The organism is Paenibacillus sp. MT124, from assembly GCF_058792755.1.
Window position 1 is genome coordinate 5,408,597 of record NZ_CM179500.1, and the last position, 57,671, is coordinate 5,466,267.

Here is a 57,671-nt window from a genome sequence, read left to right on the forward strand (position 1 = left end):
ATCTTCATGATCGGTGCAGTATCCGTCGGTTTTTTTCACAATGTAGCCGTTGCTCCGGTTCTGGTCGCTTCTCACTATGCCGCTGCCTTCATCGTTGGTCTGCTCATGCGATTCCATGGAAGGGCAGCTAGCTCATCTTCTCCATCCCCTACGCCTTCAACCTCAACCGAGAAGCAAAGAGGCAGCAGACTCATACAGGCTATCCATGCCATGCATGAGGCACGAATGGCAGATGGGCGTGCATTTGGAGAACTACTTCGCCAGGCTGTCTCCTCATCCCTTCGCCTTATTATTATCGTAGGTGGGCTTGTTGTATTCTTCTCTGTCATGATGGAGTTACTTGTACAGACCGGATCACTTGGCGTGCTGTATCAAATGACAGAGCAGCTGCTCACCTTCATGAACTTGCCGCCTGCCTTATCGCAGAGTCTTGTAGGTGGTTTGTTTGAAGTGACTCTTGGAGCCAAGGAAGCGGGAGGAGCAGGTACAGCCGTTCCTCTTGTTTACAAGGCAGCCGCTGCTGCATTTGTGCTGTCCTGGGGAGGATTGTCGGTACATGCCCAGATCATGAGCATACTAAGCAACACACCGATGCGATATGGACCGTTTCTGTTTGCCAGAGCCATACATGCTCTAATCGCACCTGTCCTTGTTTTATTACTGTGGGTACCCATAATGGGTCAATCCGCATGGCCCGCCATAAGTGAGACCAGCTTATCACCTGCAGCTACAGCTATATACTCACCAGATGCGGGACAAATGATATGGTTCGGATTCTTGGTCCTTGGCGGGGTGCTGCTTTTGCTGCTGTTCTTTTCCCTGCTTCGTATCCTGCTCTTTCCGAGACGGTTCAAAAAATAAACCATGCTTGCGCACCTATATTTCGAATGAATATCAATCCAAGCGTTGTGTTCTGCTCTGGAATTGATTATCATCGGTAATATAATGACCACAAAGGAGCTTTCATCTTGAGATACTATGTTCAAGACCGCGGAGACCAGTTATCGATTGATCTGAGTCAGCAGTTTCATGCGCTGGCAAAAGAAGAAGGGTTCAAGCTGGATGCAGAATCGCCGGAGATTGTTATCTCCATCGGAGGCGATGGTACTATGCTGCAGGCATTTCACAATTTCATCGACCGGATCCCGGACATTGCTTTTGTTGGGGTTCATACAGGCCATCTCGGTTTTTATGCCGACTGGAAGAAGGACGAATTACAGGAATTGGTACGATTGATGAGCGGAAAAGGGGATCCCGAACGACTCAAACCCCGAATTGTAGAATACCCGCTGCTGGAGCTTGAAATCCGTAAAAAATCGGGTAACGCCTCCTATATTGCCTTAAATGAATTTACGTTAAAAGGTGTGGACGGTACGGTCGTAGCCCAAGTCGACATTAATGATGTGACCTTCGAGATGTTCCGGGGTGATGGGATCTGTGTATCCACGCCTTCAGGCAGTACCGCCTATAATAAGGCCCTGGGTGGTGCCATGGTGCATCCGACCATTGAGGCAATTCAGATTGCTGAAATTGCTTCAATCAATAACCGTGTCTATCGGACGCTGGGTTCACCGGTTATTTTGCCCAAGCACCATCACTGTGACATTTTCTCGCGTAAGGACCAAAGGCTGCTGCTGACAATCGATCATGTAAATGTCATGGTGGAGGATCTGATCTCCGTACGTTGTCAGGTAGCAAGTCACAAGGTAAGCTTTGCCCGATATCGCCCCTATCCGTTTTGGAACCGGGTTCGCACTGCTTTTTTGGACTAGCCTGGTTCGGAAACAAGCTGATTGTTGTTCACCAAAGAATACTCCCGGATATAATAACATGCACAAAAAAAGCGGCCCTTATCAGGAGCCGCTTTTTGCTTTGGCTTGAGGCTGTTCTTTGCTCTTCTGAAGAACAAAGTAAGCACAGCCAAAGTTACAATATTCATTGATATAATCCACCATGCTGGAGATGGTGGAATCTTTCGTGGCTTTGGGATGATTATCACGATAAAAGCCTTTGAGCCGCAGCTGACTGTAGCCCCAGTCCCCGATAATGTAATCGTAGCGCTCCAGCACTTCACTGTACCGGTCGCGGAAAACTTCCGGATTCCAGCCTTCTTTATGGTTCTGCACAATCTCATAATTTTTACCGTTCACCTGAACGATAATTTTTTCCTGTACTTTTTCTTCTGGTTTATCCTGAGGCTGATCCTGGACCGTGTCCTGAATTTGCTCAGTGCTTTTTTCTTCTTCCAATCCAGTGTCCTCCATTATGCGTGTGTTGCCGCCTGTTCCGCATGTTTTGCAGCAGATTTAACCTGTTCATGTGCATGGTAGGAACTGCGTACCATCGGTCCGGATTCCACGTGGCTGAATCCACGTTTCAATCCTTCCTGCTTCAATGCTGCGAACTCTTCTGGCGGATAATATTTCTCAACAAACAGATGTTTCTCGGATGGCTGCAGGTACTGACCAATCGTCATGATATCACAATCCACAGCACGCAGATCATCCATGGTTTGCAAAATTTCCTGGTATTCCTCACCTACACCCAGCATAATGCTGGATTTGGTCGGAATGTTGGGCTGCATTTCTTTGGCACGAGCAAGCAATTCAAGTGAACGCTTGTATTTGGCCTTGGCTCTGACTTTGTCCGATAACCGCTCTACCGTCTCAATGTTGTGATTGAGAATGTCAGGTTTGGCATCCATGACAATTTTCAGGGAATCCCGATCACCCAGGAAGTCCGGAATCAACACTTCTACACTACATAAAGGCAAGCGGCGTCGAACTGCCTTTACCGTCTCGGCAAAAATGGTCGCTCCGCCATCCTTCAAATCATCACGAGCGACGCTTGTAATAACACAGTGCTGCAGGTTCATTTGCTCCGCAGCTTCTGCGACGCGTTCTGGCTCCTGCAAATCAAGTTCCGTTGGCAAGCCGGTATTCACCGCGCAAAAGCGGCATGCCCGTGTGCAAATGTCGCCCAAAATCATAAAAGTAGCTGTTCGATTGGCCCAGCATTCATAAATATTCGGGCATCTTGCTTCCTCACATACTGTATGCAGCGTCTTCGAACGCATCATCGTTTTCATTTCCTGATAGTTATCGCCGGTTGTCAATTTAATCCGAATCCAGTCCGGTTTCGGTTCCTTAACACGTTTAGCCAATGCGTAAACCCTCTTTCTAATGAAGTTAGGCTGTTGCTCGGAACATATTATACCATGAAAGCGTTGGAAAAACCCCCATTTGTCACATCTTGTGCAATCCACCCTTACACGGATAAAATAAGGACTTTTGAAGAACGCTAGGTTATAGCTTGGTTCACCGGGCACGCCTGTGCATCATCTCAATGGAAAGGGGGCTGCTTCCCTGTGCAAAATCGCAACAAAATGCGCTTCACTCACTCTTTTTGGACTAAAACCCTACTTGCAGGCACATTGCTTCTCCCATTCTTGCCTGTTATTGATGTTCATGGTGAATCCTCTGCTGCGCCATCCAAAACGGAACCTGCCGAAATGAAACCAGCGGAGATTTTAAAAGCACGCCGAAGCTTATATGAGAGCATTGAACAAATAACCGGCATCCCCTGGTTCAGACTCGCAGCCATCGACCAATATGAACGAACTCTGACGCGTGCTCATCCCAAAGACCGCAAGCACCCAGAGCGACTGACCGGGATTTTCATGACATCTCCCGCCTGGAGAGGCTGGCTTAACCCGGATGAGACGGATCAACAGCCGGGCTCCATCGTTTTTTTTAATGGATACGGCCGTGATGGATCGGGAGACGGACTGGCGGATGCCAACAACGACTTGGATGTGCTGTACAGTATGGCGAACGTCATTCAGAGATTTGGTGCCCGTCAGGAGGACTTCAGCATTGCCCTGTGGGAGTATTACCATAATACCCGGGCCGTGCAGCGTATTCAGCAGTTTGCGAAATTATATGAGCATTTTGACAGCATCGATTTGTTTACCCATGCGTTTCCCGTGCCGCTCGGCACAAATTATTCCTATCGCAGCACATGGGGGACCAAACGAAGCTGGGGTGGTTATCGTATCCATGAGGGAACAGATATTTTCGCTCCCCACGGACTTCCCGTGCGCAGCACCTGTTACGGTGTCGTGGAGATCAAGGGCTGGAATCCCTTTGGCGGCTGGCGGATTGGCATTCGTGATTTGAATAACCACTATCACTACTACGCTCATCTATCCGGTTTTGATAAGAATGCCCATATTGGCGAGGTCGTTACCCCCGGTCAAGTCGTAGGCTGGGTAGGCAGCTCCGGCTATGGCAAACCAGGTACCCAGGGCAAATTCCCTCCCCATTTGCATTACGGAATCTACCGGGATACCGGACTGACGGAATGGTCGTTTGACCCTTACCCGCTTTTGAAGCATTGGGAACGAGAAGAGCGCCAGCAGAAAAAAGCCAAGGCGAAAAGCAAATAGAAAAACGGGACCCTCTTAGGAGAGGATCCCGTTTTTTTTGTTGATTGACTCTTTGGTTCATTTCAACTCATTTCAATTAATGATTCACGTCGGTATCAAGCGGCTGCCCTCCGTTTTCACCTGAAAGATCCGGTTCAAGCTCCAGCTCATCTCCCTGCAGCGACCCTCCCGGCATCTGTGGCTGGTTCTGACCGGATGGATTCGGAGTCACACCAGTACCACCGGAAACGCCTGGCTGGCCTGATGGTAGCGCTATGGATGGCGCACTGCTGCCATTACTGCCTACCGGCTTGCCCTGATTATCGTAGTAATACATGGGCACATCCCCAACCACGAGCAGGTAGGATATCGGTATTTCGGTATCTACCGTCTCTGGCTCCATATCGAAGGGAACCACCACGGCCACTTCAGCAATGATATGAATGTACACCTCTACCAGGATCATGTTGATTCCGGCATTCTGCTGCCTGGTGTTCAGATCTACCTTCACAGCCCCCTGTGGCTCGATACGAACGGGAATATTCGGGCCAAAGGATGCCAAGACCGGGCTACCAAGAGCCTGACCAAGGGGGATTTTCTCTTTTAACATATGCACGTTCTGTAACGTGGACTGCACAATGTTCATCGTACTTGCAGTAATGCGCATGTGCTCATCATAGTTCAGCATGAAACCGGACACTTTACCGGCAGTATCGGTTTTCCAGTCAATCAGCCCTTCGGTCGATTTGCCTTCCGCCACCTGAGCCGTTATGGCCTTGTTGATCGCTTCCGTAGCAATCTGCTTCACTCGTATTTTGGCCAAATGCATAATTGGCGGCTTCATTTTTTTGTCCACATACGCAAAGCCCTGCATCAGGCAAAATACCGCTACCAGTAAAATAATTAGCCACATCTTGCGTTTGCCGCTTGGCGGCTTCCGTCGTCTTCGGCTCCGCCATCTTTTTCTCATCATCGGGTGTCCCCCTCTCCCTGCGGGATGAGCTCTAGGGTTATATGTTATCCTTATGCACCGTTGTCCCGAAAAAGAAGGACAGCACCCGTGTGACAGCGACAACATCCGTTTATTAAATTGGCGGTTCGCTCAGAGTGGCGTAACTATTCTTTTTCTTCATAATAAAAAAAGCCCTCACCTGCAGATTACTCTGCAAGGTGAAGGCTTCGATCCGTTTATGCCATATGCTTTATACAAGTATGAGTCTTTCGCAACATTATTTAGGAACAGTTTCCCAGTCCTTCAGGAAGCGCTCGATGCCACTATCTGTCAGTGGATGTTTCCACAATGTTGGCAGGAGCGATCCAGGAATCGTCGCAATGTGCGCACCGGAAAGGGCGGCATCTTCAACATGTTTGATGTTGCGGATGCTTGCTGCAATGATCTCTGACGGCATATCGTACGTATCCAGGATAAGACGCAGATCACGAATCAGCTTCATGCCATCCACTGCAATATCATCCAGACGGCCAACGAATGGGCTGATGTAAGTCGCTCCTGCTTTTGCCGCCATCAGGCCTTGTGCTGCCGAGAAGATCAGCGTTACATTGGTTTTGATTCCTTTTTGCGTGAGCTCATGACAAGCATACAGCCCTTCTTCGGTCATCGGTAGTTTAATGACTACATTCGGTGCCCATTCAGCAATTTCATAAGCTTCCTTCAACATATCTTCGGCTTTGAGACCGACAACTTCAGCACTGACCGGGCCTTTGACAATGCCACAGATCTCCTGAATCACTTCTTTAAATACTCGGCCTTCTTTGGCAATCAAAGACGGGTTGGTCGTGACTCCATCCACCAGACCAAGACGTTCAATCCGTTTGATTTCCTCAACATTCCCTGTATCCAAGAAAAATTTCATGATATGTTCCCTCCACTTGATGAATTTATAAACACGATGATATTCATTACCCGAACAACCTTATATGTTAACAGTTATATATGAACTTATTTTTTTTCTACAGCGTGGCCGCCAAATTCGTTACGCAGTGCTGCTACCACTTTACCTGTGAATGTATCTGTCTCCAGGGAACGATAACGCATCAGCAAGGACAAAGCGATAACTGGTGTAGCAGTTTGCAGGTCAAATGCTGTTTCCACAGTCCAGCGTCCTTCACCGGAAGAGTGCATTACACCTTTAATTTCATCGAGATTCGCATCTTTGGAGAATGCACGCTCAGTCAGCTCCATCAGCCAAGAACGAATAACGGAACCGTTGTTCCATACGCGAGCCACTTTTTCGAAGTCGAAGTCAAAGTCGCTTTTCTCAAGTACGTCAAATCCTTCACCGATGGATGCCATCATACCGTACTCGATACCGTTGTGCACCATTTTGAGGAAGTGACCGCTACCTGCTTTACCTGCATACAGATAACCGTTCTCTACAGCAGTGTCTTTGAATGCCGGCTCAACGATTGCCCAAGCTTCAGGGTCTCCACCGATCATGTAACAAGCACCGTTACGTGCGCCTTCCATACCACCGGAAGTACCTGCATCCATGTAGTGGATACCGGATGGTTTCAATTCCTCGTAACGACGGATCGACTCTTTGTAGTGGGAGTTACCTGCTTCAATAATGATATCGCCTTTGGAGAGCAGCGGGCTTACTTCAGCCAGTACCGCATCAACCACATTGTGAGGAACCATGATCCACAGTACACGTGGAGATTCCAGAGACTCAACCATTTCTTTATAAGAAGAAACGCCTTTTGCTCCGTATTCTTTCATTTCGTTAACAGCTTCAGCGTTCAAGTCAAAAGCAACCACTTCATGCTTGTGATCAATCAGGTTTCTGCCCAGGTTCAATCCCATTTTGCCCAATCCAATAAGTCCAAGTTTCATGATAAATCCTCCTGTTATGAACAATTATTAATGCATTTTTTTCATCTGTATCCAACATGCTTGCATTCCGCGGTAACCGTTCCGGTTACGGATCGTTCTTCCGATCGCTGTTGTATCCTAATTTCTTAATTCCACTATATATAGTTGAAATTTGAATACAAAGGCGAAGTATTTGCTTCCGGAGTAGCTTTCTTTCAGAAAGCTTTTAGCTTCGCTTCTCCAGAATCGATTCCGTCCCCTGCACTACACCGCTTAAAACAAACCATGTTCAGCAACATCTATATCAAAAATTTTTACGGCCTTCCGGCCATTGGCCGGAAGGACTTATGCAAAATTGGAACGGTATAATCAGTTAGCCTTAGATGTGCTTACCACCAACGATAGCCATTCTCTGCAATCAAACGATCTGCGGAATCAGGTCCTTGCGAGCCTGCGCTGTACGTATCCAGCGGTACACTGCCATCTTGGAAGGCTTCCAGAATCGGCTGTACCCACTGCCATGCCAGCTCCACTTCGTTCCAGTGAGCGAAGAAGGTGGAATCTCCACGCATAGCGTCAAAGATCAGGTTTTCGTAAGCTTCCGGAATATTGCGTTTGCCTGAAGCAAATGTCATGTTGATTGGCTCCACTTCACCATGATTCAATGGGTTCTTCGCATTCAATTGAAGCGAAATGCTTTCCCCTGGACCAATTTCAATCGTCAGCAGGTTAGGCTCGGTCGTATTTTCGGATTCATGACCCGTTTTGAGCGGCGCCTTAAACTCAACGACGATGCGTGTGGATTTCTCAGCCAGTCGTTTACCTGTACGAATGTAGAATGGAACCTCGCTCCAGAATGGATCATCGATCCATAATCTCGCCGCTACATACGTATCGTTCTGGGAACCAGCCGGGATACCAGGCTCGTCCAGATAGCCGACAACGGATTTCCCTTGCAGCTCGCCTGCGCCGTATTGAGCACGTACGACCTCAGAAGCGATGTTTTCTTTAGTTAGTGGTCGAAGAGCTTCAGCAATCTTTTGCTTTTTAAACTGAATTTCTTGCGGTGTGCAGCGTTTTGGCAAATGCAGGGCAATCATCATCAGCAATTGAAGCATATGATTCTGGAACATATCGCGTACGGCACCACTTTGGTCATAATACGCAGCACGTTCTTCAACACCAACCGTTTCACTAGCCGTGATTTGTACATTGGCAATGTAACGGTTGGACCACAATGCCTGAATAACCGGGTTCGCATAGGTCAGGGTTTCAATATTTTGAACCATCGGTTTGCCCAGGAAATGGTCAATGCGATAAATTTCTTCCTCTGCAAAAGTATTGCTGAGTTTCTCATTCAGTTCACGTGCAGATTGCAGATCGTGTCCGAATGGTTTTTCAATAATCAGCTTCTTCCAGCCTTTGGTGTTACCCAGGCCGCTTTCCTGAATATTCAGTGCGATTGGCTCAAAGAATTCTGGTGCAACCGACATGTAGAACATGCGATTTTCCGGAATGCTCAGTTCGTGTTCACGCTGCTCGACGATTTTCAGCAATTTCGTGTAATCCTCAAGCTTCGTATTGTTCAAGGAACAATAACGGAAAGCTCCAATGAAATCACGTACCTGGGATTCTTCTTCAGGCGTTTGCCGTGAGAATTCATGCAGTGACTTTTCGACATTCGCCTGGAAGTCAGCATCCGACAATTCACGCCGTCCAAGACCGATAACGGAGAAGGATTTTGGCATTTTTTGATCAATGTACAAGTTATATAATGCAGGGTAAATCTTGCGTTTGGCTAAATCGCCTGTTGCCCCGAACAGGACAAATGTCATTGCGTCCATTGGAGTGCCTCCTGTGATCTGTGCAGTATAGTATATGATGGTGCAAAATGTTCAAATCCAAGCATGACAAAAGACGGAATAAGTGGGTGCGTGACCCGCCTTGCCTCCGTTTATATACCATACCCGAATTTAACCATGGAACATTCCTTCTCTCCACAACCTTAAACCAAGGTTATAAATTGTAACCATTTGAATTAACGTTACCCATATTACACCTGTCGTCACAATTCGTCAACAATCATGTCTAACGTGTGAACACCAGTGTTTACAGGGTTTTTATTTATTGTTAACGCTTTATGTGGTAAGATTATAAACAATTGGTATGTGATATTTTATACATAATGCTTGTAGACAACCAGGTTACAATAAGTATACTAGTGCTATAATAAGCATAACTAATTCAAAGGAGTACTATTATGAGCGATGATGAGAATGCCAAGCAAATATGCGAAAAGGTGGAACAGTCTTATCAGATCATTGGCCGGAAGTGGGTTGCCCTCATTATTCATGCGTTGATGGAAGAGCCCAAACGATTCAGTGAAATTCACGCTTATATCCCTGACTTGAGCAAACGCGTACTGAATGAACGAATGAAAGAACTGGAGGAAGAAGGTCTGGTCGTGCGCCATGTGGTTACAGAGCGACCAGTTCGGACAGAATATATGTTGTCCCGCAAAGGGACGGAGCTGGGAAGGGCATTAAGTGCGGTGGAGCGATGGGCGGATAAATGGCTGTAATGCTTGCTATTACACAAATTGGTTTAACCACTCAATAACGTTCCCTTTCGAATACGTAAATAGCATTTCTCTTGTTTAAATGGAAATTGTCAGGTAACCGGAGTATTTTGGAGTAATTCTCTACAAAAGTGCAGTTGATGTTGCAATAAAGTTACATCATGTGTCGTTTATATTGTTCCAACATGTAGGATCGGATAGTTCCAGGGGGTCAAGGTAGTCCAATTACCGTCCATTTTTCTGATAGGTTTTGTGACATGTTAAAATCCATTAATAATGCACTTACTTTGAATAATTTTCCCATGAGAAATAATTGGTCAAAAAACAAGTAAAAGATGTCAGAATTAAATTGAAACTGACAACTTTTACTTGTCTTTAATGCCGTGAATAGCATGCTTTTTAAATCTGCAAAAGCTCACATTGGAACCTTCTCTAAGAAGAAGAATTTCTAGGAAAAAACTTTAAATCTAATATAGCATCTCATTAGAAAAAATTCTCGATACTGGTATTTTATCAATTATTTAAAAGCTCCCTGAATCTTTGTCCAGTCAGTGCGTAGACTCTAGAGAATTGACAGTTACGGTATGTATAACACGAGCTTGAAATTCGGTTTAAGAGCATATAGATGCTACTGCCGAAACCAAAAACAATCAATAACTTCCGTCTGCTTCTTTTATTCTCTTGATTGCATCTAACATTTCTTGTTTCTGTTTAATAAGTAAGTGGGTCCGTGTATCCAGTTGATAAAAGAATACTTCCACCTTAATCCGTAGTTTATCTGCTGATTGCCCTTTCCATGTGTTTAGCTTCTCGTACAATAAACGTGCTTCTTTCTCATTCTCTCTCAATTCGCTAAGAATAAGATCCAATTCATGCTCAGCCTGTAATAACTGATCCAGATCCATAGCTATACTGTTACCACTCATTCACATCTTCCTGCCTTTCTATACGACTAGATTAAGCTCCTACTCCAGTATCTGCCTGGATAAATGATTCTGCCTTGTTCTGGATATAGTCGACTAGATCCGATGTGTGTTCCAGATGCCACTCATCCAATTGCTTAATGCTCATCTGCAGATCCCGCACAATCGGCACTAGTCGCTGACTATGGCTGCTTTCGGTATATTCAAAAAAGTTACGCTGAATCCGTTCAAACGTACGGCTCATGTCCTGAGCCTGCTGACTCCATTTCTGAGCGACGTCTCTCAACTCTTCTGGTGTCAGTTCAATCGTTCCTGCCGAGTATCCACCGACGACTTTAACAACGGACTTAAATCCTTTACTAATCGTATCCCATGCTTCACGTGCATGATCCAGAACATTGTGATCAGACGGTTTCCGAGGGGAGAAGCTTATCTGCTCTCCTGTAATCTCGTCGTATAGCGTATTGCTTACATACCCGTCCTCGTCGAATTTAAAATGTTTCATATCATGGTAATATGGGCCTCCTAGGGTATCATTCCATTTATTCCACACCTCGAGGCCATAACGTGTATTAAATTCATCATAGTTTTGATCAATGACAAAGGTGGATCCCACATGACGCTCATATCCGCCAAAAAAACCACTCGCAATGAAATCTCCCGGATGAATAAAATTCGTGACCTGACCGTCAAACGTACCTTCTTCTGCTTTCCGTCTCATTTCAGGCGTTAAGGAGGCGACCACGGTTGGAGCACTAAAAGTAACCGCATCTAACCCGGTGTACACCGCTGCATATTGCGCATTGGCTCCGCCCAGAGAGTGTCCTGTGAGTGTAAAGCTCGCCTCCGGATGCTTTCTTTGCATGTCTTTTACGTAGTCCTCGGCTTCATAGAGTTGATTATCTATCCCAATCTCTTTATCTATACTTTTGCGTGTTTCTCCAGCTAGATTGTTAAGCCACGTAATGCCCAAAGCATCTTCTGTTCCTTGGACATACTTTTTCCAGGATTCAGGCCAAATGGGATATGCTCTGTCTAGGGTAGCCCCGATTTCGGGTGCACCAATATTTAATACATCTGCTTTTAGATCGGGACCTTTTCTATCCCAAGTGCCTGAGCCTTCTGTTCCACGAAAGGCAATCACCGCTTGTTTAGTGTCCGGGTTATAAAAGGTCACTGCATCCATCCCCGATTTGTTATGTTTTTGATCTAACACCTCCCAGCCAGGCAGTTCTTCAACTTCAATACCTTCATTGAAATCCCTATAAGCAGCTTCCGACATTTGATTATAAATCTTGTCAGTTATTTCATTACTTTTGTTATTATATTCATTCATTTATACACACTACTTCCATAATTAGTGAAAATTTATAAATTATACCCTTGACCTAACAAGTACTTTTTTAATTCCTTACTAAAAGCAAACATCTCCTTTAATCCAGTCTCATAATTTATTGATATGATAAAATTTTGCTCCTCTTTTCCCTCTACATAACCATATATAGATACTTGTGACATTGCAATTTTAGGATGTAATTGTCTTCTTGTGATTACTACATCATCTAAATTATAAGTATCTTTCAAATACTTTATTGCTATGGATTCTGACCGATCTATAATCTCTTGATCTTCCTTGTTCACTCTTGAACATCCTCCTAATAATCCAATGATTACAACAATAAAAAGAAAATTCTTGGCGATCCGGGACATCGTCATCCCTCACTTTACTCTGAGTATTGTCAAAAAAACGAGAAGGATCGAAGAAAACTCATGATCCCGTTCTCTTCGATCTCATCCTTATATCTACATTATTTTAGCCTTAGTGTGGCACCTGAGCACTAAAATCATCCCGGCTGGAACGGTCTGCATGATAGAACACCACATCTCCATCTCGTAGCGAAAACGAGTTACCATAGCTATCCTGTACCTGACGCTGGAACCCTTCCAGCAGCCACTGATTCATCAATGGTGCGTGGATATATTGCAAATGTGGTGCCGCGAGGTTGCCTTCCCGAATGGACTCCAGGTTAAAATTCACCACGATGTATCCGTTCTTCAGGAAAATCGGCGATTTGGCATCCAATCCGCCATGCGTACGTCCATACTCTGCTAGGTTCGTTCCCGCTTCTACCACATAGGGCTCAGCCGGTAAACTGTACTCCCCATACCATTGCTGGATCGAAGCGTTTGCCCGCAGCACATCCGCACTCGCGGTCGTTGGAATGTTTGTTTTCGGACCGATAAATGTTCGCAGTTGCTCAGGCAGGAGCAGCAGGCTGTATCCGCCGACAGGGGTTTTCATCTTCGTAAATTTATCTCGGTAATAGTCCTGATAGGCTCGTTCACTCATCATTCCTGGATGGATCTCACCATACCGATTATATTTATAGGTCGCCGTATCCCTCAGCTGCTCCGAGGGGACTTGACGCAACCGATCGTTCAGAATGACGAACCGCTTCACTTGGTCCTCTGCCGAACCTATGCGAATAAAGTTTCGCTGGTTGGTGGAGTAGTACAGATCCACGGGTACGCGTGTCTTCCCATCCTTCGTGACAAAATCAAAGGTCGGGGTCAACCGTATACCGTCCCTCGGGCCAAACATATTGCCTTTTGTTTTAAAATCAAACTTGAAGTGGTATCCCGTCTTCACGGCTACATTCTGGTAGCCTTGCAGCGGATGGCTGCCAGGACGAATGGGTACGGTAAACTGCGGTTTATTGCCCCGCTTGTCGCCATCGATATCCTGCGTACCGGTCCAGTAACTGATCCAGGTTGGCGCAATACTATTTTTGAACCGGCGGAAAACAAGCTCCCAGTTGTAGTCCGCAATATCGGTAATCTCAAAATCGTATAATCTCCCAATGACTTCGACGGAAACTTCGTCCGATGCAACGTGGTAGTACAGGTCAGTATTCGCATCCGGCTGAGCATCAATTTCCGGCTGTGTACTGTAGTCCGAGGGGGCGTTTTCGGCGATATTTCGGAATTCCACCTGGTAGTCTCCTTCATCTACCCACACGGGGAGATAGAAGGTTGTGTCCAGCACCGGTACCGGAATGTCAATCCACGTGTTTCGCGGAATAAATTGCGTCCGGTCCGCAGTATAGACATCAAACGGGAACCGTACTTGCTTAATCCGATAATACTTGGCATAATCCCGATTTCCATATCCCGGGTAGGAACCCGCATCCAAATGCTGACCGCTCGTTGGGATACGAACGGTAAACGGTCGCTCCAAAATGAGTGCAGATCGATTCATATTGGGCACGGTCTTCTGGTTATGCGGCTGGTCATCCGACACGAGCGAGTAGTTTACCACCGGGGTATGAACCGTAACGGTGTTAATGGGATTGACCGGGAACGTCTTGTCTCCGCTGCCTCCTAGCGTCGTCGGATGAAGGGCATACTGGATTTCTCCTCTGGACTCCGTATTCGCTTTGTTCAAACGAGTCATGGGAATCAACAGCTGATCGGCATACAGCACCTGCTCCCCGGTGTTTTTATATGAACCGATCTTGGTCGGTGCCGGAATTTGCGTCGGATCAGGTCCATTTTCGACCACGACACTGCCGTCCATGACCTTCGTGGAGGAACCTTCCCACGTAAAGTCGAGTGCATCATTTTTCACATCAGGCGGGCCTGTTTGCCCCTCGGCCATCCCTTTTAACAGCTCTGTATCATCTGGAACATCAAGGGGTTCATACCCATCACTCGCCAGCACCGGGGGCACGTAGCTGATTTCTCCGGTTTCCTGCGGCATCACATGCATTTCAACATCTTCGTCGTGTTCCATCTCCAGCTCTGGTGGCGTATATCCCTGCGGATACAGCGTAATGCGCTCCCCGTCTGGCAGGGCGTAATTCTCCATCTCCGCCTGATCAATGAAATACAGTTCCACGTTATTGATGTTCCAATAGCTATAGTTTCGCTCGAAGCTGAATGAGTAGGTAACATCGACTGTATCCGAATCCTCTGTATCTTCCTGCGGAATCGTTGTTCCATCTGGTCCGGGAAGATCGGGCTGTTCCACCTTCCAGGTTCGAACATACGTCAGTTTTGCTTCACAGTCATATGTAATGGTGCCTTGCTGCTTGCCAAAGGTATGTTCGAACAGATAGTTCATCGCCCACGTATTGGCATACAGATGCTCCGACGTTGGAATGCCTCGCGTGGCGTCAAAATGGATACCGTTTGTAGGGTCATCTGCATGAATATGCCCTTGGGCTCCCGGATCCATAAATGCCGTTTGTGGGGAAGCGACTTCATTCGGTGGATTAATTGTAGGGCTGCAGGCTGCTTTTCCATCAGGTTCATGCTGGATCGGGCCGTCGCCAACGGTAACATTTAAATATGCTATAAGATCGTATTGATATGGATCACCGCTTTTCCAACGGACAGAGATTTTCGCCGTCCCCGGACTCACTCCTTTAATCTTTCCACTGGAATTAACTTCAACTACGCCTTCTTGATCCGATTTCCATTCCACACCAGATCGGGTTGAGATATCTACCCAATTGCCATATGCATTCTCTCCTGGATCCATCGTTGCGACTTCACCTGTGAGATAGGCTTCTTCATCAACGGCCAGACGCTGGGTTCCCATAAGACGAATTTTCTTTTGTTCAACAAGCTTGCCTCGCCAAGTCACATCCAAGGGAGTTGGATACATCGCTTCATGCTTTGGATAACCGCTTGGGCTCTTTGAAAATTCCTCATTGTGATCCCATCTATATAACGTTGAATCGTCCGCTTTTCTTCCCGTTTCTGATGTTATAAGTACTGCTGTGCCATCAGAAGTCAACTCCAGCTCCTTTATTAATGACTCCACTCCCTGTTTTTCTGTAGAGACTACTTTTGAGATATGTGCATTGGCTACTTTAGATGTGGATACCTCATTTCCAAATTGATCTTTATAGTTATTTGGTTTATATTCCGGTTTGGACATGATTATCTTATCTCTCACAGAACTGGCAGCCGGCGCTGGATCAGAACGCGTTCCACGATTTCGCACTTCCACCAATTCACGGAATGTCCTTGCCATCCAGTCTCCATTATCCTTTTGTGTCCAATAAACTCCAGGTCTGGAGTTCTTTGAACCTTCGACAATATTGACAACTTTCTGGTAACCCGTTGGTCCCGGTGGTGAAGCTTTCGGTTTGGGCAGAAGGTTAAACTCAGTCTGATCTTCCTCCTTTGGACTGACAGCAACTACTTTTTGACTTTCTGCACTAGCACCAATTGCATAGGCTGGCTGAAGTACCAAAACCCCAATAAGAAACATAAAAACACATCTGTCTACACATTTGATTCCAGTCACTACATAGTCTCCTTATCAGTACACAACAGGGAATCTAAATGAAGCCATATCGTTGCCTACCTTAATAAAACCACCATCGCTGCCGATTGGCCCTCCCGGGGCTCTGTTTAGTCTCGCTTCCATCCAAAATCTTTTGGTTACTCCTTTTTTAAAAAAACCATTTTTTACATATTCTACCCTTGGCAAATTAGATATTCCGTAACTGTCCACAGTTCCACTGGTGAAACTGTAACCACTTGTTAAACCATTCCCCGTTGCATTCAGAAAGGCTAACGAGCTTAAATTGTTACCATTTGGCGTTACTGTTGCCTCTACAAAAACCTCGTAATAATCTTTTCCTATTGGATAATCATATTTATTATCAATAAACATTTTGCCGTATAAATTTTTTATGTCTGTTTTGGTATGTGCATCGGCTACAATCAAGCGGTGGATTGTCATCGTCCCCAAGTTATTACGTAGTTTAAACGGTTTGTTGATTATTTTATCAAAAGTATTTAGTTCGTCTGAGCCGTACGTCTTGCTGTACTTATAAGGAGTAGCAGACGTCACATTGGTACCTGTTAACCCCACTTCTCGCATTTCATTTAAATCTCTGTACGAATCTGCCTTACTCTCTTGCACCTGTTGGTAACGAGACAAAATCACAGCAGCCTCTGCTCGTGTCGTCGTCTTCCCAGGACCGAAGGTTCCATCAGGGTACCCAGCCATCAACCCGGTTCCTAATACAACCGAGACGTATGGATAGGCCGCTTTCTTTAAACCACCCTTGTAGAACTCAGCTACAGGCACTAACGTATTCTCTGTATCTGTATCCTTTAGCGCTTGCTTAAAATCTTCATTTTGTTCGGCAAGCCCTGAACTGAGCCACTTGGCCATCTCTTCCCGTGTCAATACCGCGCTGGGCTTAAACCCGTTTGGATAATCCGAAGCTTTCAAAAAGCCGAGCGACACTGCACGGTTTACTTCCGCTTCACTCCAATGACCTGCCAAATCCCGAAAGACATTCACTTGCTCTGTCTCAGGAGTCACTTTGGATACACGAGACAACAATGCCGCAAATTCCGCACGTGTTACCGTTGCTCCAGGCTTAAACGTTCCATCACTGTAGCCTTTAAAATAACCCTTGGACACGGCAGCATCGATGGAAGCTTTCGCCCAATGACTTGCTGGCACATCTTTAAATGAAGGTGCTGCTGCATTGGCACTCCCGGTGAAAGGAAGCATTCCCAGTACCAATGCACTGCTTAGTAGTAATTGTGTTACTTTCTTCAATTCGTTCACACTCCAGTATCGTTATTTTCTTCGTAAAATTCTGGGTATACCTATGTATCTCTTGAACTGTTCTTGCATGCTACGACTTCTTAAAAGATCACCTTCAATCCTATGTAACTTTCATCTTTCTTCAATAATACTCAAAGATAAATACTAGGTCTTCCAACATCCTAAAAACCAATCAAAACTGCCATTTATAAGAATATTTTACCACTAAAAGCTTGTGAAATATAGGTATTTAGATTTACTTTCAACAATCAGTTTAAGTGAGAGTATAACAAAACAGGTCAATCATGGTTTATCCACTATGATTAACCTGCTCTGCTGTAGCAAAATAAGAAAAACTTATCATTCAAATTAATCTAATTTTATCCTCTTAAGTGATTGAAACCAATCGTCTAAGTCCACATCGGGTATAATTTCTTTATATTTGAGACCAAATAGATGATTTAGGAACACTTTCACTCAGAATATAACATACACTCTCAAACTCCTTTGAGGTTTGAATCAGTTAAAAGCAAAGTAAATATTCGTCAATTCCCATTTATGTTCAATCCATACTTTGAAGTGTTTAATATATACTGATTTAGTGGAATAAACCTTTCCGGTTCTATTTCTAAAGTGGCTTTGCCTGAAGCAATTATAGACAAAAAACTACTCCCAAAGGGCCAATCAATAGCTGAAAATATCTCATAGTTATATCCTTCAGAAGAACTATTTGATCCCCACCTTTTTTTAATTTTACATTTAGACCCATCATATTGATAAATATGTTCATGAGGTTTCATCTCAGAAAGCAGCTCTACTTCAATCTCAATACTATCTACATCCTCAAAATAGATAGTAGAAAAACCAGAAATATAGACATTGTCATTAAATAAGATCAGATCATTCCCCAGCCCATATTGTTCTATACTAAACATTTTGATCGGTATAATTATCCCCCAAATATCCAGAGAGAATTTTTTTATAATTTTAGAAGGGCTTTTAAATTGGATTACTGACTCTGTAAAGTCGTAAAGCTCAAATTTTTGTTTAGATATATCCAGTTCTATCATTGATAAATTCTCCTCAGGATAACCTCAAATTGTCTCTCCAATGATTTATCGGAAAAAATTTTACCATCAGTAGTTTTTTGCACTCCAAACATTAAATCACCAGAAGCTTTCCCTCTTCCAACTAACTCAAAACCAAATTGCTCAAAATACTTATTGTCTGCACTCAACATGTTTTTAAAGAATGGATTTTTCTCACCACCAACAACTTTTAGAATCCCACCGTTCTCTAATATTCTTGGAACATCACTCTTTAAAATATCGTAACCGTGCGGATTTTGGGCAATGACCTCTGAGAACGATCTTGTACTGAAAGGCAAATGATTTGCGTTTGCCACAACATCCACGCCATTGACATCCCTCATGTCTACATTGATTGCTCCTTTTAGCGGATTGTCACCAGAGCCTAAATTCATGGTCTTACTGTCGTTACCGAAGGGTAAGGCTAATATGTCATTAGAATTCGTCTCACACTTCATCAACCCCAACGGATCAATATAACTTACTGGATTCCCGTTCACATACGCATACCGGTTAAATGTCTGCCCATCCTGAATGTCTCCACGGATTACATCACGATTCAGGAACCGTTTTAGTTTCGGATCATAATACCGGGCACGCATGTAATACAGTCCGTTGGCATCCGTCATGACGCCATCCCGTCCATTATACGCAAACGGCTGCGGGGTTACTCCTTCCCGTTGCTCCAGCTCGCCATATAACCCATACGTGTAACGGTCTGTCACTCGGTTCTGCTCATCCGTTAGCAACGTCGTACTGCCGCGTAGGTCGTAATGGTAGCTTAGATACGTTCCGTTGGCATCTTCGCGTCCAATCAGCCCCAGTCCATAGATGTAGCGGGCCTTCACATTTCCTTCTCCATCCAGCTCCATCAGCACCCGGCTCAGTTCATGCGCATCGTCGATCACGTAGCGGGTCACTTGCCCTCGCTGCGCGAGTTCGATGCGGTCGCCTTGCGGGTTGTACCGATACTTCAGTTTCCCTGCCTTCACCAGACGGTTTCGAGCATCGTATTCGTAGGCCGAAGCGGTGCTGCCATCGGTCGCATACAGCAGATTACCATTGGCATCCATCTCGACCGGATAGTCCCCTACCCGCTGAAGCCGGTTATCCCAGGTATAGTGCAGGTCCTGCGTTGGTGAAGTACTCGTGAATTCCGTTTCAGATGTCCCTACCTGTTCGGTTGTTAAGTTCCCTGATGGATCATATGTGTAGTGTACAACACGGCCTGGCTCGGCGCCACTGCGCAGACGCTTCAACGTATCATACGTATACTGTTTGTTTTCTTCCTCCAGCAGCAAACCGCTTGGGCTGTATTCGTACTTGAATTGCTGTAAACGAATGCCCTGTCCACTCGTATCCGTCAGGCGAATCAGTTGGCCTGCGGCATCATACTCCCTTTGCTCCTGGCTGCCGTTCGGGCGCCGGGTGTCGATGAGCTTCCCGCTTGCATCGTAGCGATACCGGGTCAGACGGCCGTTCCAGTCCTTCACTTCAGCCAGTTCACCCGTGGCTTGATAACGATACTGCACCACTTTGCCATCCGGATAGGTCAGCGACGTCATCCGACCCGCGGCATCATACGCGTACTGCAGCAGATGCCCAAATCCATCCGTTCGCGTGAGCAAGCGTCCAGCCGCATCGTAGGTTCGTTCCTCATGCTGCTCCGCTTCGAGCACACGCGCCACTTGTCCATCCGGCGTGTAGGTCAGCACGATTTCGCCTGCCTCATCCGCTGCACGGATCAAGCGGCCCGCGGAATCATATGCATACCGCGTTTCCTGCCCTTTGGCATCCAACTTAGCCTTTAACCAGCCGCGGTCATCATAGGTGTAGGCGGTTTGTGCTCCGGCAGCGTTCGTTTCCTGCAGCAAGCGACCACTGCGGTCATACGTCAGACGGGTTTCATTCCCGCTCGCATCCGTATAGCTCGTATTGCGATCCTCGCCATCCCATGTCTGGCGATAGGTTACTTCGTCTGCGCCTTCACCTTGGATCACTTCGGTCAGGCGGTGCGCGGCATCGTAGCGATAATGGCGGGTATGGCCATCTGCGTCAGTATCTTCGACGCGTTGATGGAGGGCATTGAACTGTGCTGTGGCCGAGTTCATCTTGCGAGGCTACCGGACGGCCTGCGGCACCATGGTCAACTGCTGTACGGTCCGGCCCTCACCATCATCGGTAACTGAGACACGTTTCGTTAGCATTTCTGGACGCATATCTTCATAAAGAAAAATAGCCTATTGAGAATAAGTTCTCAACAGGCTATCATCCATATAATATCAATGCTAGTATGATTCAAGTTGTTCCTTCTGGCTTTCCGCGATTTGTTTGTACGGATCAAATACCATTGCTAGTTTCTGATCGAATAATGGTTCCTTTAGTATACTCTTATTCAAATTAATCTCACTCATTATTGCATAAAAATTCAAATGTTCATTTATCGATGATGAATTTGAAGGGTCATCTTCGTCACTCAATTTGCTAATCAAATCGCGTAGAGTTATTTTATTTTCGAGAAATTGGAGATAATAATACCCCACTATTACGTCACTCTTCGAGAACCTATTTTTTTCATAATAGTATTCATCTAACATCTTAGCCCCTACAGCTAAAGATAATTCATTTAGGTCCTTAGCTAAGGACACTCCATATATCCAATCTTCTACAGTATCCTTTTTCAAAATTTGTCTATCAGCCCACTCCTGCCAGTCCACCTTAGAGTAATACCCACTTACACATGCTATATATAAATTACTAGCTATGGTCAATTTATTTCCTCCCTTTTGGAGTCTGCGGATGTAGTCCTGGAACACCTTTCCCATGCTGGTCCGGATTCAAAAATGAGTTTGGATGATGATGTGGAATTGTATGAGTAGCTATATCTTTCCTTCCATGATCAGTAAAATCATTATTACCTATTCTCCGTCCATATTGATCAAATATGGTTTCCCTCACATAAGTTTCACCAGTCTTATTATTAATTTTTATGTCTTTAATACTTCTCTCACCAGGAACAGTATAAACTCTTTGTCTGGTATTTATTTCTTTACCGTTCATCACTTTCCAGATTTCTTGCCCGTTCTCTTTGATTTTTTCAAGTGAACCGTGCCCCTGTTTCCAATAAGATTCATACCTAGTCGCTTCTACCGAATCCATCATATCAACAAACGATTCCTTGGGTTTCCCCTCATTCTCACACTTCATCAATCCCAACGGATCGATATAACTCACCGGATTCCCGTTCACATAAGCATACCGGTTAAATGTCTGCCCATCCTGAATCTCTCCACGGATTACATCACGATTCAGGAACCGTTTTAGCTTCGGATCATAATACCGGGCACGCATGTAACACAGTCATAAGGATGTTAACGTTTAAATATAAGAAAGCCTTGAACGGCCTAAAACAGCGCTCAAGGTTTTCTCATATCTATTACCAGTAATTTAGATGCAGACGTTTCATTTATAATGGTTTTTACAATAGTAAGATGAGGAGCCATGGTTGCAGACGAAGTTTCTCCATCACCTATATCCATATAACCTTAGGATAGGGATCTTTGTATCCTTTCACCTTTTGTTTACCTCACTTCAGATAAACAAACTATTCAACTCATTTTTCGTTAATGTTTATCTGGTTGATAATCAGTGAAGGAAAATGATTTTACTCGTCTCCTAAAATCTCATCACATTCAATACTACGCATGAATATCATCATTACACGTAAAGCGGCTTTAATCTCACCAATACTTAATTCGGGAAATTCGCTCTCAATTGCATCAATGACTTGCTTCTCACCTTCAAGAAAGTACATAATATCAGTTAATAGAACAGCTTGATTTTTTATTTTCAGTCCATAAATCCCTTTGAATTCATCAGTAATGTACTCTCTTTCAACCCTACCATATTCAACCTTTTGTACAGCATTAATATTAGAAGGCGTATGCGATGCTTGCATTAGAAAACTTTCTTCAAAATCTTTTTGACTAAATTCTATTTCGTTTTTTTCAACTGCTTCTTCGGTGTACTCCCTAATTTGATCCAAAAAGTCTCTGTTATTTTGAAACATGTTCCTCACCATCCATTAGTTATTTTCGCTTATTATTTTTCTTAGATGAAGGGAGTTGCTCAATAGTTATTTTATCAACCCACTTACTATTAAATTCTTCCAATAATCCTGATCCTATTCCATAAGAACCAGCTTCATTACGCGGTTTGATTACAACACGATTTGTATACTTAGATTCTCCCCCAACCATGTCTTCAAAGTCTATGCCTTTAGATTGGAGCCATTCTTTTGCTCCTTTTTTCGTCTCAATTTTGATTATATGTGTGTAGTGCTCTGGGTCACCAAGATCTCGAGGATCTCTTTCCTTCCCCTTCTCTGAAATCCATTTGCTTCCTCTCGATTCAGTTCCATTATCATGAACTTTAGGCACCAATCCCTTTGCATCTAGTGAGTCTTTAGCTTCGACTTCAGAACCATACCTAATATACTTTTCAGTCTCACACTTCATCAATCCCAACGGATCAATGTAACTTACCGGATTCCCGTTCACATACGCATACCGGTTAAACGTCTGCCCCTCCTGAATGTCTCCACGGATTACATCACGATTCAGGAACCGTTTTAGCTTCGGATCATATTACCGCGCACGCATATAATACAGACCGTTGGCATCCGTCATGACGCCGTCCCGGCCATTATACGCAAACGGCTGCGAGGTTACTCCTTCCCGTTGCTCCAGCCTATCATTGACCTGCTTGCCTACTGCTAATAAACTAATGAATTTTTTCTCGCTTATCAGTACTAATAGTTGGCAGTGAAGACAGTCCAGCAAATGATATGTGTTGTTCTTGTCCAGATTGACAAGAATCAGTTTCTTATTATCCAATTTATGGGAAAATATGTTTTAGCCCTCCTACTCAAAATAGTGACGGATCCTAAAAGATGCGCTTCATTGCTTTTCCCTCTATCGGGCGACAAATTTTAAAGTTGCGATTTCATTTTGAAAAAATCTCAAAAAAACGAAGATAACAAAAATCAGGTCAATCAAGGTGGTATCTGGCCCTAATCGACCTGTTTAATGCAACGCAATAGCGTTATTTAGGTGATAAAATTCAAGCATTGATGTGCGTACAACAAATTCGAAAAATCTTTATTCGGGTATTACATGGGTTATTCGTGTTATTGGTTGAATGATGGGTTCATTCGTCACCCACCCCCTCCAAAAGAAAAAACCTTGAAAGGCATGACGCCAATCAAGGTTCGAAATAAAATATTTAACCTTCCTGATGTTCCGTTTTCGCTAAATCAATTGCCACGGCTAGTTTAATTTGAAATATTTTACTCAACCGTTTTTGGAAATCCTTCAGATTGTAAGTTTCAATTAAAGGAACTTCCGAATGATTGACTCTACTAATTTCAACTTTAGCGATTTTATCAATGTCAACCAAAATAGTGTATATATCCACGCCTTGTTCAGGTGTCCAATTCAAAATATATGCACTTTTTAATTCTCCGAAAGTAACCCTTAACAAATTTAATATTATTTCGACTTTTCCGTCTTGAGCCAAAACCAAATTTGAACCCTCTAGTTCCTTTCTGAAATCTTGTTCTTGTTTACTTCCTTTGAGTTTCATTTTATCACTCCCGGTGTAGCAGTAACTAAATTTCCATGCTTATCGGTTAATACAGTCATAATATTTGTTGGAGAACCACTAAATTTGTCAATTCCTATGTTAGAGTCTAAAGTAACTTCCCTCACATATCTAGCTTGTTTTTCAATTGACCCATCTGCTAACTTTATCTCGGAATATAGTACTCTTGAAACTGGTGTACTCACAACTTCTTTACTTTGAAGAATGCTCTTTAGTTCATCAGGTGTAACCGAGAATTGGGAAGCATTCTTATTGGGGTTAAAATGCCTATCTAGTACATGGTTAAATCCTGCCCGTCCTCTGCAGTTCCATTTCTTAAGTTTATTCTTGATTGAACTATAGGGGGCTTCCATCAATCTGACCCGTCCCCTCAGACTTTGTTTCCCACTTACTCAACCCTAAAGGATCAATGTAACTCACCGGATTCCCATTGACATACGCATACCGGTTAAATGTCTGCCCATCCTGAATGTCTCCACGGATTACATCACGATTCAGGAACCGTTTTAGCTTCGGATCATAATACCGGGCACGCATATAATACAGGCCGTTGGCATCCGTCATGACGCCATCCCGTCCATTATACGCAAAAGGTTGCAGGGTTACTCCTTCCCGTTACTCCAGCTCGCCATACAATCCATACCTATAGCGGTCCGTCAATCGGTTCTGCTCATCCGTTAGTAAAGTGGTGCTGCCACGCAGGTCGTAGTGATAACTCAAATACTTACTTGGCTCCCTCGTTGCTTCAACACCTCTTTAGTCATATAGATAATACACATCCTAAATACCAATCAAAACTTTCAAATTACAAGAATGTTTTACCACTTTATCTTAAGAATTATAGGTATAACGAATCGCTTTTGCGATTGATATGATCTCTGAAATTATCTCCATAGAATTTTAACAATTAGAAAATGAGAGAACCCTAAATGGAACTCATCTCCATTTAAGGTTCTCATAGCCTCTAAGATTACAATTAATTAGATGATACTACATATACCAACCTCGAGATCTTATAAAACAAAACTAGAGATTCCCAACTTTTTATTACATACCTACTTCATCACACATAATACTACGCATATAAATCACCATTACTCGTAATGCCGCTTCAATCTCTTCATTATTTAATTCTGGAAATTCATTAGAAATCTCACGGATAACTTTTTCGTTCCCTTCAAGAAAGTACATAATATCTGCTAGGAAGACTAACTGTTCTTTTATCTTTAAACCATATATTTCCTTGTATTTATCCGTACTATATTCTTCTTGTATTTTACCATATTCAATATATTTTATACTCTTTATATTATCTGGAGTATGCGAACATTGCATTAAAAAACTGTGTTCGAACTCTTCTTGATTATAATTTAAGGTACTATTCCCAACCAATTCCTCGGTGTATTCTTTGAGTTTATCCAAAAACTCTCTATTATTTCTAAACATCTCTGTCACCGTCCATTAGTTATTTCCGTCCTTTTTTTATTTTCTCTATAGTTACTTTATTAACCCATTTGGAATTGAACTCATCAAGTAAATCTTTCCCCACACCGTATGAGCCTGCTTCATTATCAGGTTTAATTATTACTCGAGTTGTATATTTAGATTCTCCTCCAATCATATCTTCAAAGTTTATACTTTTAGATTGGAGCCATTCTTTAGCTCCTTTTTCTGTCTCAATAATGATTTTATGGGTGTGCCCATTGGCACTTGCTTTTCCGAGATCTGCAGGATTCCGTTCAAATCCTTCTTCAGATATCCACTTACTCCCTCTTGATACAGTTCCGTTATCATGAACTTTAGGCACCAATCCCTTTGCATCTAGTGAGTCTTTAGCTTCGACTTCAGAACCATACCTAATATACTTTTCAGTCTCACACTTCATCAATCCCAACGGATCAATGTAACTCACCGGATTCCCGTTGACATACGCATACCGGTTAAATGTCTGCCCATCCTGAATCTCTCCACGGATTACATCACGATTCAAGAACCGTTTTAGCTTCGGATCATAATACCGGGCACGCATGTAATACAGACCGTTGGCATCCGTCATGACGCCATCCCGTCCATTATACGCAAACGGCTGCGGGGTTACTCCTTCCCGTTGCTCCAGTTCGCCATACAATCCATACGTATAGCGATCCGTCACCCGGTTCTGCTCATCCGTTAGCAACGTCGTACTGCCGCGTAGGTCGTAATGGTAGCTTAGATACGTTCCGTTGGCATCTTCGCGTCCAATCAGCCCCAGTCCATAGATGTAGCGGGCCTTCACATTTCCTTCTCCATCCAGCTCCATCAGCACCCGGCTCAGTTCATGCGCATCGTCGATCACATAGCGGGTCACTTGCCCTCGCTGCGCGAGTTCAATCCGGTCTCCCTGTGGGTTGTACCGATACTTCAGTTTACCTGCCTTCACCAGACGGTTGCGAGCATCGTATTCGTAGGCCGAAGCGGTGCTGCCATCGGTCGCATACAGCAGATTACCGTTGGCATCGATCTCGACGGGATAGTTCCCTATCCGCTGTAGTCGATTATCCCAGGTGTAATGTAGCTGCTGCTGTATCGGCAATTTGCCAACGGGTTCCGACACCCCGACCTGTTCACTCGTCAGGTTGCCCGACGGGTCATACATGTAGTGTACAATACGGCCAGGCTCTGCGCCACTGCGCAGGCGTTTTAAGGTGTCATACGTATACTGTTTGTTTTCTTCCTTCAGCAGCAAACCGCTTGGGCTGTATTCGTACTTGAATTGCTGTAAACGAATGCCCTGTCCACTCGTATCCGTCAGGCGAATCAGTTGGCCTGCGGCATCATACTCCCTTTGCTCCTGGCTGCCGTTCGGGCGCCGGGTGTCGATGAGCTTCCCGCTTGCATCGTAGCGGTACCGGGTCAGACGGCCGTTCCAATCCTTCACTTCAGCCAGTTCACCCGTGGCTTGATAACGATACTGCACCACTTTGCCATCGGGATACGTGAGCGACGTCATCCGGCCTGCGGCATCATACGCGTATTGCAGCAGATGCCCAAATCCATCGGTTCGCGTGAGCAAGCGTCCAGCCGCATCGTAGGTTCGTTCCTCATGCTGCTCCGCTTCGAGCACACGCGCCACTTGTCCATCCGGCGTGTAGGTCAGCACGATTTCCCCCGCCTCATCCACTGCACGGATCAAGCGGCCAGCGGCATCATATGCATACCGGGTTTCCTGTCCCTTAGCATCCAGCTTTGCACTTAGCCAGCCGCGTTCATCATAGGTGTAGGCGGTTTGTGCTCCGGCAGCGTTCGTTTCCTGCAGCAAGCGACCACTGCGGTCATACGTCAGACGGGTTTCATTCCCGCTCGCATCCGTATAGCTCGTATTGCGATCCTCGCCATCCCATGTCTGGCGATAGGTTACTTCGTCTGCGCCTTCACCTTGGATCACTTCGGTCAGGCGGTGCGCGGCATCGTAGCGATAATGGCGGGCATGGCCATCTGCGTCGGTATCTTCGACGCGTTGATGGACGGCATTGAACCGCAGCCGCGTCATGTGACCAAGGCCATCCTGCCACGCCACCGGACGACCAGCGGCATCATAGGTCAGCTGCTGGACGGTCCGCCCTTCGCCATCCATCACGGAGATAAGACGTCCTGCACCATCATAGTAATACTTCGTGATGTGTCCTAATGCATCGGTCACGGTCTGCAATCGACCTGCCGGGTCATAGGATAACTGCGTGGTTTCGCCCAGCGCATTCATTTCGGCAATCAGGCGATTCTCGGCATCATAGGTATATTGCCGGGTGTGGCCGAGTGCATCGGTGATGGTTGCGACCTCACCATTCGGTGTATACGTATACTGCATGGAAGCGCCAGACGGACGGGTCTCCCGAATGCGCTGCCCACTGGCATCATACACGGTCTGCCACGTGAGGCCCAGCGGGTCGGTGGCGGACGTCAGGCGATCTGCACCATCGTAGCTCCGGCGACTCACACTTCCCGCGGCATCCTCCAATTGAATAAGTCGCCCCGCCTCATCCCAGCCAACCTGCAAACGTCGACCTTCCGGATCGAGCGTATGCTGAAGCTCGCCCGTATCGCTGTAGCCATAGGTCCAGACCGCACCCGTGAAATCCTGGTACGTGGCTGTCTGCCCCGTTTCGGTGTAGGTCCACTTCGCTGTGCTCCCATCTGGACGGGTCACTTCGGTCAGGCGCTGTTGTTCATCGTATTGGTAGCTAGTCACACCACCTTCGGCATCCGTTTCACGCGCAACTTGGTGGTGCGCAGTGTAGTGATATTCCGTTTCATGACCCAGCGGATCGATTTCGCGGATCAGATGCCCATCCTCATCATAGACATACGACATGGTTTCTTCCAGTGGATTGGTGACACTGGACAGCTGTCCTTGCGGCGTATAGGTATAGCGGGTGATACCACCATCTTCGGCATGTACTTCAAGGAGCTGTAAAGCGTCATCATGCACAAGGATGCGTGTCTGACCCAGCCGATTGGTAACCGTGGTCCAGGTCTGCCCCGGATGACTCTCGGTATCATACTGGAACTGAAACTTTCCGCCTGCTGCATCCGTCTGTTCGACAATCCGGTACGTGGTATCAAAGGTGTTCGTGAATTGGAGGATGCCGCTCTCCGTCAGGGAGATCAAGCGTCCTTCCTCATCCGAGATCAAGTCGGTCACTACACCACCCGGCTCGATGACGCGAACTAGTACACCTGCTGAACTGTATTCAAATGTGACACAACGTAAGGCATCCTTCACTTCCTTCAGTTCGCCTGTAGGAGTATAGTCCAGATGCAGAGATCGCTGGGTTGCCCGATCAATCAGGGTCGACAGGCGACCCGATTGCTGATAGGACAGGTCCAGCGTTAGGCCGCTGGACTGAGTGTGGCTAAGCAGTTGTCCTTCTTCGGTAAATCGATAGATCTCACGCGGCTCACGCGTTGTCAGTTTCCAACCATCCACTTCCCGTTCGAGCACGTCCCAATACACATCGAGATCTGAACTTCGATAGGTTCCATCTGCTTGATGGATGAAATGGTTGTGGCGTCCCGCTGTCCAATAGACGTCAACGGAGGTGGCGTGCTCAGTTAAATCCTGTGTTGATGGGTGAATGTGCAATCGAAGTCCGTATTGATGGGTCCAGGCCGGACCTAATTCCCCTCGTTGCAGCAGACCCGAGTGATAGATGAGGGTCAGGGGCCAATCGGTTGCCCCATGCAGCGTCAGGATATCATGATTCATAAACTGATGTCCGGTAGCCGCATGGATTGGATCCCCTGGACAGCTTTCTTTGTTGGATTTGGTTACATTCTGCGTTTCGGTGGTTCGACCCGTAGACGGCTGGTGCGGCGAAGCATCGACATCCTTCGTCTTGGGCGCCCCTGGTGCCTCTGCCCCTTTTGGAGCGCTACCTCCGGGTGTCTTCTTTATCATCGAAGCGGCCGCTGCGGAACCCGTTCCTGCCGCCGTTCCTGCTGCTGCCGCTGCTTTCTCGGCATCGGTGAGTCCCGTATCGTGACGTGTGGATCCGGCATCGCCAGGCGCTTCGTCTGCTTTGCCCGCCGGTTTATTACTCGTCATCGGCGTCTCGCCCGCATCTCTGGAGCCTGCCGGACCTTCTCCTGCTTTGGTCGACTTCGGCGTCGCCCCGGCAATGTCATCCCCCGCTTCCCGGGTCGAGTTTCCAGGTACTCCCGCCTTGTTCGGGTTGGTAGGTACGGCATCGATGGCTTCATCCGCGCTGCGGCCTACGGTTTTGGCCGCATCCGCAGCGTCATCGGCATGCTTCACTGTTTTTCCCGTCAACTCAAGGGCCTCGTCGGCATACTTGAAGAGGGAAGCCGCCTTATTTCCCGCTTTCCCCAGTGGTCCCAGCACGGAAAGGCCGCGCTCATACCAAGCCAGCTTCTCTCCCGTCAGTAGATCCCGGCCCGTGATGGCCTCGATAATCCCTTTCACATTTCCGACCACTGGCAGGAAATCCAGCACAGTGCCCAATGCAAAGGTGAGGAAGCTGGCCAGCTTCCCCCAGTTGAATTTCTTGCCTTCCCGGTCCGCTTGTTCATATTCTTCTCGCTTGCGGCGAGTCAACTCTGACAGCACTTCCAGCTTACTTTGCAAGCCGTCCAGTTCTCGCATCAGGTGGGTGAACGTACTCTGTACCCCGCCCTGACTGAGGGTTTTGTAGCTGAGGCTGTTCATCGCCCGGTTCAGATCCGTACGCAGATCCCCCATCTCATCCGCGGCTCCGTCCAGACTCTTCGAGGTCCGCTTCAGGTCGGATAGGCTGACTTCCAATTTCATGGATGTTCCTCTTTTCTATGTACCATTGATTTAAATTCATTTGTTATATAGATACTTCTCGCTATTTGCTTGGATAATCGTTCTAAAAAATGCGGTACACCGCAAGGCATACCGCAGATCGGTCTACAGATTTCTTGTTTGAGCTTCGTTGTTCACTTTGCTATTCCTTGCTTTACATCTTAAAACTAATGCGGCACCTGAGCACTAAAATCATCCCGGCTGGAACGGTCTGCATGATAGAACACCACATCTCCATCTCGTAGTGAAAACGAGTTACCATAGCTATCCTGCACCTGACGCTGGAACCCTTCCAGCAGCCACTGGTTCATCAATGGTGCGTGGATATATTGCAGATGCGGTGCCGCCAGATTCCCTTCCCGAATGGATTCGAAATTGAAGTTCACCACGATATAACCCTCCTTCAGGAAGATTGGCGATTTGGCATCCAGTCCGCCATGCGTACGTCCATACTCAGCCAAGTTCGTTCCCGCTTCCACCACATAGGGCTCAGCTGGTAAACTGTACTCCCCATACCATTGCTGGATCGAAGCATTTGCCCGCAGCACATCCGCACTCGCGGTCGTTGGAATGTTTGTTTTCGGACCGATAAATGTTCGCAGTTGTTCGGGCAGGAGCAGCAGGCTGTATCCGCCTACCGGAGTCTTCATTTTCGTGAATTTGTCCCGGTAATAGTCCTGATAGGCTCGTTCGCTCATCATTCCTGGATGGATCTCACCATACCGATTATATATATAGGTAGCTGTATCCCGCAGCTGTTCCGAGGATACTTGACGCAACCGATCGTTCAGAATGACGAACCGCTTCACTTGGTCCTCTGCCGAACCTATGCGAATAAAGTTTCGCTGGTTGGTGGAGTAGTATAGATCCACGGGTACGCGTGTCTTCCCATCCTTCGTGACAAAATCAAAGGTTGGAGTCAACCGTATACCGTCCCTCGGGCCAAACATATTGCCTTTCGTTTTAAAATCGAATTTGAAGTGGTATCCCGTCTTCACGGCTACATTCTGGTAGCCTTGCAGCGGATGGCTGCCAGGACGGATGGGTACGGTAAATTGCGGTTTATTGCCCCGCTTGTCGCCATCGATATCCTGCGTACCGGTCCAGTAACTGATCCAGGTTGGCGCAATACTATTTTTGAACCGGCGGAAAACAAGCTCCCAGTTGTAGTCCGCAATATCGGTAATCTCAAAATCGTATAATCTCCCAATGACTTCGACGGAAACTTCGTCCGATGCAACGTGGTAGTACAGGTCAGTATTCGCATCCGGCTGAGCATCAATTTCCGGCTGTGTACTGTAGTCCGAGGGGGCGTTTTCGGCGATATTTCGGAATTCCACCTGGTAGTCTCCTTCATCTACCCACACGGGGAGATAGAAGGTTGTGTCCAGCACCGATACCGGAATGTCAATCCACGTGTTTCGCGGAATAAATTGCGTCCGGTCCGCAGTGTAGACATCAAAAGGAAACCGTACTTGCTTAATCCGATAATACTTGGCATAATCCCGATTTCCATATCCCGGGTAGGAACCCGCATCCAAATGCTGACCGCTCGTCGGAATGCGTACCGTAAAGGGCCGTTCCAAAATGAGCGCAGAGCGGTTCATGTTCGGCACCGTTTTCTGGTTATGCGGCTGATCATCCGAAACCAGCGAGTAGTTTACAACTGGGGTATGCACGGTGACGGTGTTGATACCATAAATGTCGTACTCTTGGTCATCGCCTCCATTAACGCTGTTATCCATTAAGGTATAACGGATAGTACCCTTGCTCGTTGTATCTTTCTTGTTGGTCTTACTAGTCGGAATAAAGTTGTACGGGCTATACAGCACATTTTCATCAATCTGTATGGGAGCCGGAATTTCACCTGGTTGCGGGCCAGATTCAGGAGACCGCTGCGGATCCATAACCGTCGCTCCATTAAAGTAAAAGGCATCATTCTCGACCTCGACATCGGGAACTGCCTCTTCGGCCACATGTTGTAGATCTTCATCGGGTGGAGAAGGTTTATCCTTGCCTCCCGTTTCCGTACCGGGTGGGGCTGTTACTTTGACTGGATTAGGTGGCGGATAATAATAGCCCGTTGTTTCTGCTTGAAAATCTGGGGGAATATAACCCTCTGGTTGCAACATGATTTGTCCAGAGCCAAATGCATAGTTGACAAGTGTGGCCTCATCAATGCTGTACACGCTTAAGGTATCAATCGTCCAGTATGCATACGGACGCTCGACGGTATATGGCTTGGTCACCGTTTCTTCCGCCTCTTGCGGATCCGGAACTTCCGTTTCATTCCCCTCCGCATCGGTTTCGGTCTTTTTGGGATCCCACTTTAGGGTCCACGTTTTCTCAACATCAAACTGATATGTACAAGTACCTGTCATTTGTACAAAGGTATGTTCAAATAAATAATCCCGACTAAATACGTTTCCGTACAGACTTTCGGAGGTAGGAATCCCCTTGAGCACATCAAAAGGTTCATTGCCCCGTTGATCTGCCTTAATCATGGCGGTCACGACTGGATCCATGTACTTACCTTCCAGCGTTCGTCCTGGAACGGGCTCCGTACAAACATTATCAGGTATCGTTGGATTATCGTCGTTTTTCAACTTGTAATAGAAGTATACATAATAATAAGAATACTTTCCGTTATAGGTGAACTTGCCCGGATCTCCCTGTGACCGGCTTCCACCACTCGGGGCAGCGACGGTACTTTTCTTGTAACCTTCGTATGTATATTTGTCTCCGGGTGCTGTGTGCGTATAACTATATTCCTTATCTTTCTCCAGCTTTTCTTCCTTATCCCTAAAACCGTCAACACCATCCAAGCTCTGTCCTGTTGTTGTCCAGTGCTTTACTATAGCCTTGCCTTCTTCTGGTTCAAGTTCAATTGTAAAGAGGGTTGGGAAGAAGTATTGCCATCCTTCTACGTTCGGCCCGAAAACCCTGCCATCTTTTTCTTCTTCTGCCCTCCGATCAACGGCCTTATCTCTAGCAGTTAGAACACCATCCTTAACCAAGGCATCTTTTCTTCCTATATTTGTCCCTATTCCAACGGGAGGTGATTCTTTGTATGAGTACGTAACATTAGAAGTAGCATCCCAATAGTATTTCCGGTCTCTATCTCTCAACTCTCCAGATCTAGATTTATTAAACGTATCATTGGCAAGCGTCCAATTGAAATCAAAAGGTTTTACGGTAATATCCTTGATTTTTCGATTGGATCCAAATTTAAACTCGTAAGTCCCTCCATCTACTGTGGGAACTTTAGATCCGGGATGATGACCATCTCCAGTCCATTGCCCTGAAGTGTTACTCCAGACCTCGTAATATACCATACCTACGAAGTAATAAAGATTTGGGTTATCTTTATCCTGAAGCAACCGATTTGAACTAATGGACCAAACGGCTGCTTCAGCTTTACCCGGGTTAAATGTAAATATTAGAAGTAAAGAAGAAAGAATAAGTACTAGGCTGAGTAACGAGCTAATCGTCCTTTTCATCTCCATCAACCCTTACTTGAACGGATTAACAATGGCTACTGCGTAGTCATCCAAACTTCCATCTTCAAGCAAAATGTAATCAGCCTGACTGATTCTGTAATCTTTCCAACCTTCATAATTCTGAATATATTTACCATCTTGAAATTTATCCAGCCTGCTGATTACAGGGAAATAATTCATTCCTGTTTTATCACCATTGTCTTTAAAGAGACTATCAACCACACCACGGCCTCTTACAAAACTATTTTCAACTAAAAAACTAATAGGGTTTCCCCGACGACTGCTTCGAATTTGAATCATGTCATCATCTTTATCCTTGACCATATCAATGCTATATACCACTTGTCCATCACTCAATTGAACTGGGAGATCACTTTCCTTAATAATCTTCAGACCTGTGTATGTTTCGCCTTTCATATTAATAAAAGATTTTTCACTCTTAGTGTAAGCATTAAAATCACTCAGTTTCGTCAACTTAAACTCCTTATCGTCCGTACTCCGGAAGTCTTTTTTCCCAATCCAAACCCAGCGACCAATTTTGTCCCATTCCACCTTTTGACCAAGCCCTTCACTGACCAAGCGCAGTGGAACGAATGTCCGATTCTGCTTCAAAATGATTTGCGTACCATAGTCTTTTTTCTGTCCGTCCACGAGAGCTGCAGTTTGTCCAATTGTCATATCAACCCGATGATCTTTACTTTGGATACCAACCCGTGTCACTTTGCCTGTCTTGGAGTAGGATACTTTCGCCCCTAAGGCTTCTGAAACAAAACGAATCGGAACCATCACACTACCTTGACGATCCTGAAACGGCTTGGCATCCGGAAATTTTAATTTCTTCGTATTCAGTAATACTTCCACTGTTGATTGTTTACTTGCTGCTGCAATTGTTCCTGTTCCTGAACCCATCATACTTACAGACAAAACTCCTACTAATAAAGGTAACACTAATTTCTTCATTCTCTAATTCCCTCGACTTTCCTTATGTACTTGGCTCCTTCATTTGATTGTTTCAACAACATCTCTTTTGTATATAGATGATCATATAGATCCTAAATACCAATCAAACTATCCAATAATAAGAATATTTTACCACTATCCACTCAGGAAATATAGGTATAACGAATCATTCTGTCCAATTCATGTTATCTTTAAGAAGACTTTATAGAATCTTTATACGGGTATCACATGGGTTATATGTGTTATTGGGTGAATGATGGGTTCATTCGGCACTGGGTAGCCCCACCAAAAAGAAAACCTTGAAAGGGGACTAAGCCAATCAAGGTTCAATCGCAACGGTAACAAATTATTTATCCAGTTTTGTACGAATTACTGATTCATCGCTCTGTGAAGTACCTATTGACAGTTCGTTAATTAATAAGGCTATTAAGACTTTTGTGACCTTAGAAAAAACAGCTTCACTAGAACCAACTAAACTATGAGCACCTAAACCAAATATTATGCTACCTGAATGTTGCCAACCTGACTCAAGAACGACTTCCTTGGCAGAATTGATGATTGCCTTGGCATATTCTGAGGGAATACCTGAATAAATTTCATCGTGTAGCCCTAACTCCGATGAATACATGTTATTAGGACTATTACTTAAATTAGTTTTTATTTTTATTTCTGAGGTTTGATTCGGTGCATACTCTACACCCAGTAACGCGTAGTATGAACTATTCCTTGGCAATTTCAATTCTATTGCCAATTTTTTGTTCTCTGAAACAACTGGCTTATTTAATTGCATTGATATCTCTAGCTCATGATCTACGTTACTAGGAAGTAAGGGTAATTCATCTTTCCAAAGTACTGCTTCTCTGAATTTACCCAAATCAATGATAACCATCATTTTTTTAACCCCCAAAATTTAAACCAAGAAGAATTAAATTCTCCAGGCATTGATGTAATAACATCAGGATGATAGACGCTAAATGGAGAAACTTCATATTTCTGTATTGCAGATGCATGTGCAGCATCATAGCTCATGCCTTTCCCCATTTTTGTAAATTCTGAAACTTCATGCATATAAAAGCTAGCATCTGCTCCTGTCAGTGGTTTGCCATTCTGCAAAGCGTTTTCTATTCGTTGTATCATTGCTTGATTTGGAGCATAGTCATCAAATGTAGAAAGATGATTTTTTACAATATCAAGTCCTTTTTGTGATACGTTTATCTCCATTCCTTCAAGTTTCCCTAATCCTTGACCAGTCGCTCCTGAGAAATTAGAATTATATGCTCCAGTCTTAGCCGCACCCTCAGACTTTGTTTCCCACTTACTCAATCCTAAAGGATCAATGTAACTCACCGGATTCCCGTTCACATAAGCATACCGGTTAAATGTCTGCCCATCCTGAATCTCTCCACGGATTACATCACGATTCAGGAACCGTTTCAGCTTCGGATCATAATACCGCGCACGCATGTAATACAAACCGTTGGCATCCGTCATGACGCCATCCCGTCCATTATACGCAAACGGCTGCGGGGTTACTCCTTCCCGTTGCTCCAGCTCGCCATACAATCCATACGTATAGCGATCCGTCACCCGGTTCTGCTCATCCGTTAGCAACGTCGTACTGCCGCGTAGGTCGTAATGGTAGCTTAGATACGTTCCGTTGGCATCTTCGCGTCCAATCAGCCCCAGTCCATAGATGTAGCGGGCCTTCACATTTCCTTCTCCATCCAGCTCCATCAGCACCCGGCTCAGTTCATGCGCATCGTCGATCACATAGCGGGTCACTTGCCCTCGCTGCGCGAGTTCAATCCGGTCTCCCTGTGGGTTGTACCGATACTTCAGTTTACCTGCCTTCACCAGACGGTTGCGAGCATCGTATTCGTAGGCCGAAGCGGTGCTGCCATCGGTCGCATACAGCAGATTACCGTTGGCATCGATCTCGACGGGATAGTTCCCTATCCGCTGTAGTCGATTATCCCAGGTGTAATGTAGCTGCTGCTGTATCGGCAATTTGCCAACGGGTTCCGACACCCCGACCTGTTCACTCGTCAGGTTGCCCGACGGGTCATACATGTAGTGTACAATACGGCCAGGCTCTGCGCCACTGCGCAGGCGTTTTAAGGTGTCATACGTATACTGTTTGTTTTCTTCCTTCAGCAGCAAACCGCTTGGGCTGTATTCGTACTTGAATTGCTGTAAACGAATGCCCTGTCCACTCGTATCCGTCAGGCGAATCAGTTGGCCTGCGGCATCATACTCCCTTTGCTCCTGACTGCCATTCGGACGCCGGGTGTCGATGAGTTTCCCGCTGGCATCATACCGGTACCGGGTCAGGCGACCGTTCCAGTCCTTCACTTCAGCCAGCTCACCGGTGGCTTGGTAGCGATACTGCACCACTTTGCCATCGGGATACGTGAGCGACGTCATCCGGCCTGCGGCATCATACGTGTACTGCAGCAGATGCCCAAATCCATCGGTTCGCGTGAGCAAGCGTCCAGCCGCATCGTAGGTTCGTTCTTCATGCTGCTCCGCTTCAATTACACGTGCCACCTGTCCATCCGGCGTGTAGGTCAGCACGATTTCGCCTGCCTCATCCACTGCACGGATCAAGCGGCCCGCGGCATCATATGCATACCGGGTTTCCTGCCCTTTGGCATCCAGCTTAGCCTTTAACCAGCCGCGTTCATCATAGGTGTAGGCGGTTTGTGCTCCGGCAGCGTTCGTTTCCTGCAGCAAGCGACCACTGCGGTCATACGTCAGACGGGTTTCATTCCCGCTCGCATCCGTATAGCTCGTATTGCGATCCTCGCCATCCCATGTCTGGCGATAGGTTACTTCGTCTGCGCCTTCACCTTGGATCACTTCGGTCAGGCGGTGCGCGGCATCGTAGCGATAATGGCGGGTATGGCCATCTGCGTCGGTATCTTCGACGCGTTGATGGAGGGCATTGAACCGCAGCCGCGTCGTGTGACCAAGGCCATCCTGCCACGCCACCGGACGACCAGCGGCATCATAGGTCAGCTGCTGGACGGTCCGCCCTTCGCCATCCATCACGGAGTTAAGACGTCCTGCACCATCATAGTAATACTTCGTGATGTGTCCTAATGCATCGGTCACGGTCTGCAATCGACCTGCGGTGTCATAAGTAAGTTGAGTCGTTTCGCCCAGCGCATTCGTTTCGGCAATCAGGCGATTCTCGGCATCATAGGTATATTGCCGGGTGTGACCGAGTGCATCGGTGATGGTTGCGACCTCACCATTCGGTGTATACGTATACTGCATGGAAGCGCCAGACGGACGTGTCTCCCGAATGCGCTGCCCACTGGCATCATACACGGTCTGCCACGTGAGGCCCAGCGGGTCGGTGATAGATGTCAGGCGATCTGCACCATCGTAGCTCCGGCGACTCACACTTCCCGCGGCATCCTTCAGTTCGACCAGTCGGCCTGCTTCATCCCAGCCAACCTGCAAACGTCGACCTTCCGGATCGAGCGTATGCTGAAGCTCGCCCGTATCGCTGTAGCCATAGGTCCAGACCGCACCCGTGAAGTCCTGGTACGTGGCTGTCTGCCCCGCTTCGGTGTAGGTCCACTTCGCTGTGCTCCCATCTGGACGTTTCACTTCGGTCAGGCGCTGTTGTTCATCATACTGGTAGGCGGTCACACCACCTTCTGCATCCGTTTCACGCGCAACTTGGTGGTGCGCAGTGTAGTGATATTCCGTTTCATGACCCAGCGGATCGATTTCGCGGATCAGATGCCCTTCTTCATCATAGACATACGTCGTGGTTTCGCCCAGCGGATTCGTCGCACTGGCCATCTGCCCTCGTGACGTGTAGGTATAACGTGTAATACCGCCATCCTCGCCTTGCACTTCGAGGAGCTGCAAGGCGTCATCATGCAAGAGGATGCGTGTCTGACCCAGCCGATTGGTAACCGTGGTCCACGTCTGACCCGGATGACTCTCGGTATCATACGCCATCCGCCCTGCTACACCGGATGGGTCGGTTTGCGCAATGATTCGGTACTTCTCGTCATAGGTATTGGTAAACTGAACAACGCCCGCTTCGCTCAGCGACATCAGACGCCCTTCGCCGTCATGGGTCATTTCCGTGATTGTACCGTCCGGTTCGGTTAGACGCACCAGAAATCCTGCGCTATCATAGCCAAATGTCGCTTCACGCAAGGCATCCCTGACCGCGGCAAGATTTCCTTCCGCGGTGTAGTCCAGTGTCAGCATACGTCCCGTGACCCGGTCCTGCAGCTGCTGGAGTTTTCCTTCTTCATCATGGACCAGATCAAGTGACAGTCCGTCCTTGTTGGTGTGACGAAGCAGTACGCCATTGAGATTGAATTGGTACGTTTCGCGCGGACTACGGGCTGTATAAAGCCAACCCTGCTCGGTGTAGGTCAGCTCGTCCTGATTCACATCCAGGTCATCACTGCGATAAATGCCGTCCCCTTGGTGCGTAAATCGGTTCTTCCGTCCCGGCGTCCAGCAGACATCAACGATGGGTTGGAATGCCTCACTAGCTTCGGCATCAGTCTGAGAATCCTTCGGAGTGATGTCCAACCGCAGACCATATTGATGTGTCCAAGCCGGGCCTAACTCTCCCCGCTGCAACAGTCCCGAATGGTAGATGAGGGTGAAGGGCCAGTCGGCTGCTCCGTGCAGCGTCAGCAGACGGTGATTCATAAACTGATGACCGGTCGCTGCGTGAATTGGGTCCTCCACTTTACTTTCTGCATGTGATTTCTGAGGATTCTGCGTTTCGGTGGTTCGACCCGTAGACGGCTGGTGCGGCGAAGCATCGACATCCTTCGTCTTGGGCGCCCCTGGCGGCTCTGCCCCTTTCACACCTGCACTCCCCGGCTTGTTTTTTAACATGGAAGCAGCTGCTGCGGAACCCGTTCCGCCTACTGCACTCGCTGCCGCTGCCTTCTCCGCATCCGAGAGTCCCGTATCTTGACGTGTGGATCCGGCATCGCCAGGCGCTTCGTCTGCTTTGCCCGCCGGTTTATTACTCGTCATCGGCGTCTCGCCCGCATCTCTGGAGCCTGCCGGACCTTCTCCTGCTTTGGTCGACTTCGGCGTCGCCCCGGCAATGTCATCCCCCGCTTCCCGGGTCGAGTTTCCAGGTACTCCCGCCTTGTTCGGGCTGGTAGGTACGGCATCGATGGCTTCATCCGCGCTGCGGCCTACGGTTTTGGCCGCATCCGCAGCGTCATCGGCATGCTTCACTGTTTTTCCCGTCAACTCAAGGGCCTCGTCGGCATACTTGAAGAGGGAAGCCGCCTTATTTCCCGCTTTCCCCAGTGGTCCCAGCACGGAAAGGCCGCGTTCATACCAAGCGAGCTTCGCTCCCGTCAGTAGATCCCGGCCCGTGATGGCCTCGATAATCCCTTTCACATTTCCGACCACTGGCAGGAAATCCAGCACAGTACCCAATGCAAAGGTGAGGAAGCTGGCCAGCTTCCCCCAATTGAATTTCTTGCCTTCCCGGTCCGCTTGTTCATATTCTTCTCGCTTGCGGCGAGTCAACTCTGACAGCACTTCCAGCTTACTTTGCAAGCCGTCCAGTTCTCGCATCAGGTGGGTGAACGTACTCTGTACCCCGCCCTGACTGAGGGTTTTGTAGCTGAGGCTGTTCATCGCCCGGTTCAGATCCGTACGCAGATCCCCCATCTCATCCGCGGCTCCGTCCAGACTCTTCGAGGTCCGCTTCAGGTCGGATAGGCTGACTTCCAATTTCACGTTACTTCCCCCTTATTTCTTCTTCGCAGCAGCGGCGGCTGCTCTTTGTCTTTCCCGCTCCTGGCGTTCGCGTTCCTGGCGTTCTCTCTCTCTGCGCTCTTCTTCCAGATCTTCCTGCATGAACTGATTGGCTAATGCCTCCAGTCGGCGCGCAAACTGTTCCATTTCATCCGCAGTCTGTCTCATTCGCTGAGTTGTATCCCGAAAATCATCCATAAAGTGCTGATACACTCTTCCTTGCCAGGTCATGGACTGTACATTGCTACTAATGCTGGAACGCTCACTCTCCAGCTTATTGCTGTTGCTGCGTAATTTGGAGGCGATGCTCCGCAGCTTACTGACGTCAGGCCGAATCGGCATATGTACATCTCCTTACTTTATTGAATCTGCCTTACTAAATCTCTCGGCAATCGCTTTAAGCTCGTCCCCTACATCCTTCAACACAGTAGATACACTCTCCAGTTGAACATGGGCATCTTTGTAAGAAGAATAAAAACGTTCTTGGGATTTCCCCTCCCATTCCCCCGTGATTCCATCAATTAATGACTTCAACTCTCTGGACAAAGCAATACTTTCCTGACTGCTGGCCAGAAATCGGGTTGCGATTTCCTTAATACGTTCAGGTTCTATTTTGATACGGTCTGCCATTTATTTGACCCCTTTCCCATCCAGTTTTTCAATTTGATCCGCGAATCGTAGTAATGCTTTTTTTAGAATTGCAGGCTTATAGGGTTGGAACTGAAGTGTGCCCTCCGTTAGTTCAACCGCCAGATACAGCTTGTCTCCCCATTGCGCATAGTGGTAATCTTCCTGATGCCACATTAATCCGTGCCTTTTCATGAACATCATGGAACCTGAACGCTCTCCGTTGCTGAAAATATCTAACGCAAGCTCTGCCTGTTCCTCCGTATGTCCCGCTTGTACCAGTCTGTTATGCCGATCGACTTCGCTAAGTTGTTTCCATTGTTGCCAGGTGCAATCTTTGATGACCGCCTTTTTGGCAGCACTTTTATATTGAAGGGTGAGCGGGAAAAAGCCTTTCATCGCTTCTAATGTTAACTTGGCATCCGCCACAGGAACGAGCACAATGCCTCCTGACTCATCCAATGTTTGTTCAACAACGATTCGAGGCGTGAAGTAGTAGTGACCTTCGTATTTCCCAGTGCCTTCAATCTTTTTGTTTACATGCATGACATCAGCACTGCCACATGCAGCAATGCAATAGGCTAGCATTTCATCCATATTATAGCCCGGCCCCTCTTCCTTCGGGACCAGATACCCTTTCTCCACAAATGCTTTCTCTATAACTTTATATTCCGCTTCCAATTCCTTAGCCAGATATCCACGATAGGGATCTTCAAAATGGGCTATATGACGAACACCTACCAGTTGGGTCAAGAAGAAAAACTCTTCAGGCGAGAGCTGAAATGACCACTCTTCCGGTAATTCATTTTCCAAGATAAACACACTCCTTCTATTTAAATAGACCAATAACATAGACAATTAAAGCAAAAACAAGTGCACCAACTGAACCACCTATTACATAGAGCCACATACGGTCGTAGGTAGACTGTTTATTCTGCTGAATCAGTTGATTCCAGCCTTTTTTCACAAGGGTCTGCTTGGGTTCCGGATTAAAAACGGTCTGATCTATGCCTTCTTGCACCTGCTCCATAGCAATGGTAATCTCAACATGAAATGGCGAACGCTCGTTAAATTGCTCAATCAGCTTGCCATATTCCCAGAAGGCCGATGTCAGATTCCCCTGACGTTCCAACTGACGAGCTCGTGCCAATTGATTCTCTTGGGCATGACTTAAGGCATTGACAGCATACTCACTCGGCAAGTAATTAGAGTCTTCAATAGATTGCTCCAGTTCTATATCCATTTCAGTTGGTAATACCACTTCTTCCTCCATGAATTGCTTTGCTGAAACCAGGGCAATCTGCCACTCCCCAAAGGTTGGACATTGCTGTAATTGCTCTGCATTCCATAATCGCTCTAGCAATGCTGCCACTTCAGAGCCGTAACATTGCTCAAGCGTCGCTTGAAGCAGTACATAACGTTCACTTTGTTGCTGAATCTCTTGAGGATCAAAATAGCTATCTCCCCAAGCTTGCTTACAAATGTCTGTACTCGACCAAGCCAGCATCTCGGCAAGCAGGACTCCACCGGCAAATCGATCCGAAAGAGGGCTCCAATCTCCATAGTCTCTAAGGAAAGTTGCAGTGTATCCCGTTGTACCTTCTGGCAAATTATCGGGTTCCTCCAATTGCTTAGCGTACATTCCTTCTACATCAACTAATTCAACAGACAAGTCTTTCGCCTCTTCATTAGGATTGATGATCAGCACATTAGAAGCTGACAAGTCGGCATGGGCTATGCCTGCTTGCTCCAATACAGCCATGGTAGATACCAAACCTGTTGCCATTTTCAATGATTCCTCCCGAGATAATGCTTCTCGGCCAAGCATGAATTCACTCCATGTCACGCCATCAATCCACGGCATATGTGCACCATACAGCAGCTCGGGATATTGACCAAGCAGCTCCATATCTTCAAGCGGATTCAGTATGGTTCTGGACCATACTCGCAGTCCCGAATGGACTGTGAGGTCTGCAACTAACTCTGTTAGCTTCATGATAGAGGGTTGGCGGAAGGCTGGTCGGAACACTTTCAATGCACTGCTCTCTCCCGAGCTGTTGACGAGCTTATACACCGTTCCTTCTCTGCCTTCCTGACCATAGGGCATACCTTCAAATTGAGGGTGCTGGACCAGTCTGTATACTTGGTTTCTGATTCGTAGTTCAGTGTTTATATCCGGTGGAAACACGATTCTTGCTCCCCTTTACACAAAAAAATGATTCGCAACTAAATTGTTGAGAAGGAGTTAATTTGCTCAATGCGCAGATAGCTTCCATCCGTTGCATGTAAGTCGTCCAAAGACTGTTGAAGTTCCATGGTGCTCCATTCATTACCATCACGACTGAGATAGTAGCGATAGTTTGACGCCTGAAACGTAAGAGCCATCCCTTCATTTAATCCTTTGAGCATGGGTTCAAGTAATTCATGCAGAGGTATCGTGTTAGGCAGCTCTATATCTGTCTTTTTGCCTGTCGCGTCAATAATTAAAGTTAATAATGTTCGATCCATGTGTTCTCCTCCTAACGGTTACATTGGGGTTGAAGCAGACATCTGCAGCCCTAGCGAAATTAGGTCTTTACTCGTACCAGGCAGCATCATAAGTGCACCCTTCTGAACCGAATATCCAGATTCCATCATCATTTCGCGGTAGCTCTCAGGTATAACCGAAGACATTCGTTTTAGCTTCTCCGAGTAGGGATCCACTACAAAAGAATCCGGCATCATGCCTTTCCAAGCCCGTGTATCACGGATACGGCTGGTCAAAGCATCCTCTGTAATAAAAATGTTCTCAATCAGCACTTGTCCATCAGGGACCGACATGGCTTTGATCCGTTCGACAATTGGTTCAGGGTCTTCCCCAGTGTAAATACCATCTGTCATATGGCAGATGAGCGGGGCAGGGCAATTCTCCATATTGCGAAGCTCAGACTGAATAATTTTCTCTGCTTGTTTGAATGCTTTGGCTGTATCTGTGAAGCGTTTCGGGTATAACGGTGGCAGGCTCCCACGGTTGGCGATACGATCAATAGATTTCACACCATCCAGCAGATCGTACACTTCATCACTATAGGCAAGAATGGCAATTCGGTAACGAGGAGACACCTTAGACCCTTTCGTTGATCGGTAGACAATTTGACGGATAATTGTCTGAAGTCCCTCATTGACGATATCCATCCTCCGTTGCCCTTCAAGCTCAAGGGTCATGGAGCCGCTAATATCAATTAAATAGATTAGTAGAGCGGGGGTGCTTCCCGTCGCATGTACTGAATAACTCATAGGAATAACCTCACATTTTCATACTATGGATATAGAAAAAGCCAGGTAAGTTTACCTGGCTTCTTATGTAACGACTACTGTTGGTCTGCTTGTCTGAAGCGATCTGCAATGGATTTCAATTCTGTTCCTACTGCGCGTAGCATTTCTACGTAAACGGTCATGTTCTTTTTGTCGGATTCGAATCTGTCATAAAACCCTTGGGAAGTCATACCTTCCCACTGGGAGCGCATGGATTCCATCAAGGAATTCAATTGTTGAGCCAATTGCTCGCTTTCTTGTGCTGCTTGGTCAAACTTCGATCCCGCGTTATCAATTTCTTCGGGCGTAATTAAAATCTTAGCCATTCCTATCTTCCCCTTTATACCATTTTTATAAATTTTACCCATAACCTATTGTATATAAAGAACTAGTTGATTACCAAACATTTTTTGGGAAAAAAGACTCATTAGTGAGTCTTTTTTCCTTTTTTGTCTTAATTTACGACAAGAAACGATTCATTGTTTATACTCTCTACTTGTTCTTCTATCTGAGCGGCCCCATTGGCGAAAGCATGAACCGTTTTTACACTTACAAATTTTCGTTTAATATAGTAGCCCTCTCCATCCGGCAGCACTCGGCTGCCTGAGACATAAGGAACCTTAATATTAAACAGCTCAGTATCTGTCGATTCAGCCGTACCCAGTAACCATCCGATCTGACCTGATTTAATTTCTTTCATCCATTCATCATAATTACGGTTTATTGTATTGGCTTGCCCAGAGACGATAATGTAGACCCCATGTTCTCGTCCATTCCGGGTAATATACTCCAGATGACCTGTGATCGTTCTGGAAATGCGCTTGGCCAGAAAATCAACATCGTCCATGATCAGTACCATCTTCGAAGCAGATTCATCCGGATCCGCAACTCTTTCTTCCAGTTTGGTACGCAGATCCTCCATCATCTCTTCCATGGTTGCTTCATTGGTTGCAAATGCTACGGTATGCTGCAGATCTTTCAAAGCTCCCAAGCCTTGAGGGGTGCGTCTAAAGTCACATAGGTAGAGTTCAAGCTCATCCGGCGAATATTTGATAGCTGACAACAATCCTATCGTCACGAGCAATGAAGTTTTACCAGATTCCATTCTTCCGCCGACCATGAAATATGGACCATCGGCTTCCATGTCCCACCCCAGCATTCTTAGGTTATCAATGCCCATATGTACAGGAAGCGTCGGACCAGACAAGAGATTTGAATCTTTTAAAACTTCTGGAATTGTAATGATTTCAGGCAATACTTGAATGGCCTCAGGTTTAGCAGTCATACAAGACGCATCGAGTAATGCAAATTGTTCGCGTAATAATTTTGCACGGGAAGACTCATTAATTGCATTGATGGATAATGCCGTCTGGAACTCATACGGAGGTATAGTGCCCTTGACAAACGCCCTTCCTTCAGGCATCTGTGTTGGTGCTTTGTTCAGCCTGCCTACTGCATAGTTATAATCCCCAGCATCCGCAAGCATATATGACACAGCATTCGGGAAGTTACTCCGAATTCGTTCCAACATGTCAGAGATTCGGTTGATGGTTGCCACAAAGTATATGCCAAGTCCAGGCCCTTCACGGAGCAGAGGATCCAGCTTCTCATGAAGCTTCTCGAATTGTCCCCGGAAACTTACATAGCTATCGATAATCACAAGTATGGCGGGTAGCGTATTTCCTGTTTCAGCACAGTAGGACAGTCTGGATTTCACTCCCGTTTCGGCAAACAGCGTTTTGCGCTTGCTAATGGTCTCTTCCAGATAATTGAACAACCGGTTCATCTTCTCTTCCTGATCATCCTGGATGACATCCGCTACATGAGGCAGCAGCGTATAATCTTTCAGCATTCTTCCGAAATCCAGCGCATAAATATTCACATCATTAGGTGTGGTTTCCATTGCCAAGGAATAGAGCATGGTCTGGATAAAGGTAGTCTTCCCCGTGCCTGGCATGCCATATATTAACCAATGACCGGATTCAAGATCGATCCGAAGAGGGAACTGTCTCTGATTAACGACATCGTCAATCAGTCCAACCTGTGGATTCAATACTTTTCCTGGTTCGCTCGTGGTGACCGCCAGCTCTTCCAATGTCAGATGGTTAGGCAGCGGGGGAAGCCAAGGTCCTGGTAAACGCTGAATACCTTCACGTTCTGCTTTCATTGCAATGTGCTCAATAAGAACGTTTAATTGTTTCTTGCTAAATGCCTTATCTTCAGAAGGTTTTGCTTCCTGGATCAGATCCAATTGATCCCTCAATTTAGTTCTGCGACCATCCAGCTCATACGCATACATATTCCGATCCGACTGCGTAATATTCTGATCTGGACGATACGGTGCTCCGCTCCATGCAAATTGAACGGATTCAAACACTTCATTGCTGCCGACCTGTAGAAAACCACGCCCCGGATTTGTAATATGAGCCGCATCGGGAATCCGGATCATTTCACGACTATCGCTCTCGTCCTGAACCCGGAGGCAGACTTTATAACGAGAGTTGCTCCAGATTTTATCGTCTACAACGCCGCCTGGCTTTTGGGTTGCCAAGAGCAGATGCACACCTAACGTCCGACCTATAGCCGCAATGGAAACAAGTTCACTCATGAACTCTGGTTGGTCTTTTTTCAATTGTGCAAACTCATCGATGACGATGAATAAATGCGGTAGCGGCTCCCGATCCTTCCAGTCGGTAAGATAATACTCATCAATATGCTGTACATTGCCTGCCGCTATAAACAAACGCTGTCGTCGTTTAAGCTCGGCTTTGAGAGAAACCTTGGAACGTTCAATTAGCCCTTCTTCTTCGAGATTGGTTACCGTAGCAATAACATGTGGCAGGTCCTGGAATGTATTGGACATTCCACCACCCTTATAGTCAATCAGCATAAATGCCATATCATGTGGATGATATTCAACCGCAAGCGATGCAATAATGGATTGAATAACTTCACTCTTACCTGAACCGGTCGTTCCTGCCATGAGTCCGTGAGGGCCATGCCCTTTACGCTCAATCTTGTCATGAAGATTCAAGAGAACTGGCTTTTTCCCGCCTCGAACACCAACTGGAAAAGGAAGGGTATTAGGGTAACGTGACTTCTCCCAATTGTTTTCCACATGGAACTGTTCAATATTCTGTATGCCGAACAATTCAAACAACGTCAGAACATTTACAATCTCGTCCGCGGAATTACGCTTAATTCGATAAGGAGCTATCTGACGTGCAAATTGATCTGCTTGCTCCAGTGTCATCTGATCCGGTTTAAAAGGCTGTACAAAAGGGATCTCATCCTTGGGTTTCGCATAAGTAGCGTCGCCAGCGGAGCCACCCGTTACGTTCGTTGAACGCATAACACCTTCGGTGGAGTTCAAATCAATAACGAGCTCACACTCCTTCGGAAGTACGTCCTTGCTCGGTGCGAGAACGATGCTGCAGACACCGATGATCTCCGAACTTTTCATCATCAATGGGAGAATAGGCTCATGCTCTATCATCTCAATGAAAGGCAGGAAACAAACATAGAATGGGAGTGCTTTCTCTCCCTTGTTCAACCATTGACGACGCTGTAGAAGGGTGAACAGCTGCTCCATCAGTTGTGGCTGATATCCACGCTCCTCGAAGAGGTATCTACCTGAACGCGTATCATTCCATACATGCGGAATCCAGCGCATCCATTCCCAATTTTCTCTTTGTACTTTATTCATAAATACCGCCATCTTCAGCTCATCTGGGGCATGATGCGCTGCAAGCTGCGTCACAACCGTACGACAGAACATATTCAGCTCTTCTTCGTCGCCGACAAGTCCAATAATCCGATATTTACTCAAATCCAGCAAAGCAGGAGCATTGGTAATCGTAGTGAATTTCTCCGTCATTTCTCTCGCTTTTTCCAGCATCGGATCCTTCTCTACCCCATTTTGCTTAGGCACTTTAATATCGAAGTTACTTGGCACGGTTCCAATACCGACACGGACTTTCAAGAAGTCGAAATCTTGAGGAATCCGCTCCCAGACCGAAGAGCTTCGATCTTTGACCATGTTAATGCAGAACTGTGGATCTAGATGGGTTTGATGCCAGTTCAGAATCAATTCATTTTTCCAGTTCTGCAGCGTTTCCCTGTTTTCATTAATATGATTGTCATATAAACGTTCACGATCTTTGATCTTCTTGCGGTGTTTCGCTTTGCTCTGAAAATGCACAAGTACAGGTACAAAGTACGAAACGACCATCATACAGAGGGAAATCATCTGCACGGTTACGAATTGCCCATTCCCCCGACTTTGATAAAAAGTCATCATGGCTGCTCCACCAGCAACGGTTACCATGATGGGTACCATGATGGAGATGATATTTAGCTGTGGCGGCTGAGGAAGGGAAGGTGGCGAAAAGATCTCCACTTCCTGTCCCGAGGTTTCTTTGATAATCCTTGGCGATCTTTTATAAAAAAAATGGGACATACTCGGTCTGCCTCCTCTTCAATATTTTTTCTAGCGGTTGACACATTCTCTGGGAAAATATCCTGCTGCTGCGGCATCTCTTTCACTTGAAAAGGTCTCCTCTTCCCTATATCCATAGGAGCACGTATTGAGGTAATAATATTTGATGCCGGTTGATGGATCTACAGCGCCTTTAATCTCTGTTTTCTTGACCAGTCGTCCTCCACCAAGAGCATAGTTATTATAAAATTGATCCCCAATCGGGATTCCTTGAATAAATGCCATAATTCCAATGTCGTCAATGGAGTTGACCCATTCCTCCTGTGAGATCTGCGGCAGGCTGAAGGTATAATGGATCCCATAGCGAGTTGCGTACTCATTATGTTTGTTTATATAATAAGCCAGATCCTGTTGAATGCTTTTCACAATGACACTCTTCCGCATCGCTTCAAAATCGGCTGCATTGTCTAACAAAGGGATGTTGGTCGTACCCTCCAAATCTTCACGAAACCCTTCAACCCAAGCATCCGTGTACGAATCATACGCGTATACATAGCTATCCAAAGTGAAATTGATACTGTTTCCTCTGCTGTCGGAATACGAATACGGCTTCTTCGGTCTCCACATGTGCTTGAACACTCTCTCACCGTTGGCATCCCTGTACTCATCTACTGCATACAGATCATATCCATCGTAATCAATTACGGCCACAGCAGGTATATATCCAGCCAGAGCCCCTTGTCTGACAGGGTCATTGACTACGTCAAAATTCAAATAGAGTGTGCGAAAGAATGTGTCCAAGGCTCTTTCCTTATTCGCAAAGAAGAACTTCCTGGATTGATACCCTGCCTCATATTCTTGTAAGACGTTCATATTAAGCATTTGTGCAGCATCCTGAACGGCAGTATGCAAAGAAGCTGAATATTGATCTGATAGTGCAAGTGCCGTTTTCTGGTCTCCTGTCCGGAAATCCATCACTAGATAAAAAGGAACAAAAATACAGATAAACAGTATTGCCAGATTAGTAATCTTCATTAATTACCATTCCCCCATAAGGAACATAGACTTTGGTATTTCCGTCCGTGATCCCTCCGGTAAAAACATCACTAAGAATAGTTGCCATGGTGCGATTGATATTTTTCACTTTGACAGTGAAGAAGTCCCCTACTGCCATGACATATCTGCGATCCAGATCGGATGCAGCATTATTCGGAAACAATCTCTGCATAATTTCCTGATTATAATGACCATCGAAATAAGTCGTAAAACTATCACGGAATGTACTCGGATCAGCGGGATCGGTGTATTCCGGATTATATTTTTTGTGAAGGTGCTCCATCTGAATATCATACTGATTGCCCGTTGCACCAAGTTTTTGGTTGAATTCAAGATACATCTGTGGAGTAATATACCCCTTGGTTCTTGCGGAATCTACGAATGTGGTTACCGCTGAATGGATAACGATCTGAGACAGGTCATCCTGCCTCTGAGCCTGCTGGAATAACGGATACAAGAATAACAGCACGATGGCAATGAATATGCCTAATATTTTGGAGAAAGAGTTTTCCACACTAGCTCACCCTTTATGTAAAAACAATGGTTTGTACTTTCCCTTGATTGTCTCGAATATAGGAAACAACGTAGGTACGATTAAGATCTATCCCTGATACATCTATACTCTCAATATCTTCTGTACTGTAAAAGTACGTATTGACTACACGTATATTGGCGTCCAGCATTTTCATTTGTCTTATACTTTGAAGAACCTCTGCCCCGGTATATGTAACTTGCTCATTTACGTTGAGACTTGTGAATAGCCTTCGCTCCTCATTCACTGCAGATTGGTATGAGACGTTAACGGCCGCTTCCTGAGACTGAATGCCTCCAAGAGCGAACATGCAGGCAACGATCAGAATGCTGATTTCAGCTGCAACTAAGATGAACTTTTCCATTGTTTCGCTCATTGGAGACCTCCTTGTTTAATACTATTTTCTCTAAGCTACTCTTGTATAAAAATTATTCCATTTATCATGTTATTTTTATCTCTAACAATAGTAGATTTAAATTTTCCACTAGGATTTATATAGGCCGAGTAGAATTGATTCTCCGCATATTGTAAGTCTAGATTCTTATAACTCTCATCATCAACTTCACCGGTTTTAGTATTAAAACTACTTCCGTAGAAAACACCTTGATTCTGAGTATCAATAGTTGTGCCTTTTTGTTTCCCAGTAATAACTTTTATTCCAAATTGCTCTTGATTCATATATTGCCTAACTGCGTTCAGCACCTGACTACCTGACAAAGTAGTATTGCTATACGTCTGATATTCCGTATCCGACAGCTGCGTTGTAATTGCAGCCATCTTTGTCTGTCCCTGTTTGGCCGCATCCTGTGATGAAATGGTGATAATAACGACAATCGTAATCAACATAATAGTGAGGAATATCCCCGCTGCGACTCGTATACCGACGCCTGTATTTTCTTCCATGAAAAATCAATCCCTTCTTAAATGGTTTGTAATTGTGTTGATATATCACTAAGCTGCTTAAATGACATATATAGAAATGGAAATACTAGATAAAGGGCTATGAGCAGTGCCCCTGGTGTCCAGCCGAATAATTTACCGTACGATGTTTTCTTCCGAATTAAACGCTCAAGGCGTTCCTTCTTCTGTTCGGCATAATACTCCTGTTCCATTTCCAGATCGTCGAACGCTTCCCGTAACGAGAGCTTATCTACCGCCTGCATCAGGCGCTTTACAATTCTGCCAAAGGAATCAAACGGTGCATCCGATTTCAACATTTTCAACGCTTCTTCTGCACCACTGTCATAGTTAAGCAAACATTTTTGCAGTGCTGGCCTGAAGATGATACTGTAACGTTCCATCCACTCTAGTACGGTTTCCACAGAGATGCGTTCAAATTCACACAAGATGGATATAAGAACATGGAACTGGTCCACTTCATTTTGCATTTCCAATGCACGTAATCTACGTTGAAATTGTAGAATCCATATCGTAATGTAATAACCTATCATTCCAAAACCTATGGCAATAAGAAGCTCCCACCATTTGAGGTATTCGTTATTCACAACGGTTATTTTCTCTACAATCCGATTGACCGTATTATTCATTGCCACATCTGTCATTGGTTCATTGGAATGCGTTTCTATGGACTGAACTACCTGTTCCCTGGTCAGATCTTTATGCTGCTGCAGATCTTCGATAATTTGATTATCTATTGCCGTTACATGATTGGCGCGCTCCAGCTCATCGGCATCCATATACCCCAGAATGTTTGTCTGTTCTGCTGTCGGTTTGCTGAAGATATGATGTACGCTGTTGTAATGCAGGAATAAAGAAAACAAAATAATACCTACAAACGTTGAGACAGAGATGACAATTCGGTGGATATATAACCATTCCAATGTAAGATGAGAATTTGCTTCTTTTAAGAGCATATTGGTTCGATGATGTTTCCTCGTATTCGGAGCTGGAACCAATCGATCTACGATCCACTTCACCCATGACCATGAATATGCTTTCTTCTCCCACTCTTTCCTCGGACCCTTAGGCACATATTTGGCTTCATCATTCTCCGATAATTTACGGATGAGCAGGTAACAGATGACCGCTGCGGCGTATATAAACATTCGGATAAGAAAACCAATTCTGCTGTCATAGAATTCTGTCGTAATCGGAAAATAGTTTTCCGCCCACCTTTGCAGAGGGAACGATAGCAAAATTGGGATTAGCGCAAGTAGAGTAAGTCCACCTAATTTGTAACGCAACTTTTGTCTTCTCATCAGGTCGTATCTGATCTCTTGTACAAACTTGTTAATGGCGTTCAGGTACATGGAGCCCTTCTGAACATTACGGTCACCATACTCCATAATCAGGTGAGAGACCCCTGAAAACACCTTTAAATAGCGGTTAGGCGCAACCGCATAGTATTTTTCCAACTCCCGACCGGGGTCCTTGGATGTTAATACTTCGTGAATCCGTTCTGTCTGGAGCTTGATATCATGTGGCGATGATTGTGCAGCCTGATACAAGGCCTCATCAACCATCCGAACTTCCTGATAATGATGACGGTCATCCTCCAGTACGTTGGAGAACTGTTTTAACAGGCGATCCTCTACCCGGTTAACAAAAATATCGATGAACAGCTCGTTTACCACAATGGCTGCCAATGCTCCAAAAAATAATGCCATCCAGCTTTTACTAATGACTGCAAGAACAATAAGACCGACCAGAATCGACCCTAATGTTAAATAGGTAATTCGCATCGTTTCCTTACGGAGAGAATATTCATCATACGTATTGATCGCTGTCAACCGTTTACGAATCTTTAAAATCTGTGACTTAACGATCGGAAATTTAATCAGTTGATGATATGATTTTTGATAAAACACCAACAATTGTCGCGGCGTTCTTCCTGTTACATTTTTAGTAGAAGGCCATACATTCTCACGGTTCTTCTTTCGCTTGCGATCTTTCAGAATGAGGTAAAGCAGTATTCCACCAGAGATAAGCAGGGCTCCACCTGAAATGGCAAAAATCCATATCCACTTATTCATTGAACCTGCCCCCAGTGTTTATTCAGAAACTGCCTGAAATTCTCACGATCTTCCTCGTTCATGTTGAATAACATTTTCTCGATCTTTTCTGGAGAGATTGGAGACACGGCTACGTATTCACCGTTACGGTATTCAATGATATTTCGGGCATTCCATACTCTACCGCTATTCCTTCTGTACACTTCTCTTTGCAAATTCACCAGTGCATCCAACTTACTTTCTATAGAATCCCCTTTGATTAATGCTTCCTCGTGCTCCAGTGTATCCGATTCAAACCTGACAGGTGTGATCTCTGTAATTCGCTCAATATAACGTTTACCGTTCATTTCCTTCCGCATGTGTATGTCCCATTGCACTGCGTTTGCAACCTGTTCTTCTGCAATACGTTCATTTTGAAACACTCCCGTTTTGAGCAAGGAATTTCTCAAAGACCATACCAGTTCACGTGCAGAGGTAGCATGATGTGTGAAGATTGTAAATAAACTCGCGACCTGTGACATCTGAATCATCCAAGCGGCTACTGGGTCTGTTGCAACTTCACCCAAAATATTCACCGAGCCATCTGTTTTCTTTTGAAGATCGAGTCCGGCTTGTCCTGTAATATTTTCGGTCTCTCTCAGAGCTAATGAGTTACGTTGTGGATATAGTCTTCTTAAATGAAGCTCAAATGTCATCTCTTGAATCCTCAAAGTTAACGTAGCATATATGTATTTAACTGAGGCCATGACCAAAGATGTCTTACCTGAACCTTGAGGTCCAGTAAAGGCAGTAACCTGCGCACCTTTCATCAGATACTTAATCATATCTCTAGCTAACTCGGCATTTACCGCATCTTTGGACGAGATCAGATGATCCAATTTCATATTAGGAAGATCAAACTTCCTAACAAAAAAGGCCCAGCTCTCTGCAAACGGTGGTCTAACAACGACGACCCTGGATCCATCCTTCATTTCATTCACTTTGAAACCATTAGTTTCGGTAAGTTGCCCCGGATTATCATACTTGTAAATGTTTTGACAGACCCTTTTCAACTCAAGGTCGGTTTCAAAACTTAAAAATGATAAATGTATGGACTTACCTCGGAAGAATATCCAGACACTTTGGTATCCCGGATACTTGTATTGCTTCATGCCTTGTAATAGAGAAATCTCATCTTCCACGATCTGCATATGGGTCGGCACACCAGATACACCACCTGAAACGCCGTCTATAGACATGTCCCGGATCTCATCAATAACGCCGAACCCTTTATAATGCTGGTATACACGCTGCACAACGATAGCTAACTTGTCATCAAATTCTAAACCACCACGTGCTTCTTTGATAAAAATGGAGTCAATCTCTTCTCCCGTGACTACATATGAATCTACGGTTCCATCCTCAATAAATTTTTTAGGCTGATCAAGCTGATATTTGTCTATTAGCTTAGTTAGAGCATGGAAACCGTGTTTCTTTTTGTATAAGTGAAGGAGAATATCGAATTTGTCTTGCTGCGTTAATTGATCTTCATCCTCAAAGGGAATAATTCGGTTAATATTGTCATCATTGAAACCATAATTACGTTCCAGGAGATCAGATATAAATTGCTTCAAGTACACTTTCTCTTGTATATCGCCTGAAGTAGCGTTTTTCATTGCACTTCTAAGCTCGGCTACAACTCCCTGACGTCGGTTATATTCCTCGCTTGTCATTCCCATATCCAATAGATTGCTGTTGACGTACTCATTGATCATGGTTTTAACGTATTCAAGCAGATAATCGAACTGGAATCGCTCTTCATTCTCATTTTTCTGACGTGTTCCAGCTTGCCCCGGTTTTTTATTCAGCTTCACGAATAGATAAGCAATTAAAACAGCTACAATCAAAACAATTGCAAGGAAATTAATGGTGAAATTCAGTCCCATCCTAACTCCCTCTTTCAATTCGTTTCAGTTTGGTGTTGATGCCAATCTCATGCAGTATTGTTTTCGCTGCGCGGCTAACTTCCTGTATGAAGAAATAATTTTCATGATTGCTGCTAATATATTGATTCTTTGAAAAGAAACTTTTAATATCTCCATCATTCAAATGATCTCTGAAACTCGTATTATATGGAATAGTCAAAATCGGTGACTTAAACCTATATTTATTAGCAATATTTTTTATTTTATATTTGGATAAGGGATCATACTGTGTCATGAGAAGGAGGTGCTGCTTTTGTTCTAGCACCTCTGGCCAATACTTTCTTTGATTATCGAAATACTTTTCTAGTACACTCACATTTTGATTTACACAGATAACGACCAAATCTGCATCGTTAATGAGACTGTTAGAAACATCATTGTCCTGTCCGCTCCGTGCATCCAAAAGCGAGATCCCATAGTACTCTGCTGCCATGCGAAATACCATGTTTACAGCTTCAATTGAGCCTTGTTGAGGTCGATTGAGTCTCTCACTTCCCCAGAGAAGATCCAGACGATTACGTTCAACCATTAAGGTGTAATTTTTAACACTGTCTCGCTCAAGTTTGCTGCTCTTCGCAACACGTTCCAGAGAATCGAGGCCCATGCCACCTATGGCAAAAAATTGCCTGTTATATTGATTGATTGTTCTGTTGAAGAAGCGCTCAATGTCACCATCCGTACGCTGTGGCTGTGACACCAAGGTTCTCACATCGTACTCTAACCCAATAAATGCAGCCAAAGCAGCGGTAGCACTGGTCACGCCTAAACCATGCTGCATGCCCCATAATGCAATTTTACTCATGCTAATTACTCCTTTCGGCCCGCTTCCATAATGCGTTAACTTTTGACGTTTCTAAGCCTAGAATGAGTTCTATCGCTTGTTTGATGACTAACTTGTAGGAGCTGGACATTCGCTTGACCATCACTGTACTTTTATATTGATTGATGATCTTCAGCGTTTGATCCCGATCATCCGGGTAATATACCAAACTTTCTTTCCACGATAACGACAGATCATCCAGCAGACTATTTATATATTTCTCGTCCAAATGATTACTGACTTCATAGATAACCTTGGTAACCGGGAGGTTCAAGGAGGATAACTTTTCTCGCTGGAAGTAGGCGTGCATAAGGTTAACATTTTTCTGGATTACAGGATTCTCATATGATGTCACGAGATACACAAAATCTACTTCTGGCCATTCGGCCAATGCAGCCTCATCATTACAATCTATTAATAAAAAATCATACTCTTCTTCAAGATTGCTCCTAAGGTCATTGTAAGAATGGATGCCTTCCAGTACATCAAATTGATCATGTGTGTGCATAGTGAGAGATTGGTCAATTTTAGGGAATGCAAATTCATAATCGTTATTACTAGTTGCGTCTACAAGCAGAACCCGATGATCCATCGACAACATTTTACCAAGGTACATCATAAAGTCCGTTTTATCGTAATGTCCTATAACAAGTATTTGCTTCATCTCGGTCTCCTTATTACTGTCCAGGTTCACGTATATTGCTATCTTTGAAAATACCACCTGAGTCTGAAGTTGCATTGGGTTCATTTCCACTATTTTGCTGACTCAAGTCTGTTGAGTTATCATTCATAAGAGAGTTATCCTGTGGAGTTGTTGGCGTATTACCTTGTCCTTCCGACTCAGTAATGTACTCCCCAGAATTCATCTCCGTTGTATTTCGCCCACTGATATACTTTTGCCGATCTTCATCACTCATCGATTGAAGATCTTGCTCCAATTTTGCCCGTACACGCCGTTCTAAGGCTGTCGTTGCTACTCCAACAATATTTGGATTGGATTCAATGAGATCGAGCACTTTCGGATTGGAAGGATAATTGGTAACTGCGCCATCTTGCATGTATGGGTCTACATAACTTAATGCGTAGATAGAAGCATCATTAATATAAGCATCTACAATAGCGCTCGACATCGTCAAAATCTCTTTCTCATTCATTTCGTACCATATTGTTCCATTATTTAAGTCGTCTACTTTTTTCTTCGAGAGTACTATGTAATCCTGACCTGTTGGAAAGCGAATTCGCACATCTACAAAATCATCCTTTTTCAGCTTCAACGGAAGCTGTACTAGACTAAACTCTTGGTTTCTCAGATCTTTAGGCGTTATTCC

The 57,671-nt window shown here is 45.5% G+C and carries 47 protein-coding genes and 2 pseudogenes (2 of these 49 running past the window's edge); 4 read left to right on the forward strand and 45 right to left on the reverse strand.

Features of this window, described 5'->3' with window-relative positions; translation table 11 throughout:
• A protein-coding gene (gene ylbJ, locus AC3RCI_RS24430) for a sporulation integral membrane protein YlbJ (protein WP_492526763.1) crosses the window boundary here: on the forward strand, positions 1-861 show its 3' portion. The gene continues 393 nt to the left of window position 1, outside the view; the window shows 861 of its 1,254 coding nt (coding positions 394-1,254); its start codon lies off the left edge, out of view; it ends in the stop codon at positions 859-861.
• Between the two features lie 107 nt (positions 862-968).
• The gene (locus AC3RCI_RS24435) at positions 969-1,772 is read left to right on the forward strand and encodes an NAD kinase (protein ID WP_336783086.1); all 804 of its coding nucleotides are present in this window, start codon (positions 969-971) and stop codon (positions 1,770-1,772) included.
• 81 nt (positions 1,773-1,853) lie between these two features.
• On the opposite strand, the gene AC3RCI_RS24440 is transcribed toward AC3RCI_RS24435, so the two are convergent.
• Both AC3RCI_RS24440 and lipA read right to left on the reverse strand, forming a co-directional pair.
• Positions 1,854-2,249, reverse strand: a complete 396-nt coding sequence (locus AC3RCI_RS24440) for a YutD family protein (RefSeq protein WP_336783088.1) — start codon at positions 2,247-2,249, stop codon at positions 1,854-1,856.
• A 14-nt stretch (positions 2,250-2,263) separates the two neighbouring features.
• Complete coding sequence (lipA, locus tag AC3RCI_RS24445; RefSeq protein WP_110756964.1) at positions 2,264-3,163, reverse strand: lipoyl synthase; 900 nt, start codon at positions 3,161-3,163, stop codon at positions 2,264-2,266.
• Between the two features lie 222 nt (positions 3,164-3,385).
• Between lipA and AC3RCI_RS24450 the strand changes: the two genes are divergently transcribed.
• Positions 3,386-4,447, forward strand: coding sequence for a M23 family metallopeptidase (locus AC3RCI_RS24450; RefSeq protein ID WP_419720056.1), 1,062 nt, complete (start codon positions 3,386-3,388; stop codon positions 4,445-4,447).
• A 76-nt stretch (positions 4,448-4,523) separates the two neighbouring features.
• On the opposite strand, the gene yunB is transcribed toward AC3RCI_RS24450, so the two are convergent.
• From yunB to zwf, 4 genes are all read right to left on the reverse strand, one after another.
• Complete coding sequence (yunB, locus tag AC3RCI_RS24455; protein WP_336783092.1) at positions 4,524-5,399, reverse strand: sporulation protein YunB; 876 nt, start codon at positions 5,397-5,399, stop codon at positions 4,524-4,526.
• Between the two features lie 256 nt (positions 5,400-5,655).
• On the reverse strand, positions 5,656-6,300 hold the full coding sequence (gene fsa, locus AC3RCI_RS24460; RefSeq protein WP_336783094.1) for a fructose-6-phosphate aldolase: 645 nt from the start codon (positions 6,298-6,300) through the stop codon (positions 5,656-5,658).
• Positions 6,301-6,386: 86 nt separating this feature from the next.
• Positions 6,387-7,280 carry a phosphogluconate dehydrogenase (NAD(+)-dependent, decarboxylating) gene (gnd, locus tag AC3RCI_RS24465; RefSeq protein WP_193724207.1) on the reverse strand — a complete coding sequence of 298 codons (894 nt, stop codon included), beginning with the start codon at positions 7,278-7,280 and terminating at the stop codon, positions 6,387-6,389.
• Between the two features lie 368 nt (positions 7,281-7,648).
• Positions 7,649-9,103: a glucose-6-phosphate dehydrogenase gene (zwf, locus tag AC3RCI_RS24470; RefSeq protein WP_492526764.1), complete on the reverse strand. Its 1,455-nt coding sequence runs from the start codon at positions 9,101-9,103 to the stop codon at positions 7,649-7,651.
• Positions 9,104-9,519: 416 nt separating this feature from the next.
• Here zwf and AC3RCI_RS24475 point away from each other — a divergent pair, with 416 nt between their 5' ends.
• Positions 9,520-9,840, forward strand: a complete 321-nt coding sequence (locus AC3RCI_RS24475; protein ID WP_095292196.1) for a winged helix-turn-helix transcriptional regulator — start codon at positions 9,520-9,522, stop codon at positions 9,838-9,840.
• Positions 9,841-10,487: 647 nt separating this feature from the next.
• Here AC3RCI_RS24475 and AC3RCI_RS24480 read toward each other — a convergent pair.
• The 39 genes and pseudogenes from AC3RCI_RS24480 to AC3RCI_RS24670 all read right to left on the reverse strand — a co-directional run.
• Positions 10,488-10,763 (reverse strand): hypothetical protein, encoded by a 276-nt coding sequence (locus tag AC3RCI_RS24480; RefSeq protein ID WP_492526765.1) that lies wholly within the window; start codon positions 10,761-10,763, stop codon positions 10,488-10,490.
• A 31-nt stretch (positions 10,764-10,794) separates the two neighbouring features.
• Positions 10,795-12,096 (reverse strand): lipase family protein, encoded by a 1,302-nt coding sequence (locus AC3RCI_RS24485; protein ID WP_492526766.1) that lies wholly within the window; start codon positions 12,094-12,096, stop codon positions 10,795-10,797.
• Positions 12,097-12,128: 32 nt separating this feature from the next.
• The gene (locus AC3RCI_RS24490; RefSeq protein WP_492526767.1) at positions 12,129-12,401 is read right to left on the reverse strand and encodes a hypothetical protein; all 273 of its coding nucleotides are present in this window, start codon (positions 12,399-12,401) and stop codon (positions 12,129-12,131) included.
• 178 nt (positions 12,402-12,579) lie between these two features.
• Entirely contained in the window at positions 12,580-16,077 is a 3,498-nt protein-coding gene (locus tag AC3RCI_RS24495; protein WP_492526769.1) for a DUF5704 domain-containing protein, read from the reverse strand.
• Between the two features lie 15 nt (positions 16,078-16,092).
• On the reverse strand, positions 16,093-17,352 hold the full coding sequence (locus AC3RCI_RS24500) for an S-layer homology domain-containing protein (protein ID WP_492526771.1): 1,260 nt from the start codon (positions 17,350-17,352) through the stop codon (positions 16,093-16,095).
• A 533-nt stretch (positions 17,353-17,885) separates the two neighbouring features.
• On the reverse strand, positions 17,886-18,410 hold the full coding sequence (locus tag AC3RCI_RS24505) for a hypothetical protein (RefSeq protein ID WP_492526772.1): 525 nt from the start codon (positions 18,408-18,410) through the stop codon (positions 17,886-17,888).
• Positions 18,407-20,539, reverse strand: a complete 2,133-nt coding sequence (locus AC3RCI_RS24510) for an RHS repeat-associated core domain-containing protein (RefSeq protein ID WP_492526773.1) — start codon at positions 20,537-20,539, stop codon at positions 18,407-18,409. Before AC3RCI_RS24510 ends, AC3RCI_RS24505 begins: the two co-directional genes overlap by 4 nt.
• Positions 20,540-20,716: 177 nt before the next feature.
• A complete protein-coding gene (locus AC3RCI_RS24515) occupies positions 20,717-21,199 on the reverse strand; it encodes a hypothetical protein (RefSeq protein WP_492526774.1) in 483 nt (160 codons plus the stop codon).
• A 1-nt stretch (position 21,200) separates the two neighbouring features.
• Positions 21,201-21,590 carry a hypothetical protein gene (locus tag AC3RCI_RS24520; RefSeq protein ID WP_492530051.1) on the reverse strand — a complete coding sequence of 130 codons (390 nt, stop codon included), beginning with the start codon at positions 21,588-21,590 and terminating at the stop codon, positions 21,201-21,203.
• A 57-nt stretch (positions 21,591-21,647) separates the two neighbouring features.
• Positions 21,648-21,779: pseudogene (locus tag AC3RCI_RS24525) on the reverse strand (RHS repeat-associated core domain-containing protein); the annotation flags it as partial.
• 313 nt (positions 21,780-22,092) lie between these two features.
• Positions 22,093-22,497 carry a hypothetical protein gene (locus tag AC3RCI_RS24530; protein WP_492526776.1) on the reverse strand — a complete coding sequence of 135 codons (405 nt, stop codon included), beginning with the start codon at positions 22,495-22,497 and terminating at the stop codon, positions 22,093-22,095.
• Positions 22,498-22,516: 19 nt separating this feature from the next.
• Positions 22,517-22,987, reverse strand: a complete 471-nt coding sequence (locus AC3RCI_RS24535; protein WP_492526777.1) for a hypothetical protein — start codon at positions 22,985-22,987, stop codon at positions 22,517-22,519.
• Between the two features lie 12 nt (positions 22,988-22,999).
• Positions 23,000-23,050 (reverse strand): annotated as a pseudogene (locus AC3RCI_RS24540) (hypothetical protein); the annotation flags it as partial.
• A 661-nt stretch (positions 23,051-23,711) separates the two neighbouring features.
• Positions 23,712-24,071 (reverse strand): hypothetical protein, encoded by a 360-nt coding sequence (locus AC3RCI_RS24545; RefSeq protein WP_492526778.1) that lies wholly within the window; start codon positions 24,069-24,071, stop codon positions 23,712-23,714.
• The gene (locus tag AC3RCI_RS24550) at positions 24,068-24,442 is read right to left on the reverse strand and encodes a hypothetical protein (RefSeq protein ID WP_492529997.1); all 375 of its coding nucleotides are present in this window, start codon (positions 24,440-24,442) and stop codon (positions 24,068-24,070) included. Before AC3RCI_RS24550 ends, AC3RCI_RS24545 begins: the two co-directional genes overlap by 4 nt.
• The gene (locus tag AC3RCI_RS24555) at positions 24,426-24,689 is read right to left on the reverse strand and encodes an RHS repeat-associated core domain-containing protein (protein WP_492529999.1); all 264 of its coding nucleotides are present in this window, start codon (positions 24,687-24,689) and stop codon (positions 24,426-24,428) included. Before AC3RCI_RS24555 ends, AC3RCI_RS24550 begins: the two co-directional genes overlap by 17 nt.
• A gap of 447 nt (positions 24,690-25,136) precedes the next feature.
• Positions 25,137-25,535 carry a hypothetical protein gene (locus AC3RCI_RS24560; RefSeq protein WP_492526779.1) on the reverse strand — a complete coding sequence of 133 codons (399 nt, stop codon included), beginning with the start codon at positions 25,533-25,535 and terminating at the stop codon, positions 25,137-25,139.
• Positions 25,536-25,554: 19 nt separating this feature from the next.
• The gene (locus tag AC3RCI_RS24565) at positions 25,555-30,393 is read right to left on the reverse strand and encodes an RHS repeat-associated core domain-containing protein (RefSeq protein WP_492526780.1); all 4,839 of its coding nucleotides are present in this window, start codon (positions 30,391-30,393) and stop codon (positions 25,555-25,557) included.
• A 185-nt stretch (positions 30,394-30,578) separates the two neighbouring features.
• On the reverse strand, positions 30,579-33,428 hold the full coding sequence (locus AC3RCI_RS24570; protein WP_492526781.1) for a DUF5704 domain-containing protein: 2,850 nt from the start codon (positions 33,426-33,428) through the stop codon (positions 30,579-30,581).
• Positions 33,429-33,923: 495 nt separating this feature from the next.
• The gene (locus tag AC3RCI_RS24575; protein WP_390587601.1) at positions 33,924-34,871 is read right to left on the reverse strand and encodes a copper amine oxidase N-terminal domain-containing protein; all 948 of its coding nucleotides are present in this window, start codon (positions 34,869-34,871) and stop codon (positions 33,924-33,926) included.
• Between the two features lie 346 nt (positions 34,872-35,217).
• A complete protein-coding gene (locus tag AC3RCI_RS24580) occupies positions 35,218-35,763 on the reverse strand; it encodes a hypothetical protein (RefSeq protein WP_390587604.1) in 546 nt (181 codons plus the stop codon).
• A complete protein-coding gene (locus tag AC3RCI_RS24585; protein ID WP_492526782.1) occupies positions 35,760-40,622 on the reverse strand; it encodes an RHS repeat-associated core domain-containing protein in 4,863 nt (1,620 codons plus the stop codon). The genes AC3RCI_RS24580 and AC3RCI_RS24585 overlap by 4 nt, the downstream gene beginning before the upstream one ends.
• A 12-nt stretch (positions 40,623-40,634) precedes the next feature.
• Positions 40,635-40,982, reverse strand: coding sequence for a WXG100 family type VII secretion target (locus AC3RCI_RS24590; protein WP_390587456.1), 348 nt, complete (start codon positions 40,980-40,982; stop codon positions 40,635-40,637).
• A gap of 12 nt (positions 40,983-40,994) precedes the next feature.
• Positions 40,995-41,270 (reverse strand): WXG100 family type VII secretion target, encoded by a 276-nt coding sequence (locus AC3RCI_RS24595; protein WP_024632683.1) that lies wholly within the window; start codon positions 41,268-41,270, stop codon positions 40,995-40,997.
• On the reverse strand, positions 41,271-42,080 hold the full coding sequence (locus AC3RCI_RS24600; RefSeq protein ID WP_492526783.1) for a hypothetical protein: 810 nt from the start codon (positions 42,078-42,080) through the stop codon (positions 41,271-41,273).
• A 16-nt stretch (positions 42,081-42,096) separates the two neighbouring features.
• Positions 42,097-43,455, reverse strand: a complete 1,359-nt coding sequence (locus tag AC3RCI_RS24605; protein ID WP_492526784.1) for a protein kinase — start codon at positions 43,453-43,455, stop codon at positions 42,097-42,099.
• A gap of 38 nt (positions 43,456-43,493) precedes the next feature.
• Positions 43,494-43,775 carry an EsaB/YukD family protein gene (locus AC3RCI_RS24610; protein WP_390587447.1) on the reverse strand — a complete coding sequence of 94 codons (282 nt, stop codon included), beginning with the start codon at positions 43,773-43,775 and terminating at the stop codon, positions 43,494-43,496.
• Between the two features lie 18 nt (positions 43,776-43,793).
• The gene (locus AC3RCI_RS24615; RefSeq protein ID WP_492526785.1) at positions 43,794-44,543 is read right to left on the reverse strand and encodes a vWA domain-containing protein; all 750 of its coding nucleotides are present in this window, start codon (positions 44,541-44,543) and stop codon (positions 43,794-43,796) included.
• A gap of 74 nt (positions 44,544-44,617) precedes the next feature.
• Positions 44,618-44,887 (reverse strand): WXG100 family type VII secretion target, encoded by a 270-nt coding sequence (locus tag AC3RCI_RS24620; protein ID WP_390587442.1) that lies wholly within the window; start codon positions 44,885-44,887, stop codon positions 44,618-44,620.
• Positions 44,888-45,015: 128 nt separating this feature from the next.
• Positions 45,016-49,020 (reverse strand): type VII secretion protein EssC, encoded by a 4,005-nt coding sequence (gene essC / locus AC3RCI_RS24625; protein ID WP_492526786.1) that lies wholly within the window; start codon positions 49,018-49,020, stop codon positions 45,016-45,018.
• 30 nt (positions 49,021-49,050) lie between these two features.
• Positions 49,051-50,034, reverse strand: coding sequence for a hypothetical protein (locus AC3RCI_RS24630; protein ID WP_492526787.1), 984 nt, complete (start codon positions 50,032-50,034; stop codon positions 49,051-49,053).
• Positions 50,021-50,569 (reverse strand): hypothetical protein, encoded by a 549-nt coding sequence (locus AC3RCI_RS24635; protein ID WP_492526789.1) that lies wholly within the window; start codon positions 50,567-50,569, stop codon positions 50,021-50,023. The genes AC3RCI_RS24630 and AC3RCI_RS24635 overlap by 14 nt, the downstream gene beginning before the upstream one ends.
• Positions 50,570-50,582: 13 nt before the next feature.
• Positions 50,583-50,963: a hypothetical protein gene (locus AC3RCI_RS24640; RefSeq protein ID WP_492526790.1), complete on the reverse strand. Its 381-nt coding sequence runs from the start codon at positions 50,961-50,963 to the stop codon at positions 50,583-50,585.
• Positions 50,964-50,998: 35 nt separating this feature from the next.
• On the reverse strand, positions 50,999-51,490 hold the full coding sequence (locus AC3RCI_RS24645; RefSeq protein ID WP_492526792.1) for an ABC transporter permease: 492 nt from the start codon (positions 51,488-51,490) through the stop codon (positions 50,999-51,001).
• 17 nt (positions 51,491-51,507) lie between these two features.
• Positions 51,508-53,580, reverse strand: a complete 2,073-nt coding sequence (locus tag AC3RCI_RS24650) for a hypothetical protein (RefSeq protein ID WP_492526794.1) — start codon at positions 53,578-53,580, stop codon at positions 51,508-51,510.
• Positions 53,577-55,484: a P-loop NTPase family protein gene (locus AC3RCI_RS24655; RefSeq protein ID WP_492526796.1), complete on the reverse strand. Its 1,908-nt coding sequence runs from the start codon at positions 55,482-55,484 to the stop codon at positions 53,577-53,579. The genes AC3RCI_RS24650 and AC3RCI_RS24655 overlap by 4 nt, the downstream gene beginning before the upstream one ends.
• Position 55,485: 1 nt before the next feature.
• Positions 55,486-56,325, reverse strand: a complete 840-nt coding sequence (locus AC3RCI_RS24660; protein ID WP_390587420.1) for a hypothetical protein — start codon at positions 56,323-56,325, stop codon at positions 55,486-55,488.
• A 1-nt stretch (position 56,326) separates the two neighbouring features.
• Entirely contained in the window at positions 56,327-57,007 is a 681-nt protein-coding gene (locus tag AC3RCI_RS24665) for a hypothetical protein (protein ID WP_390587418.1), read from the reverse strand.
• 13 nt (positions 57,008-57,020) lie between these two features.
• Positions 57,021-57,671 carry the 3' portion of an SAF domain-containing protein gene (locus AC3RCI_RS24670; protein ID WP_492526798.1) on the reverse strand. Its footprint extends 381 nt past the window's final position, so only the last 651 of its 1,032 coding nucleotides appear in the window; the start codon falls outside the window, past its right edge; it ends in the stop codon at positions 57,021-57,023.

What these genes read in the sequence shown, in the direction of transcription:
- AC3RCI_RS24450 (WP_419720056.1), top strand. Translation starts at nt 3,386, where the DNA reads ATGCGCTTCACTCACTCTTTTTGGACTAAAACCCTACTTGCAGGCACA.
- yunB (WP_336783092.1), bottom strand. Translation starts at nt 5,399, where the DNA reads ATGATGAGAAAAAGATGGCGGAGCCGAAGACGACGGAAGCCGCCAAGC.
- fsa (WP_336783094.1), bottom strand. Translation starts at nt 6,300, where the DNA reads ATGAAATTTTTCTTGGATACAGGGAATGTTGAGGAAATCAAACGGATT.
- gnd (WP_193724207.1), bottom strand. Translation starts at nt 7,280, where the DNA reads ATGAAACTTGGACTTATTGGATTGGGCAAAATGGGATTGAACCTGGGC.
- zwf (WP_492526764.1), bottom strand. Translation starts at nt 9,103, where the DNA reads ATGGACGCAATGACATTTGTCCTGTTCGGGGCAACAGGCGATTTAGCC.
- AC3RCI_RS24475 (WP_095292196.1), top strand. Translation starts at nt 9,520, where the DNA reads ATGAGCGATGATGAGAATGCCAAGCAAATATGCGAAAAGGTGGAACAG.
- AC3RCI_RS24480 (WP_492526765.1), bottom strand. Translation starts at nt 10,763, where the DNA reads ATGAGTGGTAACAGTATAGCTATGGATCTGGATCAGTTATTACAGGCT.
- AC3RCI_RS24485 (WP_492526766.1), bottom strand. Translation starts at nt 12,096, where the DNA reads ATGAATGAATATAATAACAAAAGTAATGAAATAACTGACAAGATTTAT.
- AC3RCI_RS24505 (WP_492526772.1), bottom strand. Translation starts at nt 18,410, where the DNA reads ATGATAGAACTGGATATATCTAAACAAAAATTTGAGCTTTACGACTTT.
- AC3RCI_RS24510 (WP_492526773.1), bottom strand. Translation starts at nt 20,539, where the DNA reads ATGAACTCGGCCACAGCACAGTTCAATGCCCTCCATCAACGCGTCGAA.
- AC3RCI_RS24520 (WP_492530051.1), bottom strand. Translation starts at nt 21,590, where the DNA reads ATGATGGATTCGGTAGAAGCGACTAGGTATGAATCTTATTGGAAACAG.
- AC3RCI_RS24530 (WP_492526776.1), bottom strand. Translation starts at nt 22,497, where the DNA reads ATGTTTCAAAATAACAGAGACTTTTTGGATCAAATTAGGGAGTACACC.
- AC3RCI_RS24545 (WP_492526778.1), bottom strand. Translation starts at nt 24,071, where the DNA reads ATGAAACTCAAAGGAAGTAAACAAGAACAAGATTTCAGAAAGGAACTA.
- AC3RCI_RS24550 (WP_492529997.1), bottom strand. Translation starts at nt 24,442, where the DNA reads ATGGAAGCCCCCTATAGTTCAATCAAGAATAAACTTAAGAAATGGAAC.
- AC3RCI_RS24560 (WP_492526779.1), bottom strand. Translation starts at nt 25,535, where the DNA reads ATGTTTAGAAATAATAGAGAGTTTTTGGATAAACTCAAAGAATACACC.
- AC3RCI_RS24565 (WP_492526780.1), bottom strand. Translation starts at nt 30,393, where the DNA reads ATGAAATTGGAAGTCAGCCTATCCGACCTGAAGCGGACCTCGAAGAGT.
- AC3RCI_RS24575 (WP_390587601.1), bottom strand. Translation starts at nt 34,871, where the DNA reads ATGAAGAAATTAGTGTTACCTTTATTAGTAGGAGTTTTGTCTGTAAGT.
- AC3RCI_RS24580 (WP_390587604.1), bottom strand. Translation starts at nt 35,763, where the DNA reads ATGATGGTTATCATTGATTTGGGTAAATTCAGAGAAGCAGTACTTTGG.
- AC3RCI_RS24590 (WP_390587456.1), bottom strand. Translation starts at nt 40,982, where the DNA reads ATGCCGATTCGGCCTGACGTCAGTAAGCTGCGGAGCATCGCCTCCAAA.
- AC3RCI_RS24595 (WP_024632683.1), bottom strand. Translation starts at nt 41,270, where the DNA reads ATGGCAGACCGTATCAAAATAGAACCTGAACGTATTAAGGAAATCGCA.
- AC3RCI_RS24610 (WP_390587447.1), bottom strand. Translation starts at nt 43,775, where the DNA reads ATGGATCGAACATTATTAACTTTAATTATTGACGCGACAGGCAAAAAG.
- AC3RCI_RS24615 (WP_492526785.1), bottom strand. Translation starts at nt 44,543, where the DNA reads ATGAGTTATTCAGTACATGCGACGGGAAGCACCCCCGCTCTACTAATC.
- AC3RCI_RS24620 (WP_390587442.1), bottom strand. Translation starts at nt 44,887, where the DNA reads ATGGCTAAGATTTTAATTACGCCCGAAGAAATTGATAACGCGGGATCG.
- essC (WP_492526786.1), bottom strand. Translation starts at nt 49,020, where the DNA reads ATGTCCCATTTTTTTTATAAAAGATCGCCAAGGATTATCAAAGAAACC.
- AC3RCI_RS24630 (WP_492526787.1), bottom strand. Translation starts at nt 50,034, where the DNA reads ATGAAGATTACTAATCTGGCAATACTGTTTATCTGTATTTTTGTTCCT.
- AC3RCI_RS24640 (WP_492526790.1), bottom strand. Translation starts at nt 50,963, where the DNA reads ATGAGCGAAACAATGGAAAAGTTCATCTTAGTTGCAGCTGAAATCAGC.
- AC3RCI_RS24645 (WP_492526792.1), bottom strand. Translation starts at nt 51,490, where the DNA reads ATGGAAGAAAATACAGGCGTCGGTATACGAGTCGCAGCGGGGATATTC.
- AC3RCI_RS24650 (WP_492526794.1), bottom strand. Translation starts at nt 53,580, where the DNA reads ATGAATAAGTGGATATGGATTTTTGCCATTTCAGGTGGAGCCCTGCTT.
- AC3RCI_RS24655 (WP_492526796.1), bottom strand. Translation starts at nt 55,484, where the DNA reads ATGGGACTGAATTTCACCATTAATTTCCTTGCAATTGTTTTGATTGTA.
- AC3RCI_RS24660 (WP_390587420.1), bottom strand. Translation starts at nt 56,325, where the DNA reads ATGAGTAAAATTGCATTATGGGGCATGCAGCATGGTTTAGGCGTGACC.
- AC3RCI_RS24665 (WP_390587418.1), bottom strand. Translation starts at nt 57,007, where the DNA reads ATGAAGCAAATACTTGTTATAGGACATTACGATAAAACGGACTTTATG.